Raw genomic sequence first — 56,915 nt, 5'->3', positions numbered from 1 at the left:
CTACGTGATCGACTCGCGTCCGTTCGAGGCGGTGGCCGAGCAGGCCGACGGCCAGCTCTCGGACGCGCGCGCCAAGGTGGAGCTTGCCAAGCGCGAGCTCGATCGTGGCCTGAACCTGGTGCAGACCAGCGCCGTCTCCGAGCAGGTCGTCGACCAGCGCCGCCAGGCCTTGCAGGCCGCGCACGCCGCCGAAATGCAGGCCGAAGGCGCGCTGAAGGCCGCCAAGCTCAATATCGAGTTCACCCATGTGGCCGCGCCGCTCACCGGCCGCGTCAGCCGCCATCTCGTCAGTCCCGGCAATCTCGTGCAGGGCAGCGACACCGGCACTTCGACGCTGCTCACGTCGATCGTCGCGCTCGATCCGATCTACATCTATTTTGACATGGATGAGGCAACTTTCATCAAGTACAGCAAGCTGTGGTTCGAGGGTAAGCGCCCGAGCTCGCGCGACACTGCAAACCCGGTGCAGGTGACGCTGGCCGGCGAGACCAAGCCGTCGCATGACGGCACCATCAACTTCCTCGACAACCGCCTCGATGTCTCGACCGGCACGCTGCGCAGCCGCGCCGTCGTCAAGAATACCGATCTCTCGATTCTGCCCGGGCAGTTCGGCCGTGTACGGCTGATCGGCAGTGCGCCCTACGAGGCGCTGCTCATTCCGGACGTCGCGGTCGCGACCGACCAGTCCCGCAAGATCGTCTTCGTGGTCAAGCCGGACGACACTGTGGAAGCACGTCCTGTAGTGCTCGGGCCGCTCGATGAAGGCCTGCGCGTGATCCGCGAAGGGCTGAAGGCGGAGGACCGCGTCATCGTCAACGGTATCCAGCGCGCTCGCGTCGGCGCCAAGGTCGCCCCGTCTCTCGCGCAAGCGCCGACTGGTGGCAAGTCATGAACCTCGGCCGTCTCTCCATCAACCAGCCCATCCTGGCGATGGTCCTGTCGATCGTGCTCCTGATCATCGGCGCGCTCGCCTACACCACGCTGCCGGTCTCCGAATATCCGCAGGTGGTGCCGCCGACCGTTGTCGTCACCACGCAATATCCCGGCGCCTCCGCGCAGACCGTCTCAGACACGGTTGCGGCGCCCATTGAGCAAGAGATCAACGGCGTCGAGGACATGCTGTATCTCTACAGCCAGGCGACCTCGAACGGCCAGCTCACGATCACCGTCACCTTCAAGCTGGGCACCGATCTCGACAAGGCCCAGGTGCTGGTGCAGAACCGCGTCGCGATCGCGCAGCCGCGTCTTCCTGAGGAAGTGCAACGCAACGGCGTCACTACGCGCAAGAACTCGCCCGACATCCTGATGGTCGTGTTCATGCTGTCGCCCGACGACACGTTCGACCAACTCTACATCTCCAACTACGCGCTGCTCCAGGTCCGCGACCAGCTCCTGCGGCTCGACGGCGTCGGCGACATCCAGATCTTTGGCGCGCGCGACTATTCGATGCGACTCTGGCTCGATCCCGACCGCATCGCCAATCTCGGCCTGACCTCGACTGAAGTGCTGGCGGCAATCCGTGCGCAGAACATCCAGATCGCAGGCGGCCAGATCGCGGAGCCGCCGATCACCGACCGCGCCTTCCAGCCGAACCTGACCTTCACGGGACGCCTGAAGGACCCCAGGCAGTTCGAGGACATCCTGATCAAGGCCGGATCGGAGGGCCGCACCGTGCGCTTGCGCGACGTCGCCCGCATCGAGCTCGGCGCGTTGGCCTACAGCACCAACAGCTTCCTCCTGCGCAAATCGGCGGTTGGCATGCTGGTCACCCAACGGCCGGGATCGAACGCGCTCGCGACCGCCAAGGGCATCTCCGACACCATGACGAAGCTGAAGGAGAGCTTCCCGAAGGGCCTCGACTACAATATCGGCTACAACCCGACTGAATTCATCGCGCAGTCCGTCCATGAGCTGATCAAGACCATCTACGAGGCCATGCTGCTCGTGGTCATCGTGGTATTGGTGTTCCTGCAGGGTTGGCGGCCGGCGATCATCCCGATCATTGCGATCCCGGTCTCGCTGGTCGGCACGTTTGCGGTGATGGCGGCGCTGGGCTTCTCCATCAACAATCTCACGCTGTTCGGCCTCGTGCTCGCCGTCGGTATCGTGGTCGATGACGCCATCGTGGTGGTCGAGAATGTCGAGCGTCATCTCGAGCACGGCCTGAGCCGGCGCGACGCTGCGCTCAAGACCATGGAGGAAGTCGGCGGCGCGCTGGTCTCGATTGCGCTCGTGCTGTGCGCGGTGTTCGTGCCGACGGCGTTCCTGGGCGGCATTTCCGGACAATTCTTCCAGCAATTCGCGGTGACCATTGCGGTTGCGACTGCGATCTCCTGCTTCTGCTCGCTGACGCTGTCGCCCGCTCTGGCTTCCCAGATCCTGGTGCCGCATGAGGAGAAGCGGCCGCCTGCCGCCTGGAATGTCATTGCGCGCGCCTGGGGCGCCTTCACCGGCGTATTCAACCGCGTGTTCGACCGGCTGTCGCATGGCTATGCCGGCGTCGCCAATTTCGTGATCCGGCATTCGTTGGCGATGCTGCTGATCTACGTCGCGCTGATCGGCAGTGCCGGCTGGCTGATCGCGACCACGCCGCAAGGCTTCATTCCCGCGCAGGATCGCGGCTACGTCATCGTCTCCGTGCAATTGCCGGGCGCGGCGTCGCTGGCGCGTACCACCGAGATCGTGCGCGAGATCGAGCGCATTGCGCTCGATACGCCCGGCATCGTCCGCGTTGCCGCCTTCGCCGGCTTCTCGGGGGCGACGCGCACGCAGGCCGGCAATGCGGCGGCGCTGTTTCCCGTATTCGAAGAGCCGGAGGTGCGCCTGAAGAAGGGGCTGACCGCAGGCGCGATCACGGGCGAACTGCGCAAGCGCCTTGCCGCGATCCAGGGCGCCTTCATTATCGTCATCCCGCCGCCGGCCGTGCCCGGCATCGGCACCGGCGGCGGCTTTACCATCCGCATCCAGGACCGGCAGGGCCGCGGGGCTGAACTGCTTGCAGCCGCGACCGACGAACTCGTCGCCGCTGCGCGCAAATCGCCGAATCTCACCTCGGTGTTCTCGCCGTTCACGGCCAACACGCCGCAGCTCTTCGTCGACATCGACCGCACCAAGGCGCAGAAGCTCGGCGTGCCCATCTCCAGCATCAACGACACGATCGAAACCTATTTCGGTTCGACCTATGTCAACGACTTCAACCTGTTTGGCCGCACCTACCACGTCACCGCGCAGGCCGACTTCCCGTTCCGGAAAGAACCAAGCGACCTCGCGCGGCTGCGCACGCGCAACGCCGCCGGCGACATGGTGATGCTCGGCAGCGTGGTCGATTTCCGCGACGTCTCCGGTCCCGACCGTGTCGCGCGCTATAATCTCTATGCCGCGTCCGAATTGCAGGGTGAGCCGGCCCCAGGCACGAGTTCCACCACCGCGCTCAACGCCATCAAGAGGCTCGCGGACGAGACCTTGCCCAGCGGCTTCACCTTCGAATGGACGGACCTGTCGTACCAGCAGGTCACCGGCGGCAATGCGGGCCTCTACGTGTTCCCGATCTGCGTGCTGTTCGTCTATCTCGTGCTCGCCGCGCAATACGGCAGCTGGTCGCTGCCGTTCGCGGTCATCCTGATCGTGCCGATGTGCCTGCTCGCCGCGACCATCGGCGTGCGCATCATGGGACAGGACGTCAATATCCTCACGCAAATCGGCTTCGTCGTGTTGGTGGGGCTTGCCGCCAAAAACGCCATCCTGATCGTCGAGTTCGCGCGCGACATCGAGCTCGAAGGCAAGCCGCGGCTGGAGGCGGTGATCGAGGCCTGCCGTCTGCGCTTGCGGCCGATCCTGATGACGTCCTTCGCCTTCATCCTCGGCGTGCTGCCGCTGGTGGTCTCGACCGGCTCGGGCTCGGAGATGCGCCAGGCCGTCGGCGTCGCCGTGTTCTTCGGCATGCTCGGCGTCACGCTGTTCGGCCTCGTCTTCACTCCGATCTTCTACGTGATCGTGCGCAACCTGGCCGATGGGCGCGGGAAGAAGCCGGCGGCTGCGGCGTGATCATTGGTCATTTGCCCTCGGCGCATCAACAATCACAGTGTCGTCCCGGCGAAGGCCGGGACCCCACAGGGAGTAGTTGTGGCGCGAGATAGGTAACCACGAGTCTTCTCCACAACTTCTCCCTGTGGTTATGGGTCCCGGATCGGCGCTCGTTACGCTCGCTTGTCCGGGACGACGAGTGCAGTTTGAGGAAGCACGCCCATACTAACGGCTGAGGCCGAAATGGATGGGCAGGGGCGGGGTTCTTCACTAGTATCCGCGCGATTTCAAAACAGAAAACTGCCGGGAGTTAAAATATGAAATCAGCACTTTTGGCCGCCGCGGCTGTGTCCGTGTTGCTGGCGGCGCCCGCCTTCGCGGAAAACGCCAATCAAGGCGTCAAGATCGGCATCCTCAACGATCAGTCCGGCGTCTATGCCGACTATGGCGGCAAATGGTCGGTCGAAGCCGCGAAAATGGCGATCGAGGATTTTGGCGGCGAGGTGCTGGGGCACAAGATCGAGCTCGTCACCGCCGATCACCAGAACAAGCCGGATCTCGCCACCTCCATCGCGCGGCGCTGGTACGACGTCGAGAACGTCGACATGATCACGGAGCTGACGACCTCCTCGGTCGCGCTTGCGATCCACGAGCTGTCCAAGGAAAAGAAGAAGATCGACATCGTCGTGGGCGCCGCGACCTCGCGCCTCACCGGCGATTCCTGCCAGCCCTATGGCTTCCACTGGGCCTATGACACCCGCGCGCTCGCGGTCGGCACCGGCGGTGCGCTGACCAAGGCCGGCGGCGACACCTGGTTCTTCCTCACCGCCGACTACGCTTTCGGCTACGCGCTGGAAAAGGACACCAGCGAGATCGTCACCGCCAATGGCGGCAAGGTGGTCGGCTCGGTCCGCGTGCCCCTTAACTCGTCGGACTTCTCCTCCTTCCTGCTCCAGGCACAGAGCTCCAAGGCCAAGATCGTCGGCCTTGCCAATGCCGGCCTCGACACCACCAACTCGATCAAGCAGGCCGCCGAGTTCGGCATCGTCACCGGCGGCCAGAAGCTGGCCGGCCTTCTGATGACGCTCGCCGAGGTCAACGGCCTCGGCTTGCAGGCCGCGCAAGGCCTCGTGCTCACCGAGGGCTATTACTGGGATCTCAACGACAAGACGCGCAACCTCGGCGAACGCTTCTTCAAGCGCACCGGGCGGATGCCGAGCATGATCCACGCCGGCACCTATTCGGCGACGCTGAGCTATCTGAAGGCGGTCAAGGCGGCCGGCACCAAGGATCCGGATGCAGTCGCCAAGAAGCTGAAGGAGCTGCCGGTCGACGACGCCTTCGCGCAAGGCAAGGTGCTCGAGAACGGCCGCATGGTCCACGACATGTATCTGTTCGAGGTCAAGAAGCCCTCGGAATCGAAGCGGCCCTTTGACTACTACAAGCTGCTCGCCACCGTCCCCGGCGACAAGGCCTTCTTCACCGCCAAGGAAAGCGGCTGCCCGCTGACGAAGTGAGGTGAGGCTCCCGCCACAAATCTGGTGTCGTCCCGGCGAAGGCCGGGACCCATAACCACAGGGAGATGTTGTGGCGCGAGATCGGAGTTACCGATCTTCGCCAAACCACATCCTGTGGTTATGGGTCCCGGCCTGCGCCGGGACGACGATGGTGATCGCGGTCGCTACCGCCCCTCACAGCACCAGCCGCCACAGCACCGCGACCAGCGCGCCGATCCACAGCGCGAAGCTGGCGACGGCCTGGATGGCGAAGCCGCGGCCGCGCTTGGCGGCTTCCTTCGAATAGCCGATGAAATAGACGACGCGGCCGATGATCCAGACCGCGCCGATCGCGGCCGCGATGGCGTCACTGATGTAGATCGCGAACACCCAGAGCGACGGCAAGAAGATCGGTATCCATTCCAGCGTGTTCATCTGGATGCGGAAGGCGCGCTCGAAATCGGGATGGCCCGACATCGCCGGTACCTTGACGCCGGTCTTCGCGCGCGACCGCGCGACGTTGATGCTGGTGAAGAAGCAGAACGCCACGGCCAGCAGCGTGACGAGCGCGGTGAGATGATACATCGCAAGGTCCCCTGAATTTGCCGGACGCTCAATAACCCGTCAGCTCGAGATAGCCAACGCCGTCATGGCTGCCGGAGAAGCTGATCGGGCCTTCCCAATAGGAAAAGCCGGTACCCATCCAGGCGGCGGGGTTGAGCGGCTTGCAGGTGATCGTGAACGACCGCGAAGGGATCGCGATCTGCCATTCCACCGGCAGCTTGCGCCCCGCGACCTCCGCCCATCCTTTCGGCGTCATCTGGATGTCGGCGGCAAAGATCTGCTGCGCGCGGCCATCGGGCAAGATCCAGTTGCCGAACGGATCGTCCTTACCGTCCTTTTGCCGCAGCCGATACAGCATCAGCTTGTCGCCGGAGGAAAGATGCAGCGACAGCCAGTCCCAGCCGGTCTGATCAGGATCGAGCGGCTGACTGCTCCATTCGCGGTCCATCCAGGCTTGCCCCGACACATCGACCGTCTTGTCGTCGATGACGAGACTGCCGCGCGCACGGAAGAATGGCTGGCTGTAATAATACGACGCCTGGCCGCGCTCGGACTTGCGGCTGAAGCCGGCATCGCCCTGCAACACCACCGGACGATCGGCCTGAAGCGTCAGCGCATAGTTGAAATCGGTGCTCGAGGCCTTCAGCGTCAGCGGCGCCAGCATGCGATCGTCGGTGCTGTCAGCGCCCTTCATCTCCCAGTCGTCGATCCAAGCGGCGAACGGCTTTGCGTCCACACCCGCCTGCCCGACGCCGCCGCGCGCGAACAGCTCGTTGAAGCGGTGGGTGTCGGCGCGGGTGACCGCGGCATGCCCCATCCAGAGCTGCTGATTGGCCCAGCCCTCGCGCTGCGGGCCGGCCTCGGTGGCCTGGCGAAACAGCGTCCATTGCAGGCCGCAAGCCGCGCCGCGGGCGTCGACGAGGTTCGCCGTGAGGTACCACCACTCGATGCGGAAGTCCGGATGCGGCCCGTGGTCGGCGGGGAAGGAAAACACCTTTCCAGGCGTGACGGGCGCAAACCCATCCGCGGTCTCGCCGAGACCGGCGTAGCCTTGTGCGAAGGCGCGGCGCGACAGCGCCATCGCGGCGAGACCGCCTGCAAATGTGCGCCGCGAGATTCGGTCAGCGCTCATTGGCAAATACCTTCACCAAATCCGCCGGCTGCATCCGCGCGAGCCGCGCTACCGGCAGCAACGCGGCGAGCAGCGAGGCGAGCAGCGCGACCGCGACGAGCTCCACCAGTTGCAGCGGAAACACGTGGAACGGCAGGCGCCAGCCGAACGCTTTCACGTTGACGATTGCAATCAGGCACCAGGCCACGATGAGTCCCAGCGGCAATGCCAATAGCGCCGTGAACAGCGCAACTGCCAGCGTCTTGGTCAGTTCGATCGCGGCAAGGCGCGACCGCGTGAGGCCGATCGCCCAGAGCGGCGCGAGCTGCGGCAGGCGCGAGTTGGCAAGCGTCAGCAGGCTGGTCAGTAGCGCAATGCCGGCGACACCGAGAGTAAAGGCGTTCAGCGCGCCGGTGACTGCAAAGGTGCGGTTGAAGATGCGGATCGACTCCGCCTTCACCGTCGCCTGGTCGGCGACGCTGCGATCGTCGAGGGCAAACTGCTTCTGCACCGCTGTGATCAGGCCGGGTATGTTGTCTCTCGGAACAATAAGTCCGATCCGCGTCTGCGGCGTTTGCGGAAAGCGCCGGATCAGCGCCGCAACGTTCACGGCGAGCTGTGCCTTGGGGTTACCGTAATCGGCATAGATGCCGGCGATGTCGAGCACCCAGCTGCCGCCCGGCGCGGGGATCTCGATGACGTCGCCGACGCGCAAGCCCAGCCGCCGGCTCAATTGCTCGCTGACGAAGGCAGCATTTCCGGGTACGAGCTGCGTCCAGGCGCGCGGCGCGGCTTCGAGCAGCGGCCAGCGCTCGCGATAGAGCGCGTGGTCGGGCAGGCCGAGCAGCTCGACCGGTTGTCCCTCCAGCTGCGTCTCCGCCCGTCCGCCGCTCAGGATCGCCTGCACCTCGCTGCGCTCGCGCAGCCAGCTTCGGATTGCAACCGCCTTCGCATTGTCGGGCGCGCTGATGTAGACGTCGGCGGCGAGGCGCCCGTTCAGCCAGGTGATGAAGGTACGGCTGAACGTTTCCACCATCGTGGAGACGCCGACATTGACGGCGAGCGCGAGCAGCAGCGCCATCAGTGCCAGCGACAGGCCTGAGAGCTGCTGTCGGCTGTCGGCCCAGAACCACAGCGCCAGCGGGCCTTTCGCGCGGCGCTGGCCAACGAGCAGGATGATCTCGAGCAGTGCGGGGAGGAAAAGCGCCGCGCCCAGCATCAACGCCGCCAGCACGGCAAACCCAGCGATCAGCGAATCGCCATAGCGCAACAGCAGCAGCGCGATTGCGAACACGGCGAGCGCAGCCGCGCCCTGCAGGACCAGCCAGCGCCGCTGCGCCTGTTGCCAGGCCTGCGGCTGCGCGGTCGCCAGCAGTGGCAGCCGCACTGCCTTGACCAGGCTGGTTGCGGCTGCAATCAGCGCGCCGACGATGCTGATGCCGATGCCGGCGAGCCACCATTCGCCGCGCAGCGAAAGCTGTCCCGGGATCTGCGCGCCATAGAGGCCGCGCAGCGATGCCGCGACATCCGGCAGCAGCGCCGCCGCGATGACATAGCCGCAGACAAGGCCCACGAGCCCCGCGGCGAGCGCCAGCACCACCAGCTCGATCACCAGCACGGTGTTGAGCATCCGCGCCGAGGCGCCGCAGGCACGAAGCGTGCGCAGCATCGGCAACCGCTGCTCGAAGGCGAGCCCCACGGCCGAATTGACGATGAAGAGGCCGACGAAGAACGATAGCAGGCCAAAGGCGGTGAGGTTGAGATGAAAGCTGTCGGTGAGGCGTTCGAGCTCGGTCTCCGCGCCCGGCTCGACCCGCTGCAAGCGGTCGCCGACGACGCTTGCGAGCGGCCCGGGCTTGCCCTTGGCCTTGCCGATCAGGAGCCGCGAGAGCTGGCCTTGCTTGCCAAGTAGCCGCTGCGCGACGCCGATATCGACCACCAGCACGTCGGGCACGAGCTGCGGCTGCGCGTGCAGCGGCGGCAATCTTGCGCCGCTGCTGATCTGCGGTGCCGCGCCTTCGGTCGCGTCGAGATCGGCGAGCGTCTCCGGCGCCACCAGTGTCTGGCCGGGCGGGGCGACGAAGGCGCGCAAATCGGACGCGCCGAGCCGCGGCGCGTTGCCGACCTCGGCCGGCAGCGTCACCGGCTCGATGCCGAGGAGGCGGAACGAGCGTCCGTTGATCTGGACGCGGCCCTCCACGACCGGGGAGACCGGCCAGCCGGCGCGGCTGAGCGCAACGAACAGGTCTTGCGAGAAGGTCGCAGCATCGGGCGCGACCAGCATCGGCGTGCGCACGCCGCCGAACATCGCCGCCGCGCGGTCATAGGCGTTGCGCGCCTGCTGGTTGATCGCCTGCACGCCGCTCCACAGCGCGGTCGCCGCGATCAGGCCGATCAGCAGCGTCGCGAGCTGCATCGGATGCCGCCGCCAATGGCTGAGTAGCACGGCGAGGATCCATAGCGCGCGCCTCATGTGATCCGCCCCGCATGCAGCGTGACGTGGCGGTCGAGCGTGGCTGCCAGACGCAGGCTGTGCGTCACCATCAGAAAGCCGCAGCCGGTGCGCGCCACGAGATCGCGCGTCAGGGCCAGGACGTCGTCGGCAGTCGCCTCATCGAGATTGCCGGTCGGCTCGTCCGCGAGCAGAAGTGACGGCTTGATCGCAAGCGCGCGGCCGATCGCGACGCGCTGCTGCTGGCCGCCCGAGAGCTGCTCGGGGTAGCGCCGCAACAGCTTGCCGAGGCCGAGCCGCTCGATCAGCTCGCCGTGCCAGGCGGCATCGTGCCGGCCGGCGATCCGCGCCTGAAACGAAAGATTATCCTCGACCGACAGGCTCGGGATCAGGTTGAACTGCTGGAAGACCAGGCCCAGCCGGTCGCGCCGCAGCGCCGCCCGCCCTGCATCCGGCAGCGCGGTCACCTCGAGGCTTTCGAGCATGATCTTGCCGCCGTCGGCGCCATCCAGCCCCGCGATCAGGTGCAGCAGCGTGCTCTTGCCGCTCCCGGATTCGCCGGTCAGCGCGACGCGTTCGCCAGCGCGCACGTCGAGATCGACGCCGCGCAGCACATGGACCGGCTCGCCGGCCGAGGAGAAGCTTTTCGAGAGGTTTTGAATGCTCAGCACGATGAATGGCGCCGCACGGAATTAACTCGAATGTTGCGTAGCACAGTTGATGCGGAAATGGCGGGGTTGCGTTGCCGTTCAAGCCGTTGTTAGCTCCCAAGACGGCTAAACAAGACGGCCAAATCAAAAGTGCCGAAAAACGACAAGACGGGGAGAGATATGAGCGCTCAGGGAACGCCCAAAGCGGCGGGCAGCACGACGGCCAAGGCAACGCCCAAGGAAACACCAAAGGGCGCCTGGACCGTCACCTTTCTCCTGTTTCTCTTCATGGTGGTGAATTTCGCCGACAAGATCGTCGTGGGTCTCGCCGGCGTGCCCATCATGACCGACCTGAAGCTCGAGCCGGAGCAGTTCGGCCTGCTCGGATCAAGCTTCTTCTTCCTGTTCTCGATCTCGGCCATCGTGGTCGGCTTCATCGTCAACAAGGTGGCGACGCGCTGGGTGCTCTTGACGCTGGCGGTGATCTGGGCGCTGGCGCAATTTCCGATGGTCGGCGCCGTCAGCTTCACCACGCTCCTGATTTGCCGCATCGTGCTCGGCGCGGGCGAGGGCCCGGCCTTCTCGGTCGCAGTCCACGCGATCTACAAATGGTTCCCGGACGAGAAGCGCGCGCTGCCGACCGCGATCCTGACGCAGGGCTCCGCCTTCGGCGTCATCCTCGCGGTGCCGGCGCTCAACTGGGTCATCGTCAATCATTCCTGGCACTACGCCTTCGGCGCGCTCGGCGTCGTCGGCCTGATCTGGGTCGCGGCCTGGCTCGCGCTCGGCAAGGAAGGGCCGCTGGAGGATACGCAGGCGCTGGCAGTCAGCGAGCCGAAGATCCCCTATCTCCAGCTTCTCACCTCGCGCACCTTCATCGGCTGTGTGGCGGCGACCTTCGGCGCCTATTGGGCGCTGTCGCTCGGGCTCACCTGGTTCACGCCCTTCATCGTCAAGGGGCTTGGCTTCTCGCAAACCGATGCGGGCTTCGTTTCGATCCTGCCCTGGGTATTCGGCGCCACCATCGTCATTCTTACCGGCTGGATCTCGCAGGTGATGATGGCGCGTGGGGTGACTACGCGGATCGCCCGCGGCGTTCTCGGCTCGGTGCCACTGGTGCTCGGCGGTCTGATCCTCGCGATGATGTCGCACGTGCAAGGTGCGGGCTTGCAGATCGCCGCGCTCGTGGTCGGCTCGGGCCTGTGCGGGGCGATCTACGTCGTCTGCCCGCCAATGCTCGGTGAGTTCACTCCGGCTTCGCAGCGCGGCGCCGTCATCGCGATCTACGGCGCGCTCTACACGCTCGCCGGCATCATCGCCCCGGTCGTGATGGGCAGCGTGATCCAGCGCGCCGGCTCGACGATCGACGGCTACATGACCGGCTTCACCATCAACGCCGTGGTCATGATCGGCTCCGGGGTGCTCGGCCTGCTGCTGCTGTGGCCGAACACGGAAAAGGCAAGGCTGACCCGCGGCACCGCCGCACAGGCCGGCGCACTGAAGGGCGTGGTGTCGCCGACGTAGTCGGCGCGCGCCTCAATCACCGTTGTCGTCCTGGCGAAGGCCAGGACCCATAGCCACAGGACAACGGAATTGGCACGCTGGTCGCCCCAGCGTGCTTCAACAACTGACATTCGGGGTAATGGTCCTGGCTTTTGCCAGGACGACGTCGGAGATGCGCTACTTGCTGCCTTCCGGCCGCCGCTCCGTCAGCAGCGACAGAAACACCGTGGCGACCATGAACGCCACCGACGCGCCGAACACCCAGTGCGGCGCATTCTGGTCCATGATCCAGCCGAACAGCAGCGGGCTGATGATGCCGCCGAGGTTGAAGCCGGTGGAGACGATGCCGAAGGCACGCCCCGCGGCGCCCGCAGGCGCCGCATTGCGCACCAGCATGTCGCGCGAAGGCGCGATCACGCCGGAGAGGAAGCCGGCAATTGTCATCGCAACGGTCAGCAGCAAGCCGGGCAGTGCGACGAGCGCAATCAGGAGAACGATCGCGGCGTTCGCGGCGAAACAGGCGGCAGCGAGCTGGCCATGGCGTTCGGTGCGGTCCGCGAGGAGGCCGCCCGCGAGCACGCCGACTGCGCCTGCCCCCAAAAATGCCGTCAGCGCGACATTGGCGGTGGAGTAGGAGGCGGCATAGCCGCTCATCAGCGCGACCACGCCGAAATTGTTGATGCCGGCAGCCGACAGGTTGAGCAGCATGAACAGCGCGGTCAGCATGATCAGCGCCGGCGTGATCACCGCCTGTTTTGGTGCGGTTTCGTTTCCCGGCTTCTTCCTGTGCGCGCCGGCGTCGGGAATGTTCATCACGATGAGCAGAAGCGCGCAGAGCACGCCGATCGCGCCCGATGCGATCAGCGCGCCGGTGCCGCCCGAGACCGTGACGAGAGCGGCGACGATCGCCGGTGCCACTGCGCCACCGAGATAGCCGGCGAAGGTGTGAACCGAGAAGGCGCGGCCCATCCGCGCCTCGTCCATGTGCTCGGCGAGGATCGCGTAATCGGCTGGATGATAGACGCTGTTGGCAAGCCCGAGCAGCACCGCGCAGATGATCAGCGAGGCGTAGCTCAGATGCAGGCCGAGCAGCACCAGCGACAGCCCGCCGATCACAAGCCCCGTCAGCAATATTTTTCGCGCGCCAAAATGGTCGACGAGGTAGCCGGTCGGCGCCTGCGTCAGGCCGGACACCACCGCAGATACGGTGAGTGCGAAGCCGAGCTCGATATAGCCGACGCCGAGCTGGCTTTTGAGGAACGGAAACAGCATCGGCAGGACCAGCAGATGGAAATGGCTGACCCAATGCGCGATCGAAATACCCGTCAGCGTGCGCAGCGCGCTGTCGGTCTTCCCCTGTTGCGGTGCGGCGAGAACGTCGGCCATCGCAGTTCCGTTTCACTCCCTTTGCGGGAGCGCAAACTATCGGCGCGAGCGGTTATTTGTCCATGAATGCCGGCGCATGGCAGGTAGTGCGGTGTGGGTAAGGAGGCGTGATGCCTCCCCAATGTGGTTTTGGCGAAAGCCAGGACGACGGCGGAGAACGTTGCTAGCGCGTGCGTTCAAAGCCCGCACAGCATTCCACCGCTCACAGCGGTTCGTCGTCGTTACCGTAGCGATCACGCTTCGGTGTGGCGATGTCGCCGTCATCGTCATCGTCATCGTCATCGTTGTCGGTGTCGCGTGGCGGCGGTGGCTTCTTCGCCTTGTCGTCGGCCTTCTTGGGCGGTTCGATCGTCTTGCCGGTCTTGGCCATGGCTGTATCCGGATGGTGATGCGTCATCGATCCCATAGCGCGATGAGATCGGGACGAATCGTCATCGCGCCAGGTCTAGGTTTGAGCATGATCTTTTCGGAAAACCACTTCGCACTTTTCCGGATCATGCTCTAGCCGGAACATGTGGGCGGTTTCTGACGTATCTCAAGCCGCGACGAGGACGTCAGGTCCGCACCACCGGCCCGCCCGCCTTCTTCCAGGCGTCGATGCCGCCGGCGATATGCGCGGTGTTGGCGAGCCCGGCCTGTTTCGCGGCCGCAACCGCCATCGCCGAGCGCTCGCCGAAGGCGCAGAAGAACAGGACGCGGCGGCCGGTGGCGGCCGCCACCTCGCGCAACATGCCGCCGGGCTTCAGGCTCTCCTCGATCGACGGATAGGGCGCATGCAGCGCGCCCTCGAGCATGCCGTGCTTGGCGCGCTCATTAGTCTCGCGCAGATCGACCAGCAGGATGTCGGGCCGGCCGAGTGCGCGGATGGCGTCGACGGCGCTCAGCGCGCGGCCTTCCTTCTCCAATTCCTCCTGATGCAGGCCGACATGCATGTTGGCTGGCACTGCCACATCCATCATCTTCGGATTGGGCAGCTTCAGATTGGCCATCAGCTCGATATATTCGTCGACCGAGCGCACCTGGAGGCGCGGATTGTAGCGCTTCTCCTCGCCGATGGTGGAGACGGTGTCGCCCTTGTAGTCATGCGCGGGGAAGACCAGCGTCTCCTCCGGCAGCTTGAGCAGGCGATTGAAGATCGAATCGTATTGTGCGCGCGAAGAGCCGTTCTGGAAGTCGGTGCGGCCGGTGCCGCGGATCAGCAGCGTGTCGCCGGTGAAGACGCGGTCGCCCATGAGATAGGAGTAGGAATCGTCGGTGTGGCCGGGCGTGTACATCACGTCGAGCGACATGCCTTCGATCGTCACCTTGTCGCCGTCGGAGACCCGCATCGCCACCACGTCGGCTTTGCTCTGGTCGCCCATGATGGTCATGCAGTGGGTGCGGTCGCGCAGCTCGCCGAGGCCGGTGACGTGGTCGGCATGCAGGTGGGTGTCGACGGCCTTGACCAGCTTGAGGTCGAGCTCGCGCAGCAATTGGCAGTAGCGGTCGACCTTCTCCAGCACGGGATCGAGGATCAGCGCCTCGCCGCCGGCGCGGCTGGCCAGCAAATAGCTGTAGGTCCCCGAAACGCTGTCGAACAATTGGCGAAAGATCATGGCAGACCCCGGCACGAGGTGATTACAAATCATACTACGATGCCGGGCTGAAAGAGAAGTAATTCACTGCATGATGGGGAAAATAGGGATTATTATTTTACGTAACTATGATTGCGGGGTAGGTCCGCTGGACCGAACCCGGAATCAGAGCGGTTATGGACGCTATAGCGCCGCCTAACCTGCCGCTGTCATTCCCCGCGAAAGCGGGGAATCCAGTACGCCGCGGCTCCTCCGTACCTCTCGCTGTCTCTGGAATACTGGATCGCCCGCCTTCGCGGGCGATGACAGCGAGTGAGTTGCGGGGACGTGCCACGAATTCCGGTTCGGTCTTGCGGACCGTCCCCGAATGATGCCTGGGTGGGTCACGGCCGCACCAGCGTGTAGCCATTCTCGGTCAGGAACAGGATCTGGCCGACCCCGACCTGCACCGGTGTCGCGGAGGCGATGAAGTCCGGCCGCCGGCCGGTTTCGCGCTCGATCGTGTCGACGGTGTTGAGGCAGATGTCGAAGCGGACGCCCTGGGCGATCAGGCTCTCGACCTGCTTGCGGTGGTCGTTGGCGCCGAGCAGGAGGTCGATGCCCGGACCGAACGCCACCACCTCGATCGCGACCTTGTCGGGGTCATAGGCCTTCAGGAGATTGTTGGCGACGCTGAGCACCAGCGCCTGCTTCCCGGCGTCTCCGTCGGAGAGCTGGAGCACGATCTTGTGCTCGGCGAACGGCTTGTCCTGCAAGGGCACTTGCTGCGCAATGGCGAGCGGCACCCAAGCCCAGGCAACCAGCGCCAACAGCATCGCGCGAAAATCTGGCGAACGCGTCATCCCTGTCCTGCAATTCCCGGATTATCCTCGACGCCCCTGAGCGTGACGCCGGAGCCTCTGTTCTCCGGCATCCGGCCCGAGCGCAGATACTTTGCGACCACGTCCCAGACAGGCGCGCCTTGCTGGGCGTTGACCGACGCCCAGCCCGCGACCTTGTAGCGCCGCTGCGCCTCGAGCGGCTTGCCGCCGTCGAGCGTGAGCGCGGAGATGCGGCTGCCGATCGCGGCCGTCGGCGTGCAGGTGTAATTGAGCCCGCCGGCGCGCACCATGTCGCCGCCCTGCTGGTGGTAGGGATCGGGATTGAAGAGGTTGTCGCAGATGTCCTCCAGCACGTCCTTGATCTGGCCGCCGGTCATCTCCTGCACATAGGTCTCGGGGTAGGAGATCGCGGTCTCCGCCAGCACATCCTCGAACGTGAGCGGCTGGCCGGCGAGCGCGGTGACGCCCCAGCGGAATCCAGGCGACAGCGCGATCTCGGTATCGAGCTCGCGGCGCAGCGCCGAGCAGATGAGCTCATCCATGGGGCCGGAAAAATTACCGCGTCGATAGAGCAGGCGGTCGGCCGTTGCAATCTTCTCCGACCAGTCGGCGACATGCGGCGCGCGCACCTTGCCGATCAGCTCGGCCATCGCGGGATCCGGCTTCAACAGCTCGGAATAGACCGGCAGCAGATGGTACCTGATATCGCTGACCTTGCCCTTGGCGAGCTGGAGATCGAGCACGGCGAGAAATTTTCCGTTCGAGCCGGCATTGCTGACCAGCGTCGTGCCGCTCGCATTCTTCACCGCAACGGGCTGAGGCACGGCGTCGTGGGTATGGCCGCCGAGGATGACGTCGATGCCGGTGACGCGGCTCGCAAGCTTCAGATCGACGTCCATGCCGTTGTGCGACAGCAGGATGACCGCATCGACCTTGTCATTGCCGCGCAAGCCGTCGACGAGTTTCTGCAGCTCCTCCTCGCGGATGCCAAAGGTCCAGTCCGGCGTGAAGCGCTTGGGATGCGCGATCGGCACGTAGGGGAAAGCCTGGCCGATGATCGCGACGCGATAGCCGCCGAGCTCCCTGATAGTCGAGGGCTTGAACACCCGGCCCGTGGCCTTGTCGAAGGCCTGGGCGTCGTTGAACGCGGCTTCCTCAGTCAGGAAGACGTTCTGCGCCAGAAACTCGCCCTTGAAGCGCTCGAGATTGTCGCGCAGCACCTGCTCGCCATAGGTGAATTCCCAATGCCCTGTCATCACCTCGATGCCGAGCAGGTTGGCGATCTCGACCATGCCACGGCCCTGCACGACGTTGGCGAGCCCCGTGCCCTGCCAGAGGTCGCCGCCGTCGAGCAGCAGCGAGTGCTGCTCGCCGACGTCGTTGCGCAGCCGGTCGATCAGCGTCTTCAGATGCGCAAAGCCGCCGAGCTTGCCGAAGCGGGCCGCGGACTTTTCGAACTCGAAGCAGGTGAAGGCATAGGCGTCCGCGCTGTCCGGCCGGATGCCGAAACGCTCGAGGAAGGCGCGGCCGACCAGATGCGGCGGCCGTCCCGCCATCTCGCCGATGCCGATGTTGACGCTGGGCTCGCGGAAATAGACCGGGTTGAGCTGCGCATGCGTATCGGTGATGTGCAGGATGCGCGCATTGCCGAAGCGTTCGAGGTCGTAGATGCCAGTGGTGTCGGCGCCGCGCGCAAGCCGCGGCAGCCGGGCCGTGACGGCGGCAGCGCCTGCGGCTCTCAGGAAATCGCGGCGGCGGATGGCCATCTCAAGTTCTCCGCGCCCCGTGAAGACGACGATCGTCGGAAGGTTCCACAACGCCAGTCTAGCGGATTTCCATCGCCTTCCAGGCTTCTTTTTCCGATGTCGCCTGGAAGATCGAGGCCTTCGCCAGCGCTTCGGCCTCCTTGGCGGCGGCAACCGCACGGTCGAAATCGCCGCCATCGCCGGCTTTCTTCGCGGCGGCGAGAGTCGAAACGGTCGGGGTCCACTGGTTGCGCAAGCCGGCCGCTTCCCTGGCTGCGGCTTCCGCCGCGGCATAGGCGGCCTTGTAGTCGGCCTCGCTCGCCGCGCGCGCCGGTGCTGCGGCGGCCGTTAGCAGCAACACGAGTGCGAGTGATCGCATTCCGATCATCGTCGTGCTCATGGCCGCGCTCCCGGGCCGGAAATCGGCAGGCCATTGGCGACGTAGGACAGGAAATACTCGACGTCGCGGTATTCGTCCGACTGCGGTTCCAGTGGAACCGCGCGGGTCTGGCTGTTGCAGGTGATGAAGCGGCGGCTGGTCGTGCCCATGCCGCTCCATTCGGAACGGTAGATCGGCATCGCGTTCAAAATGCCGAGCGCCGGCGCCAGGATCTCGGCGCGGATGCGCTCGCCCGGGCTCTGCACATGGCAGCTCGCGCAGGAGAAGTTCATCTGCCCGCGCCGCGTGTAGAAATAGCGCTTGCCGTTCTCGTAAGCCTCGAGCGCGCGCGGATCGTCGGGGATCTTGATGTCCATCAGCTTGCCGCGCGAGGTAAAGGCCATGTAGGCGGTCAGCGAGGCCATCTCGTCCTTGACATAGGAATAGGGCTCTTCGCCATTGGCCGCGCGGCAGCGGTTGAGCGCGAGCTCGAGCGTGACGACCTTGCCTTCCTTCCCGTCGAAATAAGGATAGTTCTGGCGGATGCCGATACCGCCGTTCGGGAAGCAGTCGGCGTAGGTCTTGCCGTTCTTGAACGGGGTCGCAAACATCTCCTTGCCGGCGTCGAGCGCGAACTCGTAAGGCGGAAACTCCTCCTTCTCCTGCCACTGCCGCTTCATGTCCTCGTTCATGGAATAAGGACCGTTGACGAAATCCTCGTGCTTCACGTTCGGGAACTTCTGGAAGTAGAAGTTCTGGAACGCCTTGGCCTCAGTGGCGGGATCGATCTTGTCGGCAGCGATCACGCGCTGCGCGGTGAAGCCGAGCGCCGTGAGCGCGAAGAGCGCGGAGCCGAGCCAGATTGCGGAGCGCGTCTTCATCACGAGATCTTCGCGGTGGTCGTATCCGACGCACCCTTGTTGTCGACCCAGCTGATCTTGAGGTCGTCGCCCTTCTTAGCCCCCTTGAAGCTGAACTTGATGTAGGGGTCCTTGGAGACCGCAGGGCCCCAATCGGCGACGAACACGTCCTTGCCGTCGTGCTCGAATTTCAGCTCCTGGATGAAATGCGCCGGGATCAATTCGCCCTTGGCGTCCTTGACGAAGCCGGAATCCATCGGGTGCTGGATCAGCGCCTGCACCTCGGTGATGTCGCCGTTGGATGTTGCGCGCACGCGAATGCTCGATGCCATCGGATTTTCTCCTACCCGCCGCAGCCGCCGACGGTGACCTTGACCTCTTTGGTCGCGCTGAAGAGCTTGCCGTCGGCCTCCACGATCGCGACCACGTTGGTGGTCTTCGCCATCTTCAGCCGGTTGGCGACGCTCGGGATCGTGCCGTCCGGGATCTTGTAGCTTGCCGCCAGCGCGTTCGGGTTCTCGGCGACGAAGAACGAGATCGATGTCACCTTGTCGAGCGTCGTCGTCACCGAGATCGGCACCACGCCGCCGTTCTCGGCGATCTCCGGCGCATCGAGCTTGATCTTGTCGGACGGCTCGGCGGTCTTGCCGTAGAGCGCCTTGATCGCGTCGGCCTCGCTCTTCTGCCTGAATGCCTCTTCCGGATATTTGTCGTTGGTCGCGGCGTGCGCAGGCGTGGCTGCGAACGGCAGGTTGCCGAGGCCGATCAGCGCAACGGAGGCCGCGCCTTGCAGGATCAGGCGCCGCGTCGCGAGAAGGCCGGTCGTTGCACTCATCTCAGTCTCCTGGCGTGCCCGCCGTTACAAGGTCTGGAGGAAATCAACGATCGCGTTGATCTCCTGCTCGGTCAGAATCCGGTTCCGCCCGAACGGCGGCATCATGGTCTGCGGGTTGCGCTTGGTCTCGTCGAAGAGGATTGCGACCAGCTCGTTGCGGTCGGGGTACTTTGCCTTGATGTCCTTCAGCTCCGGGCCGATCGTGCCGGGCAGGTCGCCGCCCCTGATCACGTGGCAGGTCAGGCAATTGCCCTTGCTGCGGTCGAAGGCGAGCTTCTGGCCCTCGGCGGCGGCGGATTGGGCGCGCGCCGGCGCGGCGGTAATCGCGGCGAGGGCGGCCAGGATGAAGACCAGAGCGGGCTTCCGGGGAAAGGCGGTCAAGGCGTCGATCCGAGGCGTTATGTCGATGATTGCGTTCGCGAAATATAGTGCTCAAAGCACAAAGGACACCGCCTGACAATCACGACTATGCAAGGCGCAAATTGGAGTTAATGTCTTCCGCGTTGCAACCAAAGAGACTATTTGTTCGGCAGATTACGCCCTGACGGGCCAGTGATTTTGGGGCGTCTTGGCGTCCAGTGCCGTTTTTATCTCGTTCTCGTTTTTTCGGGGGCCTCAATTGGCTGAATATGTCGTCGAATTTGGCAAGGACGGCGGGCGGGTCGAGCCCGATGGGCGGCTCGATGCGCCGGCGTTCCATCGCAATCACGAGCCGATCTGGGCGGCGCTTCAGAAGCATCTGGCCGGCCGCCTCGGCGACGTGGTCGAGGTCGGCAGCGGAACCGGCCAGCACGTGGTCCACTTCGCCCGCCTTTCGCCTGATCTCGTCTGGTGGCCGAGCGACCTCAACCAGCGGCATCTGAAGAGCATCGAGGCCTGGCGCGCCTTTTCCGGCCTGCCAAATATCCGTCCGCCGCTGCGCATCGATCTGTCCGATCCCGACTGGTGCCCGGAGATGAAGAGCGGCGAGGGTCCGAAGGACCTCGCGGCGGTGTTCTGCGCCAACGTCGTCCACATCGCGCCGTGGAACGTGGCCGAGGGCCTGTTCGCCGGCGCCGGCCGCTATTTGCGGCCGGGCGGCACGCTGTTCCTCTACGGTCCCTTCAAGCGCGACGGCAAGCACACCGCGCTCAGCAACGCGGTGTTCGACACGTCCTTGCGCGAAGGCAATGCGGAATGGGGCGTGCGCGATGTCGGCGACGTCGAGAAGCTCGCGCAACATGCGGGCCTGCGCCAGATCGATCTCATCGACATGCCCGCCAACAATCTCACGCTGGTGTTTTCGCGCTAGGCCATGAAGACGGTGCGCTCCCTCCCCCGCTTGCGGGGGAAGCGAACTTGATCGAGCGCAAGCGCTTTGATAGCGCCGCCTGCTACGTGCTGTCCAACTGCGTCAGAGGCATGGCCTGCGCCCGTTTGCGCCGGTTGTCCGGCCTTGTCCGCCCCTCCATAGTGCCGGGAATCAAAGAGCCCCTCGGGCGGAAATGCCGATGTTGGACGTGACTTCAGCCGACGAGATTGTCGACGACGCCCGCGTGCGTGCCAATGTGGTGCGCCTCGCGGCGGCGCAGGCGCTGACCGGCGCCAATTCGGCCGTGATCTTCGCCACCGGCTCGATCGTCGGCGCGACGCTCGCGCCCGACATGTCGCTCGCGACCGTGCCGCTGTCGATGTATGTGCTCGGCCTCGCCGCCGGCACATTGCCGACCGGCGCGATCTCGCGCCGCTTCGGCCGCCGCATGGCCTTCATCATCGGCACGGCCTGCGGCACGCTCACCGGCCTTATCGGCTCGTTCGCGATCCTCAATGGCTCGTTCGCGCTGTTTTGCGTCGCGACGTTCCTCGGCGGCCTCTACGGCTCGGTCGCGCAATCCTATCGCTTCGCCGCCGCCGACGGCGCCAGCGCCGCCTACCGGCCCAAGGCGGTGTCCTGGGTGATGGCGGGCGGCGTGTTCGCCGGCGTGCTCGGTCCGCAGCTCGTGCAATGGACCATGGACGTCTGGCCGCCCTATCTGTTCGCCTTCAGCTTCGTGGTGCAGGCGGCGGTGGCGCTGGTCGCGATGGGCATCGTTGCCGGCGTCGACATGCCGAAGCCGGCCGCGGCCGATCTGCACGGCGGGCGGCCGCTGCTGCGCATCGTGCGGCAGCCGCGCTTCATCGCGGCGGCGCTGTGCGGCGTCATCGCCTATCCCATGATGAACCTGGTGATGACCTCGGCGCCGCTGGCCATGAAGCTCTGCGGCCTCAGCGTCAGCGATTCCAATTTCGGCATCCAATGGCACATCGTTGCCATGTACGGCCCGAGCTTCTTCACGGGCGCCCTGATCGCGCGCTTCGGTGCGCCAAAAATCGTCGCGACCGGCCTGTTGCTGGAGGCGGGTGCCGCGGCGATCGGCCTCTCCGGCATCACCGCGATGCATTTCTGGGCCACGCTGGTCGTGCTCGGGGTGGGCTGGAATTTCTCCTTCATCGGCGCCTCCGCGCTGGTGCTGGAGACGCACCGTCCGAACGAACGCAACAAGGTGCAGGCCTTCAACGATTTCCTCGTCTTCGGCATGATGGCGATCGGCTCGTTCTCGTCGGGACAGTTGCTCGCGAGCTACGGCTGGTCGGCGGTCAACATGGTCGTGTTCCCGCCGGTGCTGCTGGGCCTCGCTGTCCTCTCGTTCGCCTCCTATGCGCGCCGCCGCAAGGCGCGACTGGAAGCCGCGATCGGCGAGTTTCCCGACGCGATTTGAACACCGTAGGGACGTGACGACGCTTCAGCAGTCTCCGTCATTGCGAGCGAAGCGAAGCAATCCAGACTGTCCCCGCGGAAAGATTCTGGATTGCTTCGCTGCGCTCGCAATGACGGGATGAGCCGCCACAGCGGAGCTCACGCCTCCCGCTGCTTCAGCAAATCCTCCAGATCCAGCCGTTGCGTGAACATCGCGAGCTTGCCGTCCGGCGTGCGCGGCCATTGTTCTTTCGGCCGGTCCCAATAGAGCTCGACGCCGTTCTCGTCGGGATCGCGCAAATAGAGCGCCTCGGACACGCCATGATCGCTCGCGCCATCCAGCGCGATACCGGCCGAGAGCACGCGATGCAGCGCATCGGCGAGCGCCGGCCGTGTCGGATAGAGGATCGCGGTGTGATAGAGCCCGGTGGTGCCCGGCGGTGGCGGCGAGCCGCCTTTGCTCTCCCAGGTGTTGAGCCCGATATGATGATGATAGCCGCCGGCCGAGATGAAGGCGGCGCCAGAGCCCATGCGCTGCATCAGTTCGAAGCCGAGCACGCCGCAATAGAAGCCGAGCGCGCGATCGAGATCGGCGACCTTGAGGTGAACATGGCCGATGCGGGTGCCGGCATTGACGGCGGGATTGGATGACATGCTGCTCTCCGTGTGTCCGCCCGACATAATGGCTGCTGCAAGATAGCGGTACTGGCCTAACCCGAAACCCAGCGTTTCCGGATCGGCAATTAGCTCAGCTCGGACACCTCGCCCTCCGGCAAGCCGAACTCGAACGTGTTCAGCGTCATCGACACCAGCGTGTAGTAGCCGCACAGGCCGATCACCTCGACGAGCCCGCGCTCGCCGAGCAGCTTGATTGCTTCATCATAGAGGCCCTTCGCCAGCCCATGGCCCTCATGCAGCGACTTCGCGACGTCGTAGATCATCTTGGCCTTGGGATCGTCGAACTCCGGCGTGCGGCGGTCGCGGATCGCGTCGATGATCTCTACCTTCATGCCGCCCTGAAGCGCCAGCCGCTTATGCGCATACCATTCGTAATGCGCGGTCCAGTGCCGCGCCGTCACGAGAATCGCGATCTCCGAGAGCATTGCCGGAAATACCGTGTTGAAGCGCAGGACCTCGCCGAGTCGCGTGGCGTGGCGGGCCATCTCCGGGCTGTTGAGCCAGGCCATCATCGGCGCCGGCGGCTTGCCGCGTTTCCCGGCAATCGACTCGTCATAGGTCTGCCGCTGGTCGTCGCTCATTTCGCCAGGCGAAAGTAGCTTCAGGCGCATTGTCGTTTCCTCTGTGTTTTCAAGCCTCGCAGTGACGGTGACTATAGCCCGATGACGAACAGTGTGAGTAGCCGGGGCCTACGGAATAGGTTGAATTCCGCGATGCGATGGCCCAGAGTCGCGCGCAACAGTCGATCAAAATTGATGGAAACGACCCATGACTCATTCCACGACGCCCGATTCCGAGGCGGCCGAGCTCGAAACATTCCGCAACGAGACGCGTGCCTGGCTGGAGGCCAGCTGCCCGCCCGAGATGCGCAGGCCCGCAACTTCGGACGCCGACGTGTTCTGGGGCGGGCGTAACGCGAAATTCTCGTCCGAGCCGCAGCGCGTCTGGTTCGAGCGCATGCGCGACAAGGGCTGGACCGTGCCGGACTGGCCGAAGGAATATGGCGGTGGCGGCCTCAGCGCTGCCGAGCACAAGGTGCTGCGCGCAGAGATGGCCAAGATGGGTGCGCGGCCGCCGCTGTCGAGCTTCGGCATCTGGATGCTCGGGCCGGCGCTGCTGAAATACGGCACCGAGGCGCAGAAGAAGGAGCATCTGCCAAAGATCGCGGCGGGCCTGATCCGCTGGTGCCAGGGCTATTCCGAGCCGAACGCCGGCTCGGATCTCGCTTCGCTCCAGACCCGCGCCGAGAGCGACGGCGACGACTTCGTCATCACCGGCCAGAAGATCTGGACGTCCTACGCCAACTACGCCGACTGGATCTTCTGCCTGGTGCGTACCGATCCCGCGGCGAAGAAGCACGACGGCATCAGCTTCATCCTGTTCGACATGACCTCGAAGGGCGTGTCGACCAAGCCGATCCTGCTGATCTCCGGCTACTCGCCGTTCTGCGAGACCTTCTTCGACAACGTCCGCGTGCCGAAATCGCATGTCGTCGGCACCGTCAACCGCGGCTGGGACGTCGCAAAATATCTGTTGCAGCACGAGCGCGCGATGATCTCGGGCATGGGCGAGCGCGGCGTCGGCCGCCCGCTCGGCCAGATCGCCGCTGATACGATCGGCACCGATGCGCAAGGCAAGCTCGACGATGCGATGCTGCGCGGCCAGATCGCGAGCTTCGATGTCGATGAAGCGGCGCTTGCGGCCTGCGCCGAGCGCGCGGTCGATCTCGCCAAGGCGGGGCAGGCGCATCCGGCGTTCTCCTCGGCGATGAAATATTACGGCACCGAGCTCAACAAGCGCCGCTACGAGATCCTGATGTCGGCCGGCGGCGTCGATGCGCTGGAATGGGAGAGCGAGCGTTCCAGGCAAGGCGCCCGCCCGCGCGCCTGGCTGCGCACCAAGGCCAACTCGATCGAGGGCGGCACCACCGAAGTGATGCTCGGCATCGTCGCCAAACGCATCCTCGATCTTCCGGGGGCGTGAGGCACACTATAACCACGCGTCATTCCGGGGCGCGCGAAGCGCGAGCCCGGAATCCATACTCCCGATCGTGGTTATGGATTCCGGGCCTGGCCCTTCGGGCCATCCCGGAATGACGAACCAAAGATAGATTTCGAATCGGAAACACCACCATGGCCCTCGTCCTCACCGAAGAACAATCGATGCTCCGCGATTCTGCGCGCGGACTGATCAGCGACAAGGCGCCGGTGTCGCATCTGCGGCACCTGCGCGACAGCAAGGACCCGACCGGTTTCTCCAAGGAGTTCTGGCAATCCTTCGCCGAGATGGGTTTCGCCGGCCTCTTGGTGCCGGAAGAGTTCGGCGGCAGCGGTCTCGGTTGCGTCGAAGCCGGTGTCGTCATGGAGGAGATCGGCCGCACGCTGATGCCGTCGCCGTTTCTGGCGACCAGCGTGGTCGCGGCCTCCGCGCTCACGCGTGGTGGCAATGCGGCACAGAAGTCGGACTATCTGCCGAAGATCTCGAACGGCTCGCTGCTCGCGAGCCTTGCGATCGACGAGGGCGCCAAGCACCGGCCGCTCCAGACCAATCTGCAGGCCGTCCGCGCCGGTAATGGTTTCAAGCTCAGCGGCGCCAAGGCGCTGGTCGTCGACGGCCATGTCGCCGACCTCCTGATCGTTGCGGCGCGGTCGGCGGGCTCCGCCGGCGAGCGCGAGGGGCTGACGCTGTTCCTGGTCAACCCCGCGGCCAAGGGCGTTGCCGTCGAGCGCACCATCATGGTCGACGCGCATAATGCGGCGCGCATCGAGTTCAACAATGTCGAGGTCAATGCCGACAGCGTGCTCGGCGAGGTCGATCAGGGCGCAGGCCTGCTCGACGGCGTGCTCGATATCGGCCGCGGCGCAGTCGCCTCCGAAATGGTGGGCCTGAGCGAAGACGTGTTCGGTCGCACCGTCGAGTATCTGAAGCAGCGCAAGCAGTTCGGCAAGCTGATCGGCGAATTCCAGGCGCTTCAGCACCGTGCTGCGGAGCTCTATGTCGACATCGAGATCACCCGCGCCGCGGTGATGAAGGCGATGCAGGCGCTCGATGCCGACGTCGCCAAGGCCGCGTCAGCCGTCGCGGTCGCCAAGGCGCGCGCCGGCACCACCGCCACCCGTGCGGTGCAGGAAGGCGTGCAGATGCATGGCGGCATGGGCATGACCGACCAGTTCGACATCGGCTTCTTCATGAAGCGCGCCCGGGTCTGCGAGGAATTGTTCGGTGATGCGAATTACCACGCCGAACAGCTGGCGCGGGCGAGGGGGTATTGAGGCGGGGCACGTTGTTGCCTCACTGGTAGGTGTCGTCCCGGCGAAGGCCGGGACCCATAACCACCGGCGGAAATTGTAGCAGAGGCTATCAACTCCGAGTCTTCGCCAAACCCCTCCCTGGGGTTATGGGTCCCGGCCTTCGCCGGGACGACACCGGAGAGTGCCGCGGGGCTCTTTACCGCATCGGCGGTGCATACTGCACGCCGCCGGCGTTCCAGAGCTGGTTCATGCCGCGCGGGATCTTCAGCTTGGATTTCTCGCCGATATTGCGCTCGTACATCTCGCCGTAATTGCCGACGTGGCGAATGATGCGCACGGCCCAGTCCTTGGTGAGGCCGAGCTGCTCGCCGTAATTGCCTTCGGTGCCGACCAGGCGCATCACCTCGGGCTTCTTCGACTTCAGGGCTTCGTCGATGTTCTCCGATGTGACCCCTAACTCCTCGGCATTGATCATGGCGTAGAGCGTCCACTTCACGATCATCATCCAGTCGTCGTCGCGCTGGCGCACCACGGGTGCAAGCGGCTCCTTGGAGATCATGTCCGGCAGGATCATGTGGTCGCCGGGCTTGGAAAGGTTGAGCCGCAGCGCGTAGAGCTGCGAGACGTCGGCGGTGAGCGTATCGCACTTGCCGGTGTCGTACGCCTTCACCACGTCCTCGAGCTTGTCGAACTTCACCTCTTCATACTTCATGTTGTTGGCGCGGAAGTAGTCGGCGAGGTTGAGGGCCGTCGTCGTGCCCGACTGTACGCAGACCTTGCTGCCGGTCAGGTCCAGCGCGGTCTCCTTGTTGCGGGAGCGGGGCAGCATGAAACCTTCGCCGTCGTAATAGGCGACGGCCGGGAAATACAGGTCGTAGTCGAGCTCGCGCGCCATGCTCCAGGTCGAGTTGCGCGAGAGGATGTCGACTTTCCGGCTCTGCAATTCCTTGAAACGCTCGTTGGCATCGAGCGGAATGAACTTGGCCTTGCTCGGATCGTTGAAGATGGCGGCTGCCACCGCGCGGCAGAAATCGACGTCAAAGCCGGTCCAGTTGCCCTTGTCGTCGGGGATGGAGAAGCCCGGCAGGCCCTTGTTGACGCCGCAGAAGACCTCGCCGCGCCGGACCGTGCGCTTCAGCGTGCGGGTGTCGTACATCTCGTAGACAACGGCCAAGGCGCCGACCAGGACGGCGACCGCGAGCCCGATCAGCAGGCCGCCACGAAAACTGCGCATGATTTGTCTCTCTCGAAATAATCGGGAAAAGGAATCTGGACGAGGGTGGGATATTTAGAGTTCGGGCTTCTGCCGGATGACCACCTTGGTCCCGACCGGGACGCGATCGTAGAGATCGGCGACGTCATTGTTGACGAGACGGAAGCAGCCCGAGGACACCTTGGTGCCGATCGTGTCGGGCCGGTTGGTGCCGTGGATGCGGTAGACCGTGGTGCCCAGATACATGGCGCGGGCCCCTAACGGGTTGCCGGGGCCGCCGGCCATGAAGCGCGGCAGATAGGGCTGGCGCTGGATCATCTCCGGCGGCGGCGTCCAGTCCGGCCACTCCTTCTTGTTGGTGATGTTCACCAGCCCCTGCCACTGGAAGCCGTCGCGGCCGACGCCGATGCCGTAGCGGATCGCGCGCCCGCCGGGCTGGACCAGATAGAGGTGACGCTCCGAGGTCGAGATGATGATGGTGCCCGGCGCTTCGGTCGTGCGGTAGTACACGACGGTCTTCTGCCATTCCGGATCGAGCTGGTAGGAGTCGTCCGCGATCAGGCCCGGCTCGTCGCCGCGGTCGGGCTGCTGGGCGGAGGCGTAGGAGGTCGAGAGGATCAGGCCGAATGTGGTGATCAACATCCCGGTCAGGCGACGAAAATCCGTCATTTCAAGCTCTCCCCGCTGCCACAGCGCAAATCAATCGGACGCATCAAAACTCAGAGGCAAGTTCATGGCAAGTTTTGGGCGACCCCGGCCGGTATGTCACGAGAATGCTTTGGTTTTTTGACGTGGATCAATGCCACGAACAGGGGGGATGGCGCGAAAAGCCGCTTCTGCGGCATCGATTGCGGGTCGAGGCGGGCTAGATTTGACTGTTCTCAGGCTTGATCCCGAGCCGCCGGACGACCTCGGTGGCCACGGCGCGGGCCTCTTGCCGCGAGCCGATGCGGGGGCTGCGAAACCTTTGTCCTGAGAGCAATCTGATCGCGACGATGCAGTGCTCGTCCTCGGACCTGCCGCGGCGCTCGACCGTGATCGCCTCGACGTCGCGTCCCTCGATATGGTCCGCGCGCAGCTTGCCGTCGCCCGACAGGCGTTCAACGCTGATATCGCCTTGCCGGATGATCCAGAAGGCGCCGGTGACGAGATTGGCGTATCTGTGGACGGCGAACGCGGCGATCGCGCCGATCGGCAGCAGCAGGATGTCGATCGGGCCGGGCGACAGGCCACGCCACAGCTTGTAGGCGTAGGGCACGGCGGACAGTCCGGCCACGATCAATGCAACGATCCTGATGTCCCTGCTGGAGAACGGCTCGACGGGCTCGCCGAGATGCATCTCGGGATTGGCGGCATCGAGCGGATTGGCCGGGGCCTCGACATTGGGAACGCCGAACTGCGCGGCGATCCGCGCAACCGTGTCGCGGACATGCGTGACATCGGAGATCGGCGGGGACGTCAGCCGTTCCCCCGACGCCAGCGTGAAGGCCAGGTGGAAACGCGTCGTGGAAGCCTTGCGTCCTTGGCCCTGTCCTTGGCCCTGTCCCTGGACCTGGAGTTGCGAGATGTCATCTTTCGCGACGATCCTGGTGCGGAGCCGTCCGAACGGACGCTGTCGCCCGATCAGGATCTCATTCGGCGTGATGATCCACACCACCGCCGGTGTGAGCATGACGCCGCCGATGAACGCCGCTCCGAGCAGCAGCGCGACCACGGAGATGATCAGTTCCAGGACATCGTGCGCGAACAGGCCTGGCGTGAAGCACAGGGCAACGATCGCCGCGAAGCCGGCGATCACCAGCCGCTGCGCAATTGAGGAGCCTTCACGAAGGCGGATGTCGTTGCTGGTGGTCGCGTCGTCCATGTCGGGCGGCCGATTCCGTCGGCACGAAACTCCACGGACGCATCCGTGGAGTCAAGCAACAACGGCGGCATGTGAAACCGGCCAAGAAACCGGTCAAGCAATCAGCCACGTGACGTCGGTGCGGCATCAGCTATTGGCGTTCAGCAGGCGAGCGACCGTGCGGTCGATCTCGTCATAGCGGCCCTCGCCGGCATGCTCGAACACGATGCGGCCGGACTGGTCGATGATGTATTGCGCCGGCCAATACTGGTTGCGGTAGGCATTCCAGGTCCGGGAGTCGTTGTCCTGCGCCACCGGATAGCTGATGCCATGACGCTTCAGCGCGGCCTGCACGTTGGAAGCCGAGCGCTCGAACGGAAATTCCGGCGTGTGCACGCCGACCACGACGAGGCCCTTGTCCTTGTATTTGGCGTAGAGCTCGGTGACATGCGGCAGCGTGTTGACGCAGTTGACGCAGCCATAGGTCCAGAAATCCACCAGCACCACCTTGCCGCGAAGATCGGCGAGGCTCAGCGGCTTTGAGTTGAACCAGTTGCTGATGCCGGTGAAGTCCGGCGCGACCTGCTGGCTTGCGGCCGCAGTGACCGTCGGCGCCGGGCGCGCGGCCTCGTCGCAGATGCCGGGGATGACGGCGCCGGTCACGCCAAAGCCGAGCAGCGCGGCAGATACGGCGAGCAGTTTGAGAGTCATGGAAGCGTCCTCCGATGTGGGGTCACAGGCCGATCTGGCCCGTGGGATAGAAACCGGTCAGCCACGCCACGATCAGCGTGTCGTATTGGAAGTAAGCGGCCAGTGCGAAGGCGATCACGACGACGCCAAACGCCTGCTGCAAACGGGGAGAGACGCGCGCGATGCTGCGCACGCGTGTGGTCACGGCCTGTCCGCCATAGGCGATCGCGAGCATCGGCAGCGCCGCGCCGATCGCGTAGGCGATCAGCAGCGTGCCGGCCCAGGTGAGGTTCTTCGAGGTCGCAACCAGGGTGAGGATCGAGCCGAGCACGGGACCTGCGCAGGGCGTCCAGACCAGGCCGAGGGTGGTGCCGAGCACCAGCCCGCCAAGCGCGCCCTCGCGCTGCGCGTTCTCTGAGCCGCCCAAATCGAGCCAGCCATGAAGCCGGATCGACAGCCACTCGAACGGCGCCGGCCACAGCATCAGCAGGCCGAAGCCGAGCAGCAGAACCGCGGCCGCCGAACGCAGCACGTTCGGGTCGAAATCGAACAGGCGCGTGATCGCGCCGAGCAGCAGCGCGGTTGCGGAGAACGAAACGACGAAACCCAGCGCAATCATCGCGGGCCGCAAGCGTCCGGCGCGGCCGATCGAGGCGCCGAGCAGGATCGGCAGCACCGGCAGCGTGCAGGGCGCGGCGATGGTGAGGACGCCGGCAAGGACAGCAAAGATCAGGTCGAGCATCGAGCCCTCGTGGATGGGATCACGAGGTAGTTTCGAGCCGAATGCTCCGGTCGTTACCCGGCGTCACGCGTTCGTGACGGGCGGTGTCAGCCACAATGCAGGTGCGCCCCCTCTCCCGCTTGCGGGAGAGGGTTGGGGAGAGGGTGCCTCCGCAATGAAGAGCCCTCGGTGGAGAGAACCCCCACCCGACGCGCTCTCCGAGCACGTCGGCCTCCCCCGCAAGCGGGGGAGGCTAGGAACCGTGGCCAGGGCTTTGCCCCAAATAAAAAACGACCCGGAGGCGGGCACACCGTCCGGGTCGTTGGAGGTCGTTGGGAGGTTTAAGCAAACCGTACGAAGGCTTTATAGGAGGGAAGTTTTTCCGCCTGATGTTGTGGTTCGTTTCAATTGTTTCGTTGGCGGTAACGCTTTCGTGTGACGGGATAGGGCCGGTCGACCAGTCCTATCCCTTTGAAATTACAAATCTTCAGGCCGCGAAGCGGTCGATGCCGGCACCCTTAAGCAAATCGGCGAGTTGCTTGCGGGCGTAGAACATGCGGGTCTTCACCGTGCTCTGGGGGATGCCGATGATCTGGCCGACCTCCTCCACCGATTTCTCGTGGTAGTAGACGAGGTTGATGATCTCGCGGTGCGCCGGCGACAGTTTTGCCACGCAGGCGCGCAGGATCGCGCTGGTATCGTTGCGGTCGAGCGCAGTTTCCGGCGTGTCGTGCTCGTCCGGGATCTGGCGCACGTCCTCCTGGTCGATGTCCTCGAAGCGGCGCTGGCGCATCGCGGTGAGCGCCTTGAAGCGGGCGATCGAGAGCAGCCAGGTCGAGACCTGCGAGCGGCCCTGGAATTGGCCGGCGGTCCGCCACACGTCGAGGAAGACCTGGCTCACGAGGTCTTCGGCCGTGGTGGCGTCGCGAACGATGCGCAGGATGAAGCGGTACACCCGCACATTGTGACGGCAGTACAGCATGTGCATGGCCGTCCGATTGCCGTCGGCAATGCTCTCCAGAAGCATTTCGTCCGAGGTCGCCTGAGCGGCAATGATGCCCTGGGTTGCCTGGGCGTTGATGGCGACGACGTTCTGCATGACTAGCTCCCCGTAGCGCCGCAACCGAGCGGCGTTTCCTTGGATCAAAGTGTTAAAGAGCCAGCGTTTCGGGACGTCTGCGCCACAAGCGGAAAATGGTTTCGTGCGCCGTCAAATTGTTTCGTCGCGGGCGGGCGGACGAAACATTCGGGGCAGAAAAGCCAATTATTTCAATATACGGGATTTGCGGGGGTGTGGACTTTGCGGAGGCGGGAACGAATCTTGGCTTCCGCGTTCGCCGCCGCTCCTTATGTTGTGCGCGTCATGATCAAATCTGAAGAGCAATGGGCGCGATTTGAGCTGCGGCGGCAGAGCGATGCGCTCGTCTACACCTTCGACCGCGCCGCGCGGGCGGACGGCAGCGTCGGCTACAAGCGCCGCGATGGCGATTACTGGATCATCCGCAAGCCCGGTTGGGGATGGATCGCGCTCGATGAGGCCAGCCAGTCCTGCGCAGGGCGGCCTTGGAATGTGTTGCCCGACGATCAGGGTGATCGTCCACCGGAGGGCGACTGGGTCAGCCGTAAGGGCGCGAAATCCTACGTCTACAGCCTCGTCTATATCGATTGACCCTACGCCTTCTCGCCGCCGGGCGAGAACAGATAGCCGCCGCCTCTGATGGTGCGGATCACGGCGGGCTTGGTCGGGTCGGGCTCGATCTTGCGACGGATGCGCATGATGCGCAGATCGACGGCGCGGTCGAAGGCTTCTGCATCGCGCGCATTGGCGAGTTCGAGCAGACGCTCGCGCGACAGCACGCGCTTTGGATTGGCCGCGAACACTTTGAGCAGTCCGAACTCGGATGCGGTCAGCGGATGCTCATTGCCTTCGTCGTCGCGCAGCGCCTGCGCTTCGAGGTCGAGCCATTTCGTGCCGAAGCGCACGAGCTGATCCTTGTCCGACTTCGCCGCCGCCGCTTCCGCCGCAACGGCTTTCACCGGCGCGCTTCGCCGCAGCACCGAGCGGATGCGCGCCATCAACTCGCGCAGCTCACACGGCTTTGCCACATAATCATCGGCGCCGAGCTCGAGCCCCACGACGCGGTCGATCGGGCTCGCGGTGGCCGTGAGCATGATCACCGGCACGTTGATGCGGCTCTTGAGGTCGCGGATGATCGACAGGCCGTCTTCCTCGGGCATGTTGAGGTCGAGCACGACGAGATCGGGCATGCTGCCCTGGATCGCGGTGCGTAAGGACTTGCCGCCGTCGCACAGCGTCACGGTGAAGCCGTGCATCTTGAGGTAATCGCCGACCATTTCGCGGGCCGGCGCCTCGTCGTCGACGATCATGATGTGCTGGCTTTGGGTCATGGCAATTCGGTCGCGGGTAGGGTGATGGTGAAGGTCGAGCCCTTGCCGGGGCCGTCGCTCTGGGCGGTCACCTCGCCGCCATGCATGTCGATAATACGCTTGACGATGGAAAGCCCAAGGCCCGTCGAGCTCTCGCCGGCGGTCGGCTTGGCGGAAAGCCGCTGGAACCGGCCGAAAAGGCGGCCGAGATCCTCCGGCGACAGGCCCGCGCCCTCGTCGTTGACGCGAATGACGGTGTCGTTGCCTTCATGCGTCACCGTGACGCCGATCTTGCCGCCGATCGGACTGTATTTGATGGCATTGCTCATCAAATTGTCGATCGCCTCGCGGATGCGGTCGGTGTCGCACATGGTGACGATGTTGGCCGGCGCGGTGACGTTGATCGTCTGCTGCTTGTTGACGGCGAGCGGCTGGTTGGCCTCGGCGACCTCCTGCACCAGGGATGCGACGTCGACCGGTTCGCGGCGGATGGTGATATCGAAAGCGTCTGCCATCGCGTCCGAGATCAGGTGATCGACCATCGTGGTCAGGCGCTTGGTGGCGTCGCGGATGTGATCGACCTGGGCGATGACGCCGCCGGTCGATGCGCCCGTCGTGATCAGCTCCTTCAGCATCTCGGTGCGGCCGAGAATGACGCCGAGCGGGTTCTTCAGGTCGTGGGCGACGGTGCCCAGAATCTCGTTCTTGAAGCCGTTGGCGCGCTGGAGCCGGAGCCACTGCGCGGACAGCCTTCGATTGGCCTGCATCAGCGCCCGGGTGCGCTGGGCGACGCGGTCCTCGAGCTGGGTATTGGCGTCCTGGAGCTGCTGATAGAGGATGACGTTGTCGAAGGCGATCGAGAGCCGGCTGGAGAAGATCTCGACCAGCGAGCGGTCGGTCTCCGACAGGTCGCGCTCGGCCTGCAAGAGCACCACGACCTCGCGGCCGCTGCCGGTGCGCAGATAGATCACGCTGCGATGGTCGGCGAATTCGTTCTTGCGGCGCTGGAAGGCCGCTTCCACGAGTGTGCGCAGATCGGGGTCGAGCGCTTTCGAGGTGGTGGTACCGATGAAGCGGCTGTAGCAGCCGCTTCCCGCCAGCACCGACAGCTCCGCGCCCGCCGATCCGCCATTGTCGCGCAGCACCAGTATACCGGCGCAGTCGACGTTGAGCAGCGAGGCGAGCTGGGTCAGCACGCCCTCGGCGAGCCGCTGCATCGACTTGAAGTCGTAGAGGGTGGAGGCGGCGTCGATGATGATCTCAAGCCCGCGCCTCGTCTGCACCATGCGCTCGAGCTGCTGATAGGAGCGCAGCGCCGCGGTCAGCGAGGTGAACAGCTTGTCGGCGGTGAGCTCGGTCTTCGCCTTGTAGTCGTTGATGTCGTACTGGACGATGACGCGCCGCTCCGGCGCCTGGCCCGGCTGTCCCGTGCGCAGGATGATGCGAACGGTCTCGTTCCTGACCTCGTTGCGGATGAATTCGACCAGCTCGAGCCCGGCGACATCCGTCTCCATGATGACGTCGAGCAGCACGGCGGCGATGTCGTTGTGCTCGCGCATCAGCTTGCGGCCCTCGGCCGCCGAATAGGCGGAGAGGATTTCGAGGCCCTGGCCGTTCAGGCTGTAGTCGGACAGCGCGAAGCGGGTGCCGTCATGCACAGCGGGATCGTCGTCGATGACGGCGATCTTCCATTTCCGCGCAGTCGTATCCTCCGCCGCGGTGGCGGTGTCGTCGATCAGGTGGAGGACATCGTCCTGTTCGGCCATTGAGAAGTCCCGTCAGTCTCTGTGCTTTGCGCGCCGCCCTTGGCGACCCGGGGCATGATAATGCGAAAAGTGGTGCCTTGTCCCAGCTTGGATTCCAGCATCATCCGCCCGCCGAGCTGCTGGGTGACCAGGTTATAGACGATATGCAGGCCGAGACCCGTGCCGCCTTCATTGCGCCGGGTGGTAAAGAAAGGGTCAAAGGCCTGCCGCTGCACGTCCGGCGTCATGCCGGCGCCGTCGTCGGCAAAGCTGATCTCGATGTCGTCAGACCCGCGCGGCCGTGCCGAGATCGAGATGGTGCCGGCGCGGCCGTCGGCGAAGGCGTGGTTGGCGGCGTTGAGGAACAGGTTGGTCAGGATCTGGCCATAGGAGCCGGGATAGCCGTCGAGCAGCAGCCCCTCGGGCACGTCGACGTTGAGCGTGATCGCCGAGCGCTTTAGCACCGGGCGCAGGCTCGCGATGATCTGGTCGGTGGCCTCGCTTAAGCTGAACTGCCGCCGCTCGGCATGGGAGCGGTCGACCGCGACCTGCTTGAACGACTGGATCAATTCTCCGGCGCGCGTCAGGTTGGCGACGAGCTGCTGCGAGGCGTCGCGCGAGGACTGCACGAACTCCTCGAGCTGCGAGCGGCGAAGGCCGCCGTCGCCCTTGAGCTGCGCCTCGAAAATCTCGCTGCGCCGGGCAAAGCTGGACGCAACCGTGAGGCTGATGCCGATGGGGTTGTTGACCTCGTGGGCGACACCGGCAACGAGGCCGCCGAGCGCGGCAAGCCGCTCGGCGTCGATCAGGTTCTGCTGCGCGGCGTTCAGCTCCAAGAGCGCGCTCTCGGCCTTCTCCTTCGCGGCGCGCAACTCGTCCTCGGTCTGGCGCTTGGCGATCGCATTCTCGCGGAACACTTCCACGGCGCGGGCCATGGCGCCGACCTCGTCGCGCGCCCTGATGCCCTGCACCTCGCGGTCGAGATCTCCGATCGTGATCGCGCGCATCGCGGTCATGATCTGCTGCAAGGGCAGCCGGATCGACAGCGCGATCAGCACGCCGACGGTCAGGATGATGCCGAGGAAGATCACCGCGATCGAGAGGACGCGGCGGGAAATGTCCGACAGCGTGCGGTCGAAGGTCTCCTGCGCCCGCTGCTCGCGCTGGCGCATCTTGGTCGAGAGGTCGTCGATGGCGCCGATCGCCTCGGCCTGGCTCGCGTCGATGGTGTTGCGCAACAGCTCGGTGCGGCTCGTGAGCTGCTCGGAAAGGTTTGCAAAGCCCTCGCGCAGCGCGGCGGTGCGGGTGGCGAGCCGCTCCAGCGCCATGCGCTGGAGATCATTGTCGGCGAGATCCTGCATCACCGGGATGGTCTTCTCGATCGTCTCGGTGTTGCGCCGGGCGTCCTCGGCGGCGGCGACGGAGAGCGAAAGATAATAGGAGTTTGCCGCGACCAGCATCGCGGTGAAGGCTTCACGTGACTTGCCGAGCGAGGGCCAGATCAGCGCGTCGCGATGGCCGGTGGCGCCTTCGATGATGGAATAGAGCCCGGCCATGTCCTTGGCGGGTCCCAGCACCTGGTCCTCATAGGTCTTGGCGATGGTCGCCTGGACGCTGCGCAATTCGCCAAAACCGTTGAGGAAACGCTCGGTGGTGCGCTCGAGCTCCTCGACCGAGCCCGACAGCATCGGGTCCTTGGCGGCGCGGTTGGTCAATGTGCCCAGCACGGCCTCGCGCAGCAGCAGGATCTCGGCGAACAGGTCCGGGCTCGGCTGGTTGATGTAGCGGTGGATGAGGTTTTGCAGGCGCCCGGTCTCGCTTTCGAGCAGCGCCAGGATCTTGTCGGACTCGCGCACCTGGCGGACGTCGTCCCAGGCGGAGCCCAGCACCTGCGCCCCGTTCCAGATCATCGCCACCAGCACCACGACCACGGCGGAGTTCAGCGCCGCGATCGACAGGATGCGCCAGCGGATCGGGACGGCGCGCAGCAGGCCGACGAGGCGGGCGCGCAAGCGTCCGACCGGGCCGGGCGGCCTTTCCTTGTCGCTGTGTCCAAGCGCTGCCAAGAGGCCTCACTCCACCTTGCGAATGCGTTCGATCAGCGCGGCCGCGGCGGGATCCTCTGCGGCCTTGGCGTAGATGCCCGCCATCGCCTCCTCGAACGGCTTGCGGTCGATATCCCTGACGATGGTGACGCCGGCCGCCTCTGCCTTGCGCTGCGACTGCTCCTCCAGATCGCGCCACTTCTCGCGCATGAAGCGGCTGGAGCGCAGCGCGGCCTCGCGGAAGATCTGCTGGTCCTCCGCCGACAGGCTCCGCCACGCCTTCAGCGAGATCACCAGCACCTCCGGGCTCATCGTGTGCTCGGTCAGCGTGTAGTAGCCGGCATATTTGTAGTGGTCCGTGGTCACGAAGGAGGGCCAGTTGTTTTCTGCGCCGTCGATCAGATGGGTCGCAAGCCCCGTGAGCACCTGCCCATAGGGTAGTGCGACCGGCTCGGCGCCCAGCGAGCGGATCATCGCAGACATCAACTCCGATTGCTGCACGCGGATCCGCAATCCCCTGAGATCGGCCACGCTCTTCACCGGCCGGACGCCGTTGTAGATCGACCGCGCGCCGGAATCGTAAAAGGCGAGGCCGACGAAGCCGAAAGGCTCGAAGCTGCCGAGGATTTCACTGCCGATCGGTCCGTCCAGCACTTTCTGCATGTGTTCGATGGAGCGGAACAGGAACGGCATTGCGAGCACATTCATCGCCGGGACGAAGTTGCCGATCAGCGCCACGTTGGTCCGGTTGAGGTCGATCGCGCCAGCCCGGGTCTGCTCGATCGTCTCCTTCTCCTCGCCGAGCTGGCGGGAGTGAAACACCTTGACCTCATGTCGGCCGCCGGTGCGCTCCGCGATCAGGGCGCCCATGTAACGCAACGCCTGGACGGTCGGATAATCCTCGGTCTGGGTGTCGGCGGCGCGAAATTCGCGCGCAAACGCCCCCGTCGCGCACATCGCGAACAAGAGCACGACGAAAACCACCCCGGTCCGCGAGAGTTCGGCACGGCTCAACACTGGCACACTCAACCCCTCAGTGATGGAGTCTATGGCGGGAAGAAAAGGTTCAATGCAATCTAGCAGATGGTTGAGGGAAGGCTATCCCGGGTCGTCGCGGCGGTCGATTGTGCGGTGCGTCGTAGACTTATTCCCGGTTGAAACTAGGGAGGCCGGGCCTTAAGCACGTGCAAGCGAAAATCGCCCTTTTGTTCGCAGCCGACGGGATAAGCGAATCGTGATATCCGCCTCGCGCCTCTTGCAAGCCCTTGCCGTCGCCGCGGCGCTAGCGCTGAGTTCTCCGGCGCGAGCCGCCACCGACATTGCGCTGTGGCACGCGATGTCCGGCGAGCTTGGCCGTCAGTTGGAGAAGCTCGCCTCCGACTTCAACGCCTCGCAATCCGACTACCGGATCGTGCCGAGCTACAAGGGCAACTACACCGAGACGGTGACGGCGGCGATCTTCGCCTTCCGCTCGCGCGGCCAGCCGGCGATCGTCCAGGTCAACGAGGTGGCAACGGCCACCATGACCGCGGCCAAGGGCGCGATCTATCCCGTGTTCAGCCTGATGAAGGATCAGAACGAGCCGTTCTCGCCCGGCGCGTATCTGCCGGCCGTGTCCGGCTATTACACGGATGCGGCCGGCAATCTGCTGTCGTTCCCGTTCAACGCCTCGACGCCGATCCTCTACTACAACAAGGCCATGTTCCGTGATGCCGGCCTTGATCCGGAGACGCCGCCGAAGACCTGGCCGGAGCTCGGGGCTGCCGCCAAGCGTCTGCGCGAGCGCGGCGCGGCGTGCGGCTTCACCACCTCCTGGCCGTCGTGGATTCATGTCGAGAATTTCTCGGCGTTTCATGATCTGCCGCTGGCGACCAAAGCGAACGGTTTTGCGGGGCTCGACGCAGAATTGCGCATCAACAATCCGGTCATCGTCCATCACGTCGCGCAGCTTGCCGAGTGGCAGAAGGACAAGGTGTTCGACTATAGCGGCCGCGGCCAGTCGGCCGAGCCACGCTTCCAGAGCGGCGAATGCGGCATCTTCATCGGCTCGTCAGGCACGCGCGCCGACATCAAGGCCAATTCGAAATTCGAGGTCGGCTACGGCTTGATGCCGTATTGGCCGGACGTGAAGGGCGCGCCGCAGAACTCGATCATCGGCGGCGCCACGTTGTGGGTGCTGCGCGACCGTCCGCGCAACGAGTACAAGGGCGTGGCGCGGTTCTTCGCTTATCTCTCGCAGCCGGGCGTGCAGGCAGCCTGGCACCAGAACACAGGCTATCTGCCGATCACCCGCGCCGCGTATGAGCTGACGCGCGCCCAGGGCTTTTACGAGCGCAACCCGGGCAGCGCGATTTCCTTCGAGGAGATCACGCTGCATCAGCCGACCGAGAACTCGAAGGGCATCCGGCTCGGCTCCTTTGTGCTGATCCGCGGTGTCATCGAGGACGAGCTGGAGCAGGCCTTCGCCGGCAAGAAGGGCGCCCAGGCGGCAATGGATTCGGCAGCCGAGCGCGGCAACAAGCTGCTCCGCCAGTTCGAGCGTGCCAGCCCGGAGCGGTAGCGCCGCTGCTCAATCTGAATGCGCTCACAATATCAGCCTATTCGGTGAGCAAAGAAGGCTCTTTGTATGCAATCGGTCTGCCGAGAAACCCGCCTCACGTGCTGCGACGTTTTGGCATTTTAATCGCTGCGTCAGTTGGTTAGCCGCGCCTTAGCATCTCGTTAAGCTTTGGCACGAACCTTGCGAATCCTGTTCCAACCAAAAATTTGCGTTGGAGCATTGCCATGAAGCGCCGCGATTTCCTGAAGTCCGTCTCTGGATTGGCAGCCGGCGCGGTGCTCCCGGCAGCGCCGGGTGTGATCTCCTCGGCCAAGGCCGACGCGCGCTCGGAGACGCTGCTGATCGTCTCCGAAGGCGGCCCCAACAATCTCGACATCCACGGCGTCGGCACCAACGTGCCCGGCTATGAAGTGTCCTGGAATTGCTACGACCGCCTGATCAGCCATGAGATGAAGAGCGGCCCCGGCGGGGTGCCCTATTACGATCGCGACAAGTTCAAGGGCGAGCTCGCCGACGACATGAAGATCGACGACATGTCGGTCACCTTCAAGCTGAAGAAGAACGCCAAATTCCACGACGGCACACCGGTCACCGCGAAGGACGTGAAGTGGTCGCTCGACCGCGCCGTCAGCGTCGGCGGCTTCCCGACCTTCCAGATGAGCGCGGGCTCGCTGACCAAGCCCGAGCAGTTCGTCGTGGTCGACGATTACACCGTGCGCGTGGATTTCCTCAAGAAGGATCGCCTGACGATTCCCGATCTCGCGGTCATCGTGCCCTGCGTCGTCAATTCGGAGCTCGTGAAGAAGAACGCGAGCGAGAAGGATCCCTGGGGCCTCGAGTACACGAAACAGCAGACCGCGGGCTCCGGCGCCTACAAGGTGACGAAGTGGACTGCCGGCACCGAAGTGGTGATGGAGCGCAACGAGGATTGGGTCGGCGGTCCATTGCCGAAGATCAAGCGCGTGATCTGGCGCATGGTGCCGCAGGCCGGCAACCGCCGAGCGCTGCTCGAGCGTGGCGACGCCGACATCTCGTACGAGCTGCCGTTCAAGGATTTTCAGGAGATGAAGGCGAACGGCAAGCTCAACGTGGTGTCGCTGCCGTTCTCCAACGGCATCCAGTACATCGGCATGAACGTGACCAAGCCGCCGTTCGACAATCCCAAGGTCCGGCAGGCCATGGCCTATGCGATGCCCTACCAGAAGATCATGGACGCCGTGCTGTTCGGTCTCGGCAATCCGATGTTCGGTGCGGCAAAGGACAAGGCAACCGAAGTGGCCTGGCCGCAGGCGACTCAATATTTCACGGACATGGAGAAGGCGAAGGCGCTGCTCGCAGAAGCCGGCTACGCCAGCGGTTTTGAGACGACGATCTCGTTCGACCTGAATTTTGCTGGCGTCAACGAGCCGCTCTGCGTGCTGGTGCAGGAGAGCCTCGCGCAGCTCGGCATCAAGGCCACCATCAACAAGGTGCCCGGCGCCAACTGGCGCACCGAGCTCAACAAGAAGGAGATGCCGCTCTTCACCAACGTGTTCTCGGGCTGGCTCGATTACCCCGAGTACTTCTTCTACTGGTGCTATCACGGCAACAATTCCGTCTTCAACACCATGAGCTACAAGTCGGCGGAGATGGACAAGCTCATCGACGGCGCGCGCACCGCAGCCGCAACCGGCGACAAGTCAGCCTACGATGCCGACGTGAAGGGCTTCGTCGACCTCGCCTTCGCCGAGGTCCCGCGCATCCCGCTGTATCAGCCCTTCGTCAACGTCGCGATGCAGAAGAACATCAGCGGCTATCAATACTGGTTCCACCGCCGCCTGGATTATCGCGCGATGGCCAAGGGGTGAGGCGTCATGCTGATCGTCAGCGACGCATCGGCATCTGTTGGTCGTTTCAATTGGAGTGAGGTGGGCACCGTCCTCTCATTCCCTCCCCCCTTGCGGGGGAGGGGCAGGGAGAGGGGTAGCCACGAACTCCGACCTCGCTTGCGGCCACCCCTCTCCCCAACCCTCCCCCACAAGGGGGGAGGGAACGCAGCGGAGCGAGTGGCGACGCTCTCGCTAACGAGCGGCAGTGCCTTGTCATTCTGGAGCGCCCCATGCTGACCATGATCGGCAAGCGCCTGATGTTCGCGATTCCCTCGCTGATCGGCGTCGTCATCGTCACCTTTCTGCTGACGCGCGCGCTGCCCGGTGATCCCGCGGCCTATTTCGCCGGTCCCGCCGCAACCAAGGAAGCAGTCGAGCAGATTCGCAAGAAGCTCGGCTTCGACAAGCCGCTGATCGAGCAGTTCTTCCGTTACGCCAACGATCTCGCCCATGGCGATTTCGGCACCTCGCTGACGACCGGCCAGCCGGTTGCGACCGAGATCCGCAATCGCCTGCCGGCATCGGCCGAACTGACGCTACTCGGCCTCATCGTCTCCATTGCCATCGCCATTCCGCTCGGCGTGCTCGCGGCAACACGGCCGGGCTCCTGGATCGATCATCTCTGTCGCGTCACGACGACAGCCGGCGTGTCGCTGCCGGTGTTCTTCACGGGCCTCGTGCTGGTCTACGTCTTCTATTTCCAGCTCGGCTGGTCGCCGGCGCCGCTTGGCCGCCTGGATGTGTTCTACAGCGCGCCGCCCACGATCACCGGCTTCTATTTGATCGACACGCTGATCGCGCGCGACTTCGAGGCGTTCCGCTCGGCATTGAGTCAGCTCATCCTGCCTGCGACGACGCTTGCGATCTTCTCGCTGGCGCCGATTGCGCGCATGACGCGCGCCTCGATGCTCGCGGTGCTCGCCTCCGAATTCGTCCGCACCGCGCGCGCCAGCGGATTGTCGCCGGCGACCGTCATCGTCACCTATGCCTTCCGCAACGCCATGCTGCCGGTCATCACCACGCTCAGCATGGTGTTCTCCTTCCTGCTGGGCGCCAACGTGCTGGTGGAGAAGGTCTTCGCCTGGCCCGGCATCGGCTCCTATGCGGTGGAAGCGCTGATCTCGTCGGACTTCGCGCCGGTGCAGGGTTTCGTGCTGACCATGGCGGTGATGTACGTGCTGCTCAATCTCGTCATCGACATTCTCTACGGCGTGATCGATCCGCGCGTCAGGCTTGAAGGTTAGGGGTGAGACCATGAGCTCCGTTGCGCCTGCTGTTGAACCCGTCGGTCCCGCCCGCACGTCGGGACTCGTCGCGATCCTCGAGCAAACCCGCTACGTGCTCGGCGAGAACAAGGTCACGGGCTTTGCCTTCGCGCTCCTGATCCTGATCCTGATTGCCGCGATCCTCGGTCCCTATGTGGTGCCGTATGATCCGCTCGCCTCCGACACCGCCGCAGCGCTGAAGCCGCCGTCGATGGCGCACTGGTTCGGTACCGATCAGCTCGGCCGCGATATCTTCAGCCGCGTCATCGTGGCAACCCGGCTCGATACGTTCATCGCGATCGCATCCGTCGTGCTGGTGTTTCTGATGGGCGGCCTCGCCGGCATCGCGGCCGGATACTTCGGCGGCTGGACCGATCGCATCGTCGGCCGCATCGCCGACACCATCATGGCCTTCCCGCTGTTCGTACTGGCGATGGGCATCGTCGCCGCACTCGGCAACACCGTGCAGAACATCATTCTGGCCACCGCCATCGTGAACTTCCCGCTCTATGCCCGCGTCGCGCGTGCCGAAGCCAACGTCCGCCGCAACGCCGGCTTCGTGCAGGCGGCGCGGCTGTCGGGCAACGGCGAGTTTCGCATCCTGCTGGTGCACATCCTGCCAAACATCATGCCGATCATGATCGTGCAGATGTCGCTGACCATGGGCTACGCCATCCTCAACGCCGCCGGCCTGTCCTTCATCGGCCTCGGTGTCCGCCCGCCGACGGCGGAGTGGGGCATCATGGTCGCCGAGGGCGCCGGCTTCATGGTGTCGGGGGAGTGGTGGATCGCACTGTTCCCTGGCCTTGCGCTGATGCTCGCCGTGTTCTGCTTCAACCTCCTCGGCGACGGCCTGCGCGACATCGTCGACCCGCAGCGGAGGACGTAAGCGATGGTTGATGTCGAGTGCAGGGCGAGCAACGTGCGTCTCGCATGTGAGGAGGGCAACACCCGCTCGTTCCCTCCCCCCTTGCGGGGGAGGGGCAGGGAGAGGGGTAGCCACGAATTCCGACCTCTCCCGGGGCCACATCTCTCCCCAACCTTCCCCCGCAAGGGGGGAGGGAGCGAGAGGTTCGTGCCTCCCTCACGCGGAAATTTTCGGCCTAAATTCCCCAATGATTCCAAACCCCTTTCTACTGTGCATGGGGTTGTTTTCGACCTTTTAAGTGGCGGGAGGCCGTCATGACCGCCCAGCCGCTGCTCGACGTCCAGGACCTCACGGTCGAATTCACCACTCGCCGCGGCATCGTGAAGGCGGTGCAGCACGTCAACATCTCCGTCGCCAAGGGCGAGACGCTGGCGATCGTCGGCGAGTCCGGCTCGGGCAAGTCGGTGACGTCTTATGCGGTGATGCGCATCCTCGACCGTGCCGGCCGTATCGCCGAGGGCTCGGTGATGTTCTCCGGCATCGACGTGAAGGCCGCGAGCGAGGACCAGATGCGCGACCTGCGCGGCCGCGAAGTCTCGATGATCTTTCAGAACCCGCGCGCGGCACTGAATCCGATCCGCAAAGTCGGTGATCAGATCGAGGACGTGCTGCGCACCCATGTGCAGCAGGCGCAGGTCGCCGATCACGGCGAGAAGGCGATCGAGGCGTTGGAGCAGGTCAAGATCGCGCGCCCGCGCGAGCGCTACCATGCCTATCCGTTCGAGCTGTCGGGCGGCATGTGCCAGCGCGTCGTCATCGCGCTCGCGCTCGCCTGCAATCCGCAGCTCCTGATCGCGGACGAGCCGACCACCGGCCTCGACGTCACCACTCAGAAGGCCGTGATGGATCTGATCGTCGAGCTGACCAGGCGGCGTGCGATGTCGACCATCCTGATCACGCATGATCTGGGATTGGCAGCCGCCTATTGCGACCGCGTCGTGGTGATGGAGAAGGGCAGGGTGGTCGAGACCGCGAAAGCCGCCGACATCTTTGCCAACCCGCAGCACCCCTACACAAAAAAGCTGATGCGTGCGACGCCGCGGCTCGGCGTGAGCTTGCGGGATCTGCTGCCGGAGGAAGAGGGCGCCTCCCAATCCGCAACCGTCATGGCCGGGCTTGACCCGGCCATCCGTCACCCTTCGCAAGACTCGTCTCAGTCGATGGACCCCCGGGTCAAGCCCGGGGGTGACGAGAATTCAAAACCCCTCCTCCTCATCGACAAGCTCGTCAAGGAATACCCGCGCCAGGGCGCGACCGCCGTGCTCGGCAAGTTGTTCGGCCGCAAGCCGCCGGTGGAGCCGGAGGTGTTCCGCGCGGTCGATGGCATCAGCTTCTCCATCGGCCATGGCGAGAGCGTTGGCCTCGTCGGCGAATCCGGCTGCGGCAAATCGACCACGTCGATGATGGTGATGCGGCTATTGGACCAGACCTCGGGCCGCATCCAGTTCGACGGAGAGGAGATCGGCAGCATCATGCCGAGCGCCTTTGCGCGCCTGCCGCTGCGCAGCCGCATCCAGATGGTGTTCCAGGACCCGACCGACAGCCTCAACCCGCGCTTCACCGCGGCCCGCGCCGTCGTCGATCCGATCATGCAGCTGGGTGACATCAGGGGACGCGATGCGCTCCGCGCCCGCTGCGAGGAACTCGCGACCATGGTCGGCCTGCCGCACAATCTGCTCGATCGCTTCCCGCATCAATTGTCGGGGGGACAGAAGGCCCGCGTCGGCATCGCCCGGGCGATTGCGCTGCATCCAAAGCTCGTCATCCTGGACGAGCCGACCGCGGCGCTCGACGTCTCGGTCCAGGCTGTCGTGCTGAATCTTCTCCAGGACCTCAAGACATCGCTAGGGATGAGCTACCTGTTCGTCTCGCATGATTTGAATGTAGTGCGCTTGCTGTGCGATCGTGTCATTGTTATGCGGACGGGTCGAATCGTGGAAGAGGGGACGTCCGAAAAGGTCCTCAGCGATCCGCAGAACGACTACACCAAGGAGCTGTTGACGGCGATCCCGCATCCGCCGTTGCCGGTGCACTGAAGCAGTCTTGAGAGCATGATGGCTGAACCGCTGGACGATTATATCGACGCCCTTGCGAAAGCGCTGGCGCTGCCGATCGAGGAAGCCTGGAGGCCGGCCATTCGCGCCAACCTCGACGTGTCGCTGCGGCTCGCCCGCCTCGTCGACAAATTCGCGCTGCCGGACGAATCCGAGCCGGCGCCCGTGTTCACGGCCTGATGCTGCCATGACGACAGCTCCTGAAGTGACGGCTGCGGAGATCGCCAAGGCGGTGGTGGGCGGCAAGTTGTCCGCGCTCGATGCGATCGACGCAGCACTCACCCGCATCAAGCAGCACGACACGATTCTCAATTCCTTCACCGACGTCACTGCCGAGCGCGCTCGCGCGAAAGCGCGCGCGATCGATGCAGATATCGCAGCCGGCAAAAAGGTCGGCCCGCTCGCGGGTGTCCCGTTCGCGGTGAAGAACCTGTTCGACGTCGCGGGCCTGCCGACGCGCGCCGGCTCGAAGATCAACCGCGACCGCGCACCTGCCACGCGCGATTCGACGCTGATCGAGCGGATGGAAGCCGCCGGCGCCGTGCTGGTCGGCGCGCTCAACATGGGCGAATACGCCTACGACTTCACCGGCGAGAACGTCCATGACGGCCCCTCGCGCAATCCGCATGACACGACGCGGATGAGCGGCGGCTCGTCGGGCGGTTCCGGGAGCGCCGTCGGCGGCGCGCTGGTGCCGATTGCGCTGGGCTCGGATACCAACGGCTCGATCCGCGTGCCGTCCTCGTTCTGCGGTATCTTTGGCCTGAAACCGACCTATGGCCGGCTATCGCGCGCGCGCTCCTTCCCGTTCGTCGCGAGCCTCGATCATCTCGGCCCGTTCGCACGCTCCGTCGCCGACCTCGCGCTTGCCTATGATGTGATGCAGGGACCGGATGCGGACGATGCCGCCTGCACCACGCGTGGTGTCGAGCCGGTGACGCCGCTGCTCGCTGAATCAATCTCCGGCCTGCGCGTCGCGATTGCCGGCGGCTATTTCCAGAAGAACGTCTTCCCCGAGGCTGTCGAAGCCGTTGGCCGCGTTGCCAGGGCCCTCGGCGCAACGCAAGTGGTCGACATTCCCGAAGCCGCGCGCGCCCGCGCGGCCGCCTATGTCATCACCACCACCGAGGGCGCTTCGCTGCATCTCGATCGCCTGCGCAAGCGTCCGAACGACTTTGATCCCGCCGTGCGCGACCGGTTGATCGCAGGCGCCATGGTGCCCGCGGCGCTGGTCGACCGCGCGCAGAAGTTCCGCCGCTGGTATCGCGCGCAACTTGTCGAGATCTTCAAGTCGGTCGACGTGCTGCTCGCGCCAGCGACGCCCTGCACGGCGCCAAAGCTCGGGCAGGTGACGTTCAAGCTCGACGGCGTCGAGTTGCCGGTGCGCGCCAATATCGGCATCCACACCCAGCCGATCTCCTTCATCGGTCTGCCCGTGGTTGCCGTGCCCGTGCCGCTCGAGCCGATGCCGATCGGCGTGCAGATCATCGCCGCGCCCTGGCGCGAGGATATCGCGCTGCGCGTTGCGCACGCATTGGAACGGATGGGCGTGGTATCTGCGCCGTCGCCGAGAGGGTTTTGAGATGGAGATCGATCTCCCCGACGTGCTCGCGGAAGTCAAAGCCGCGTTCGAGCGTTACGAGACGGCGCTGGTCAGCAACGACGTCGCCGTGCTCGGCGAGCTCTTCCGCAACGATCCCCGGACGCTGCGCTACGGCATCGGCGAGAACCTCTATGGCTATGAGGCGATCTCCGGCTTTCGCGCCGCGCGCTCGCCGGTCGGGCTGATCCGCCGCACCGCGAAAACCGTGATCACCAGCTATGGCCGCGACACCGCGGTCGCCTCCACGCTGTTCTATCGCGACACCATGCAGGGTAAGGTCGGCCGGCAGATGCAGACCTGGGTTCGCTTCCCCGAGGGCTGGCGCGTCGTCGCCGCCCATGTCAGCATCATCGACGAGCCGAAAGAGACCTGATCGCATGACGCTTGACGACCTTCCGCCCGGAGCCCTGCCGACTGAGACGGTGGTGCCGCGCGTCGACCGGCCGCTGCCCTCGGTGCAGAAGGTCACGCGCGCCGAGGAGCTGCGGCTTCAGCTTGCGGACGAGATCGTGCGCGGAACCTTAGCCCCTGGTTCACCTCTGGATGAGACCGACATCGCGCGGCGCTTCAACGTCTCGCGTACGCCGGTGCGCGAGGCGCTGCGGCAGCTCGTGGCGAGCGGCCTCGTCGAGGCGCGTGCGCATCGCGGCGCGGTGGTCGCGCAGCCTTCGATCGAGCGGCTGACGAGCATGTTCGAGGCGATGGCGGAGCTGGAAGCCCTGTGCGCCGGCCTTGCCGCCGAGCGGATGTCGGCGGCCGAGCGCCATGGTCTGGAAGCCATTCACGAGGAGCTGCGGGTGCTGAGCTACACCGGCAATCCGGAGCGATTCCACGAGGTCAACGAGCGCTTCCATAACGCGATCTATGCCGGCTCGCAGAACGGCTACATCGCCGAGATCACGCTCGCCACCCGCGTGCGCGTGCAGCCGTTCCGACGCGCCCAGTTCCGCAATCTCGGCCGGCTCGCCAAGTCGCAGGCCGAGCACGACCGCGTCGTCGTCGCCATCATGCGCGGCGACAGGCAGGGCGCCGCCGCCGCCATGCGCGCGCACATCGAACTGGTGCGTGGGGAGTACGAGATCTACGCAGTGTCAGTGTAGGGTACTACAGTTGCCACACACTCGCCGTCGTCCCGGCGAAAGACCGGGACGACAGCATTGACGGGAGCTCTCAGTGTTTGCGAGCTATGCCGTCGCAGCTTCCGCCATATACGCGCGCCAGCCGCCATAGCTTGTGATGTCGCGGGCTTTGCCCAGCACTTCCGGCTCGACGAGAAAGCCCTTCACACTTCTGCCGTCGGCAAGCCGGATCGTGCCGATCGCCATCGGCGCAGGAATTGCGTTGACGAACTTGCCGAAGGCGGACGCCGACAAGGACCAGATCTCCAGCTCGATTGACGCGCCCGTGCCCGCCTCGACGCGCAGCATGCCGGGTTTCGGAGGCGTCGTGTTGAGCGCATAGAGTTTGTAATCCGGCGCCGTCTTCGTGGCTTCGATCAGGCGTGCGTTCAGCGCCTTCAACTCGCCGTTCAGTGCCATGCCGGACAGATGCGCGCCGACCACGGCAATCGGAATCTCGTCGGCGCTGCTTGCAGGCAGGGGCGCAAGCGGCGGCTGGGCAACGCCCTTCGCACCAATGCTGAGCTTGGTGTCAGCGTGGAAGACGCGGCCGATGCTCGCAAGGTATCCATCGCGGCCGGCGGGCGCGAGCAGCGTTATGCCGAAGGGCACGCCGTCGGCACGCATCGAAGCCGGCAGCGCCAGGCCGCAGAGATCGAGCAGGTTCACGAAGTTGGTGTAGGTGCCGAGCCGGCTGTTGAGCTCGATCGGATTGGCGCGCACCTGCGCGGTCGAGTAGACCGTCGGCGCCGTCGGCAGCACCAGCGCGTCGATATGTGCGAAGGCGCGCTCGGCGATCTTGCGCAGGCCTTGCAGGCGGTAGAGTGCGGAGAAGGTTTCGGCCGCGGTAAGCCGCGCGCCGGCGGCGGTGATCTCGCGCGTCACCGGATGGATTGCATCCGGCGCGGAGGCCAGGAGATTGCGGATCACGAGATAGCGCTCGGCGACCCACGGTCCCTCATAGAGCAGCCGCGCGGTCTCGTAGAACGGCTCGAGGTCGAACTCGACCAGCGTCGCGCCGAGCGCCGTCCAGCGCTTCAGTGCCTCGCCGTAGGCGGCCTCGGATTTCTTGTCGCCGAAGAAGATCAGCTGCCCGTTGCGCGGCACGCCCAGGCGAAGGTTGGCCGGGAACGGCGTGATCGCGCCAAGCGGCCGGTCGCGCGAGAATGGATCGGCCTGGTCCGGCCCCGCCATCGCGGACAGCGCGAGCGCGGCATCGTCGACCGTCAGGGCAAATACCGAGATGCAATCGAGCGTGCGGCATGCGGGCACGAGCCCTGCCGTCGAGATCATGCCGAGGCTCGGCTTCAAGCCCACGATGTTGTTGAGCATCGCCGGCACGCGGCCGCTGCCCGCGGTGTCGGTGCCGAGCGACAGCGGCACGAGACCCGCGCCGACGGCAGTCGCCGAGCCCGAGCTCGATCCGCCGGGAATGAGATCCTCGCGGATCGGATTTTTGGGAATGCCGTAAGGCGAACGCACGCCGACGAGACCGGTTGCGAACTGGTCGAGATTGGTCTTGCCGATGATGATGGCGCCGGCCGCGCGCAGGCGCTCGACGGCGGTGGAGTCATGCGTCGGCGTGTAGGAGAAGGCCGGGCAGGCCGCCGTGGTCGGAAAGCCCAGCGCATCGATGTTGTCTTTCACCGCGACGGGCACGCCGTAGAGCGGCAGGCTTGCCGCATCCTTCCGCGCCGCAAGCTTCTCGGCCTCCGCGATGGCGTCCTTCTCGTCGCGCAGGCTGATGAAGACCGCGGGATCGTTGTAGTCACGGATGCGCTGATAGGTTCGCGCGATCGTCTGCGCCGGCATCAGCGTGCCCGCGCGATGCGCGGCCACGATCGCGGCTATCGTCTCAGGCTGGTCGGCCCCCATGGCGCAAAAAACTCCGGCAACGATTCTTCACCGGGCGTGAAGCAAGCGATGTGCCATTGTGTACAGAATCCGGGCAGGTCGCTTGCTCCGGATAGTATCGAACTATCATCAGCTTACGAGAACAATCGGCAACCGCCGGCGGTGCGGGGGTAACGCCCGGATGCGTGCATCTGCTCAATTTTTGAGCAGGAAAGGCAGGCTCAGGTGAAGCCAGCGAGGATCTGCAACAGCCGCTCACGGTTCGCCTTGCCGATCTTCTCCTCGACATGGCGCTCGTGCTCGGCGGCGAGCTGCTTGAACTTCGTCAGCGACAGCTCGCCCTGTGCGGTGAGATGCAGCGCGTGCGAGCGGCGGTCGGTCTTCGACTTGATCCGCTTGACGAGCTTGCGCCGCTCGAGGCTGTCGAGGAGATGCACCAGCCGCGCCCGCTCGATGCCGAGGCGCTTTGCGACCGCCATCTGGGAGAGGCCCGGATTGGCGCCGATCACGGTCATCACCGAATATTGGGTCGGCCGGATGTCGACGGCAGCCAGCGTGCGGACGAAGTCCTGGAAGATCCAGATCTGGAAACGCCGCACTGCATAGCCGGCGTGGCCGACCAGCGCATCGAGACCGACCTCGTCCGCGTCATCAGGACGCGCCGCGCCATTGCCGGCCCGCTTGCGCCGCGCGCGGGCTGGCAGTTCATTTCGACCTGCACTGGCTGTCACGTTCTTTTCTCCGGCGTCGCGCAACTGTAGCGCCTCGCAACGCTCCGGCAAAGATTGTTGTTGACGACAACAATTGCTCTGCCCAACATTATTGCCAAGGCGGCCCGCAACGAGGCCGCCTCCCGGGAGGACGACCCATGACGATGGCCGCAGGCGGGGAGGCTTCCAGCCTGTTCGCAACGCCCAGGACGACCGCCGAGCATCGCTCGGACGGCAGCATCGTGTTGCGCTCGCCCGAGCCCTTGCGCGAGGCCGCGCGCTGCATAGGCGACTGGCTGGAGCAATGGGCGCGGCAAGCGCCGGACAAGATCTTCCTGGCGGAGCGCGGCAAAGCCGACGCGCCCTGGACCACCGTCACCTACGCGCAAGCCTTGCGACAGGTGCGCTCGCTGGCCTCATGGATTCTCGCGGAAGGCCTGAGCTTGGAGCGTCCCTTCGTCATCCTCTCCGACAACAGCGTCGATCACGCGTTGCTCGCGCTGGCTGCCCAGCATGTCGGCGTGCCCTCCGCCGCGATCTCGCCGGCCTACTCGCTGATGTCCAGGGATTTCGACAAGCTCAAGAGCATGATCAGCCTGCTCCAGCCCGGCGCGATCTATGTCAGCGACACAAAGCCGTTTGCCGCGGCGCTCGCGGCGATCAAGCCGCTGCATCGGGCGGAGATCGTCAGCGGCGGCGCCGATGACAGCGGTGCGCTGTCCTTCCGCGCGGTCGCCGCGACGCCGGAATCTGCCGAGGTCGCCAAAGCCTTCGCTGCGGTGACGCCGGACACGATCGCAAAATTCCTGTTCACTTCGGGTTCGACCGGCACGCCCAAGGCGGTGATCAACACCCAGCGCATGCTGACGTCCAACCAGCAGGCCAAAGCACAGACCTGGACCTTCCTCGATGACAGCCAAGATGATTTCGTGATCCTCGACTGGCTGCCCTGGAGTCACACCTTCGGTGCCAATCACAACTTCAACATGGTCCTGCGTAACGGCGGCTCGCTCTATATCGACGGCGGCAAACCGGCGCCGGGTCTGTTTGCGACCTCGCTCGCGAACCTCAAGAGCGTGACGCCGACGGTCTATTTCAACGTGCCGCGCGGTTTCGATATGCTGATCTCGGCGCTGCGGGATGACGAAGAGCTGCGCCGGCGCTTCTTCGGCAAGGTCAAGTTCGCCTTCTACGCTGCCGCCGCGTTGCCGCAGAATCTCTGGGATGCGCTCGAGGAGCTCTCGATCAGGACCGTCGGTCGCGCGCTGCCGATGGTGTCGGCCTGGGGCTCGACGGAAACCTCGCCGCTCGCGACCGATTGCCACTTCCTCGCCGAGCGCTCCGGCAATATCGGCGTGCCGATCCCCGGCACCGAGCTCAAGCTCGTCACGTCAGGCGACAAGCTGGAGGTGCGCGTGCGTGGCCCGAACGTGACGCCCGGCTATTGGAGGGCGCCGGAGCTGACCAGGCAGGCCTTCGACGAGGAGGGTTTTTACCTCATCGGCGACGCCGTGAAATTCGCCGACAGCGCGCATCCCGAGCGCGGCCTGTTTTTCGACGGCCGCGTTGCGGAGGATTTCAAGCTCAACTCCGGCACCTGGGTCAGCGTCGGCACGCTGCGGGTCGCCGGCATCGCTGCCCTTGCGCCGCTGGCGCAGGACATCGTCGTGACCGGCCACGGTAGCGACGAGGTGCGCTTCCTGGTATTCCCCAACATCGCGGGCTGCCGTGCGCATGCGGGACTGCCGGATACCGCCGCCGTGAGCGAGGTGCTCGGCCACGACAAGGTGAAAAGCGCGATCGCGCAGGGGCTCGCAAAGCTGAAAGCGCAAAGCGCTAATTCCTCCGGCCATGCCACGCGCGCGCTGCTGCTCGCGGAGCCGCCATCGGTCGATGGCGGCGAGATCACCGACAAGGGCTACATCAACCAGAGCGCCGTGCTGACGCGCCGCGCCGACGCAGTGGCGCGGCTGAACGATGATGCGTCGGCGCAGTGGATCGGCTGCACCGGGTGAACTGAACCGCACGGGACAATCTCGTGCCCCGGACGCAGTGCGGCGCGTAGCGCTGCACTGCAGAGCCGGGGCCCATTTCTTTGTGAGCGGCTCCATGGGTCCCGGCTCAGCGGCACGTCATTTCATGCCGCGCCGCGTCCGGGACACGAGACAAGTCCCGCTTGCCAATATATCGACTTGGTGTAATAATTATAGTATATAATCAAATAGGGAGGTCGCCGTGAGGTCTGGCTTGATATCGGCAGTCGCGCTGGCTGCCTTTCTTGGATCCACCGCGCTTGTCCGCGCCGAAGGCGAGGGTTGCTCGCCGGTCACCACGGCTTCGCTCGGCGTCGCCGGCGTCGAGATCGTCGCCTCAAAACTTCAGGAGGCCGGCAACGGCCTGCCCAAGCATTGCATCGTGTCCGGCCTCGCCAACCAGCGCACCGGTGCGGACGGAAAGTCCTATGCCATCCAGTTCGAACTGCGGCTGCCGGCCGAGTGGAACGGCCGCTTCCTGCATCAGGTCAACGGCGGCAGTGATGGTGTCGTGGTGCCGGCGCTCGGCGACAAGCCCGACGGCTGGGCCTCGGGCGGCACCGTGCCGCTCGCGCGTGGTTTTGCGGTGCTGTCGTCCGACAGCGGGCATTCCGGCTCCGATCCCGTCAACAAGCCGCTCGGGCTCGCGGCAGGCGTGGCGTTCGGGCTCGATCCGCAGGCGCGACGCGACTACGGCTACGCCGCGGACATGACGCTCTCGCCTGTCGCGAAGAAGATCATCGCGCTGCATTACGGCCGCCAGCCGGATCGTTCCTACATGGCGGGCTGCTCGAACGGCGGACGTCATGCGATGGTCGCAGCCTCCCGCATGCCCGAGAATTACGACGGCTTCCTGGTCGGCAACCCGGGCTTCGATCTGCCGCGCGCCGCGGTCCAGCACGCCTGGGACGTGCAGGCCTTCCTGAAGGCCGATCCGGATCTCCGCAAGTCGATCACGAAAGAGGACGCGCAACTTGTCGCCTCCCGTATCACCGAGGCCTGCGATGCGCTCGACGGCGCCAAGGACGGCCTCACGTCCAATCTCGCCGCCTGCCACAGGGCATTTGATCTCAAGAGTCTTGTCTGCGCGCCGGGCCAGACCAATGCCTGCCTGTCGGAAGCCAAGGTCGATGCGCTGAAGACCAGCCTAGCCGGGCCGAAGAACTCGAAAGGCGAAGTGCTCTATTCGGACTGGCCGCTCGATGGCGGCATCGGCACCGGCAATTGGCGTGCCTGGAAGGTCGAGAGCCCGGTCGCGCCCTGGAACAACTATCCGATCATCGCGACGATGGGCGCGGCGTCGCTGAACTACATCTTCTCGACCCCGCCCGTTGCGGTGGAAGGCAGCAACGACAAGCTGATCGACGCACTGAAGGCTTACGACTTCGACAAGGACGCGCCGAAGATTTTTGCCAAGGACGGTACGTTCACGGAGTCGGCGATGGATTTCATGACGCCGCCCGACGTCGACGATCCCAAGCTTGCCGGTTTGCAGAAGGCCGGCCGTAAGATGCTGATCTATCACGGCCAGGCCGACCCGGTGTTCTCCGTCAACGACACCATCCGCTGGTACGATCGGCTGAACAGGAACGTGCAGGGCAACGCCAATGGCTTTGCGCGTCTCTTCACCATGCCCGGCGGCACGCATTGCGGCGGCGGCGTCACGCTCGACAAGTTCGATGCGCTGACCGCGCTGACCGACTGGGTCGAGCAGGGCAAGGCGCCCGAGCGGATCGTCGCCTCGATCAATCCGGCGAACAAGGAAGTTCCGGCGACGTGGAGCGCAAGCCGCACCCGGCCGCTCTGCCCATATCCCTCGTATGCGGCCTACTCCGGGCAGGGCGACATCGAGGACGCCGCGAACTTCGTCTGCAAGGCGCCGTAACGCGGCGAAATCCAACGGTCTCATGCCCCAGACGCAGTGCGGCGCGCAGCGCTGCACTGCAGAGCCGGGGCCCACAAGTCCAGGTCCCCGGCTCTGCGTCGCGTCATACGGGACGATGCTTCGCGTCGCCCGGAATGCCGCGCCGCGTCCGGGACACGAGACCATGGACATTTCCACTAGGCCAACATTTCTGACAGAAATATCGTTTGAATTTTTTGTTGCCTAAGCAACTAATTTATGCGAGTCCTGCGCAGGCGAGGATGATGGCGGGGAAACCGCTGCGCCTGAACGGGAGGATTCATGTTCGGCAGGAATGGTGCCGCCGGCAATCGCCGCCGCATGCCAGGTGACTGCGATCTGGCGCGCGCTCGAAGCGCGGCCTTACGTGTCGCCGCCGGTGACTGCGCCGAGATTTTCGTGCAGCCGGCGCAACAGATCGATCAGCACCTCCCGCTCGTCCTTGGACAGGCACGACAGCAGTCGCCGCTCGCGCGCGAAGGCGGCGACGATGACCTTGTCGTGGGTGGCGCGGCCCTTGGCGGTCAGCGAGATCGAGTGCGTGCGTCCGTCATTCGGATCGCTGCGGATCGCCACCAGCCCGCGCTTGTCCAGGCTCGCCAATGTCCGGCTCACCGGTCCCTTGTCGAAACCGATGACGTGGCAGATGCGCGAGGCCGGGATGCCCGGCTCGATCGCCAGCAGCGACATGATGCGCCACTCCGTGACGTTGACGCCGAACTCGCGTTGATAGAACGCGGTCGCGCTGTTCGAGAGCTTGTTGGCGATGAAGGTGATGAAGGCCGGGACGTAACGCTCGAGATCGAGCGTTGGCCCCGCCTCGGTGGGCGTCTTGCGGTTGTTGGTCGAGGGCGCGGTCATCTCATCGGGGCTCGCTTCGTGCGCAACAGAAATAAGGACATGCGCGCGCGCTCCACAAGCGCAAAATTGGGAGGATGTGAATGAGTGCAGCCAGCTCCGCTTCGACCGGCGGCCCGCCCGCCGTCCCGCATCTCGATGTCGATCCCTTTGCGGTCGCGTTCTTCACCGATCCTTTCCCCACGCACGACGTGCTGCGGGACGCCGGTACCGTGGTCTATCTCGACAAATGGAATGTCTATGGCGTCGCGCGCTATGCCGAGGTCCATGCGGTGCTGAACGATCCCGCGACGTTCTGCTCCAGCCGCGGCGTGGGCCTCAGCGACTTCAAGAAGGAGAAGCCGTGGCGGCCGCAGAGCCTGATCCTGGAAGCCGACCCGCCCGCGCATACGCGCACCCGCGCCGTGCTCTCGCGCGTGCTGTCGCCGACGGTGATGAAGCAGGTGCGCGACCGTTTTGCCGCGGCGGCAGAGGAGAGGGTCGATGTGCTGCTCGGGAAACGCAGCTTTGACGCCATCCCCGATCTCGCCGAAGCCTATCCGCTCTCCATCTTCCCGGATGCGCTGGGCTTGAAACCTGAGGGCCGCGAGCATCTCATCCCCTATGCGAGCCTGGTGTTCAATGCCTTCGGCCCACCGAACCAGCTGCGCCAGGACGCAATCGAGCGCTCAGCGCCGCACCAGGCCTATATCGCCGCGCAATGCCAGCGCGAAAATCTCGCGCCCGGCGGTTTCGGAGCCTGCATCCATGCTCGCGTCGACGAAGGCGAGATCACCGCGACGGAGGCGCCGCTTCTGGTGCGCTCGCTGCTGTCGGCGGGGCTCGACACCACCGTCAACGGCATCGGTGCGGCGGTCTACTGCCTCGCGCGCTTTCCCGACCAATGGCAGCGCCTGCGCGACGATCCGACGCTGGCGCGCAATGCCTTCGAGGAGGCCGTCCGCTTCGAAAGCCCGGTGCAGACCTTCTTCCGCACCACCACGCGCGAGGTCGAGCTCGGTGGCGCTGTCATCGGCGAGGGGGAAAAGGTCCTGATGTTCCTCGGCGCGGCCAATCGCGATCCGCGGCGCTGGGACGAGCCTGATGCCTACGACATCACGCGTCGTACCTCCGGCCATGTCGGGTTCGGCTCGGGCATCCACATGTGCGTCGGCCAGCTCGTCGCGCGGCTCGAAGGCGAGGTGATACTGTCGGCGCTGGCACGGCGCATCGCGAGAATCGAGATCACGGGTGAGCCGAAGCGCCGTTTCAACAATACGCTGCGCGGGCTCGACAGCTTGCCGATCACGATCACTCCGGCCTGAGGATCTTTGATGCCCGCGATCACCTTCATCCATTCCGGCGGTAACACCGATCATATCGAGGCGAGCGACGGCGAGAGCGCCATGCAGGCCGCGACCCGCCATGGCCTCGACGGAATTCTGGCCGAATGCGGCGGCAACGCGATGTGCGCGACCTGCCATGTCTATGTC

General features: G+C 65.0%; 51 protein-coding genes (2 of these 51 only partly in view). 22 read left to right on the top strand and 29 right to left on the bottom strand.

Annotated elements, in window-relative coordinates; all coding sequences use genetic code 11:
* The 3 genes from QQL28_RS12445 to QQL28_RS12435 form a co-directional block, all read left to right on the top strand.
* Positions 1-892, top strand: the 3' portion of a protein-coding gene (locus tag QQL28_RS12445; protein WP_284265358.1) for an efflux RND transporter periplasmic adaptor subunit. The gene continues 308 nt to the left of window position 1, outside the view; the window shows 892 of its 1,200 coding nt (coding positions 309-1,200); its start codon lies off the left edge, out of view; its stop codon occupies positions 890-892.
* A complete protein-coding gene (locus tag QQL28_RS12440) occupies positions 889-4,044 on the top strand; it encodes an efflux RND transporter permease subunit (RefSeq protein ID WP_284265356.1) in 3,156 nt (1,051 codons plus the stop codon). The genes QQL28_RS12445 and QQL28_RS12440 overlap by 4 nt, the downstream gene beginning before the upstream one ends.
* A gap of 296 nt (positions 4,045-4,340) precedes the next feature.
* Complete coding sequence (locus tag QQL28_RS12435) at positions 4,341-5,540, top strand: ABC transporter substrate-binding protein (protein WP_284265353.1); 1,200 nt, start codon at positions 4,341-4,343, stop codon at positions 5,538-5,540.
* Between the two features lie 174 nt (positions 5,541-5,714).
* Here the strand turns inward: QQL28_RS12435 and QQL28_RS12430 are convergent, their stop codons facing one another.
* The 4 genes from QQL28_RS12430 to QQL28_RS12415 are packed head-to-tail and all read right to left on the bottom strand — an operon-like array spanning position 5,715 to position 10,317.
* Positions 5,715-6,104, bottom strand: coding sequence for an MAPEG family protein (locus QQL28_RS12430; RefSeq protein WP_284265350.1), 390 nt, complete (start codon positions 6,102-6,104; stop codon positions 5,715-5,717).
* A 28-nt stretch (positions 6,105-6,132) separates the two neighbouring features.
* Positions 6,133-7,215, bottom strand: a complete 1,083-nt coding sequence (locus QQL28_RS12425; RefSeq protein WP_284265345.1) for a lipocalin-like domain-containing protein — start codon at positions 7,213-7,215, stop codon at positions 6,133-6,135.
* Positions 7,205-9,667 (bottom strand): FtsX-like permease family protein, encoded by a 2,463-nt coding sequence (locus QQL28_RS12420; protein WP_284265343.1) that lies wholly within the window; start codon positions 9,665-9,667, stop codon positions 7,205-7,207. Before QQL28_RS12420 ends, QQL28_RS12425 begins: the two co-directional genes overlap by 11 nt.
* Positions 9,664-10,317, bottom strand: a complete 654-nt coding sequence (locus tag QQL28_RS12415) for an ABC transporter ATP-binding protein (protein ID WP_284265341.1) — start codon at positions 10,315-10,317, stop codon at positions 9,664-9,666. Before QQL28_RS12415 ends, QQL28_RS12420 begins: the two co-directional genes overlap by 4 nt.
* A gap of 159 nt (positions 10,318-10,476) precedes the next feature.
* On the opposite strand from QQL28_RS12415, the gene QQL28_RS12410 reads away from it, so the two are divergent.
* Entirely contained in the window at positions 10,477-11,820 is a 1,344-nt protein-coding gene (locus QQL28_RS12410) for an MFS transporter (protein ID WP_284265339.1), read from the top strand.
* Between the two features lie 156 nt (positions 11,821-11,976).
* Here the strand turns inward: QQL28_RS12410 and QQL28_RS12405 are convergent, their stop codons facing one another.
* The 10 genes from QQL28_RS12405 to soxX form a co-directional block, all read right to left on the bottom strand.
* A complete protein-coding gene (locus tag QQL28_RS12405; RefSeq protein WP_284265337.1) occupies positions 11,977-13,185 on the bottom strand; it encodes an MFS transporter in 1,209 nt (402 codons plus the stop codon).
* A 202-nt stretch (positions 13,186-13,387) separates the two neighbouring features.
* Entirely contained in the window at positions 13,388-13,555 is a 168-nt protein-coding gene (locus tag QQL28_RS12400) for a hypothetical protein (RefSeq protein ID WP_284265335.1), read from the bottom strand.
* Positions 13,556-13,739: 184 nt separating this feature from the next.
* Positions 13,740-14,780: an MBL fold metallo-hydrolase gene (locus tag QQL28_RS12395; RefSeq protein WP_284265333.1), complete on the bottom strand. Its 1,041-nt coding sequence runs from the start codon at positions 14,778-14,780 to the stop codon at positions 13,740-13,742.
* A 362-nt stretch (positions 14,781-15,142) separates the two neighbouring features.
* Positions 15,143-15,601: a DsrE family protein gene (locus QQL28_RS12390; protein ID WP_284265330.1), complete on the bottom strand. Its 459-nt coding sequence runs from the start codon at positions 15,599-15,601 to the stop codon at positions 15,143-15,145.
* Complete coding sequence (gene soxB / locus QQL28_RS12385; RefSeq protein WP_284265328.1) at positions 15,598-17,346, bottom strand: thiosulfohydrolase SoxB; 1,749 nt, start codon at positions 17,344-17,346, stop codon at positions 15,598-15,600. The genes QQL28_RS12390 and soxB overlap by 4 nt, the downstream gene beginning before the upstream one ends.
* A 58-nt stretch (positions 17,347-17,404) precedes the next feature.
* Positions 17,405-17,725, bottom strand: a complete 321-nt coding sequence (locus QQL28_RS12380; protein WP_431309595.1) for a hypothetical protein — start codon at positions 17,723-17,725, stop codon at positions 17,405-17,407.
* Positions 17,722-18,585, bottom strand: coding sequence for a sulfur oxidation c-type cytochrome SoxA (gene soxA / locus QQL28_RS12375; RefSeq protein WP_284265326.1), 864 nt, complete (start codon positions 18,583-18,585; stop codon positions 17,722-17,724). The genes QQL28_RS12380 and soxA overlap by 4 nt, the downstream gene beginning before the upstream one ends.
* Positions 18,585-18,896, bottom strand: coding sequence for a thiosulfate oxidation carrier complex protein SoxZ (soxZ, locus tag QQL28_RS12370; protein ID WP_284265324.1), 312 nt, complete (start codon positions 18,894-18,896; stop codon positions 18,585-18,587). The genes soxA and soxZ overlap by 1 nt, the downstream gene beginning before the upstream one ends.
* Before the next feature lie 11 nt (positions 18,897-18,907).
* Positions 18,908-19,399, bottom strand: coding sequence for a thiosulfate oxidation carrier protein SoxY (gene soxY, locus QQL28_RS12365; protein WP_284265322.1), 492 nt, complete (start codon positions 19,397-19,399; stop codon positions 18,908-18,910).
* Between the two features lie 24 nt (positions 19,400-19,423).
* Complete coding sequence (gene soxX / locus QQL28_RS12360; RefSeq protein ID WP_284265320.1) at positions 19,424-19,780, bottom strand: sulfur oxidation c-type cytochrome SoxX; 357 nt, start codon at positions 19,778-19,780, stop codon at positions 19,424-19,426.
* A 238-nt stretch (positions 19,781-20,018) separates the two neighbouring features.
* Between soxX and QQL28_RS12355 the strand changes: the two genes are divergently transcribed.
* Both QQL28_RS12355 and QQL28_RS12350 read left to right on the top strand, forming a co-directional pair.
* The gene (locus QQL28_RS12355; RefSeq protein ID WP_284265318.1) at positions 20,019-20,690 is read left to right on the top strand and encodes a DUF938 domain-containing protein; all 672 of its coding nucleotides are present in this window, start codon (positions 20,019-20,021) and stop codon (positions 20,688-20,690) included.
* A 199-nt stretch (positions 20,691-20,889) separates the two neighbouring features.
* A complete protein-coding gene (locus tag QQL28_RS12350; RefSeq protein WP_284265317.1) occupies positions 20,890-22,137 on the top strand; it encodes an MFS transporter in 1,248 nt (415 codons plus the stop codon).
* 137 nt (positions 22,138-22,274) lie between these two features.
* Here the strand turns inward: QQL28_RS12350 and QQL28_RS12345 are convergent, their stop codons facing one another.
* Positions 22,275-22,769 (bottom strand): VOC family protein, encoded by a 495-nt coding sequence (locus tag QQL28_RS12345; RefSeq protein ID WP_284265315.1) that lies wholly within the window; start codon positions 22,767-22,769, stop codon positions 22,275-22,277.
* Between the two features lie 89 nt (positions 22,770-22,858).
* Positions 22,859-23,404, bottom strand: coding sequence for a carboxymuconolactone decarboxylase family protein (locus QQL28_RS12340; protein WP_284265313.1), 546 nt, complete (start codon positions 23,402-23,404; stop codon positions 22,859-22,861).
* 157 nt (positions 23,405-23,561) lie between these two features.
* Here QQL28_RS12340 and QQL28_RS12335 point away from each other — a divergent pair, with 157 nt between their 5' ends.
* On the top strand, positions 23,562-24,776 hold the full coding sequence (locus QQL28_RS12335; protein WP_284265311.1) for an acyl-CoA dehydrogenase family protein: 1,215 nt from the start codon (positions 23,562-23,564) through the stop codon (positions 24,774-24,776).
* 149 nt (positions 24,777-24,925) lie between these two features.
* Positions 24,926-26,065: an acyl-CoA dehydrogenase family protein gene (locus QQL28_RS12330; RefSeq protein WP_284265309.1), complete on the top strand. Its 1,140-nt coding sequence runs from the start codon at positions 24,926-24,928 to the stop codon at positions 26,063-26,065.
* Between the two features lie 175 nt (positions 26,066-26,240).
* Here QQL28_RS12330 and QQL28_RS12325 read toward each other — a convergent pair whose 3' ends face one another.
* From QQL28_RS12325 to QQL28_RS12300, 6 genes are all read right to left on the bottom strand, one after another.
* The gene (locus tag QQL28_RS12325) at positions 26,241-27,278 is read right to left on the bottom strand and encodes an amino acid ABC transporter substrate-binding protein (RefSeq protein WP_284265307.1); all 1,038 of its coding nucleotides are present in this window, start codon (positions 27,276-27,278) and stop codon (positions 26,241-26,243) included.
* A gap of 54 nt (positions 27,279-27,332) precedes the next feature.
* Positions 27,333-27,926 (bottom strand): L,D-transpeptidase, encoded by a 594-nt coding sequence (locus tag QQL28_RS12320; protein ID WP_284265305.1) that lies wholly within the window; start codon positions 27,924-27,926, stop codon positions 27,333-27,335.
* Between the two features lie 196 nt (positions 27,927-28,122).
* Positions 28,123-29,121, bottom strand: coding sequence for a hypothetical protein (locus tag QQL28_RS12315; protein WP_284265302.1), 999 nt, complete (start codon positions 29,119-29,121; stop codon positions 28,123-28,125).
* A gap of 126 nt (positions 29,122-29,247) precedes the next feature.
* Positions 29,248-29,811 (bottom strand): thioredoxin family protein, encoded by a 564-nt coding sequence (locus tag QQL28_RS12310; RefSeq protein ID WP_284265300.1) that lies wholly within the window; start codon positions 29,809-29,811, stop codon positions 29,248-29,250.
* A 22-nt stretch (positions 29,812-29,833) separates the two neighbouring features.
* On the bottom strand, positions 29,834-30,532 hold the full coding sequence (locus QQL28_RS12305; protein WP_284265297.1) for a cytochrome c biogenesis CcdA family protein: 699 nt from the start codon (positions 30,530-30,532) through the stop codon (positions 29,834-29,836).
* 466 nt (positions 30,533-30,998) lie between these two features.
* Positions 30,999-31,610, bottom strand: coding sequence for a sigma-70 family RNA polymerase sigma factor (locus QQL28_RS12300; protein WP_284265295.1), 612 nt, complete (start codon positions 31,608-31,610; stop codon positions 30,999-31,001).
* Positions 31,611-31,874: 264 nt separating this feature from the next.
* Between QQL28_RS12300 and QQL28_RS12295 the strand changes: the two genes are divergently transcribed.
* Complete coding sequence (locus QQL28_RS12295; protein WP_284265293.1) at positions 31,875-32,180, top strand: hypothetical protein; 306 nt, start codon at positions 31,875-31,877, stop codon at positions 32,178-32,180.
* A 2-nt stretch (positions 32,181-32,182) separates the two neighbouring features.
* On the opposite strand, the gene QQL28_RS12290 is transcribed toward QQL28_RS12295, so the two are convergent.
* Genes QQL28_RS12290 through QQL28_RS12275 form a run of 4 tightly spaced genes read right to left on the bottom strand, consistent with a single transcriptional unit; the run spans position 32,183 to position 37,712 of the window.
* Positions 32,183-32,920, bottom strand: a complete 738-nt coding sequence (locus QQL28_RS12290; protein ID WP_284265291.1) for a response regulator — start codon at positions 32,918-32,920, stop codon at positions 32,183-32,185.
* Positions 32,917-34,665, bottom strand: a complete 1,749-nt coding sequence (locus QQL28_RS12285) for an ATP-binding response regulator (protein ID WP_284265289.1) — start codon at positions 34,663-34,665, stop codon at positions 32,917-32,919. The genes QQL28_RS12290 and QQL28_RS12285 overlap by 4 nt, the downstream gene beginning before the upstream one ends.
* On the bottom strand, positions 34,635-36,710 hold the full coding sequence (locus tag QQL28_RS12280) for a sensor histidine kinase (protein WP_284265287.1): 2,076 nt from the start codon (positions 36,708-36,710) through the stop codon (positions 34,635-34,637). The genes QQL28_RS12285 and QQL28_RS12280 overlap by 31 nt, the downstream gene beginning before the upstream one ends.
* A 6-nt stretch (positions 36,711-36,716) precedes the next feature.
* Positions 36,717-37,712: a TRAP transporter substrate-binding protein gene (locus QQL28_RS12275; protein WP_284265284.1), complete on the bottom strand. Its 996-nt coding sequence runs from the start codon at positions 37,710-37,712 to the stop codon at positions 36,717-36,719.
* Between the two features lie 211 nt (positions 37,713-37,923).
* Between QQL28_RS12275 and ugpB the strand changes: the two genes are divergently transcribed.
* The 9 genes from ugpB to QQL28_RS12230 all read left to right on the top strand — a co-directional run bounded on the left by ugpB (position 37,924) and on the right by QQL28_RS12230 (position 48,067).
* Complete coding sequence (gene ugpB, locus QQL28_RS12270; protein ID WP_284265282.1) at positions 37,924-39,249, top strand: sn-glycerol-3-phosphate ABC transporter substrate-binding protein UgpB; 1,326 nt, start codon at positions 37,924-37,926, stop codon at positions 39,247-39,249.
* Positions 39,250-39,473: 224 nt separating this feature from the next.
* Positions 39,474-41,096 (top strand): ABC transporter substrate-binding protein, encoded by a 1,623-nt coding sequence (locus QQL28_RS12265; protein ID WP_284265281.1) that lies wholly within the window; start codon positions 39,474-39,476, stop codon positions 41,094-41,096.
* A 251-nt stretch (positions 41,097-41,347) separates the two neighbouring features.
* On the top strand, positions 41,348-42,361 hold the full coding sequence (locus QQL28_RS12260; protein WP_284265279.1) for an ABC transporter permease: 1,014 nt from the start codon (positions 41,348-41,350) through the stop codon (positions 42,359-42,361).
* Positions 42,362-42,371: 10 nt separating this feature from the next.
* Positions 42,372-43,271 carry an ABC transporter permease gene (locus QQL28_RS12255; protein WP_284265277.1) on the top strand — a complete coding sequence of 300 codons (900 nt, stop codon included), beginning with the start codon at positions 42,372-42,374 and terminating at the stop codon, positions 43,269-43,271.
* A gap of 293 nt (positions 43,272-43,564) precedes the next feature.
* A complete protein-coding gene (locus tag QQL28_RS12250; protein ID WP_284265275.1) occupies positions 43,565-45,346 on the top strand; it encodes a dipeptide ABC transporter ATP-binding protein in 1,782 nt (593 codons plus the stop codon).
* Positions 45,347-45,364: 18 nt separating this feature from the next.
* Positions 45,365-45,544, top strand: coding sequence for a DUF4089 domain-containing protein (locus tag QQL28_RS12245; protein ID WP_284265274.1), 180 nt, complete (start codon positions 45,365-45,367; stop codon positions 45,542-45,544).
* Between the two features lie 7 nt (positions 45,545-45,551).
* The gene (locus QQL28_RS12240; RefSeq protein WP_284265273.1) at positions 45,552-46,946 is read left to right on the top strand and encodes an AtzE family amidohydrolase; all 1,395 of its coding nucleotides are present in this window, start codon (positions 45,552-45,554) and stop codon (positions 46,944-46,946) included.
* A gap of 1 nt (position 46,947) precedes the next feature.
* Complete coding sequence (gene hpxZ, locus QQL28_RS12235) at positions 46,948-47,340, top strand: oxalurate catabolism protein HpxZ (RefSeq protein ID WP_284265269.1); 393 nt, start codon at positions 46,948-46,950, stop codon at positions 47,338-47,340.
* A gap of 4 nt (positions 47,341-47,344) precedes the next feature.
* A complete protein-coding gene (locus QQL28_RS12230; protein WP_284265266.1) occupies positions 47,345-48,067 on the top strand; it encodes a GntR family transcriptional regulator in 723 nt (240 codons plus the stop codon).
* A gap of 84 nt (positions 48,068-48,151) precedes the next feature.
* On the opposite strand, the gene atzF is transcribed toward QQL28_RS12230, so the two are convergent.
* Both atzF and QQL28_RS12220 read right to left on the bottom strand, forming a co-directional pair.
* Positions 48,152-49,960, bottom strand: coding sequence for an allophanate hydrolase (gene atzF / locus QQL28_RS12225; protein WP_284265264.1), 1,809 nt, complete (start codon positions 49,958-49,960; stop codon positions 48,152-48,154).
* A 200-nt stretch (positions 49,961-50,160) separates the two neighbouring features.
* A complete protein-coding gene (locus QQL28_RS12220) occupies positions 50,161-50,670 on the bottom strand; it encodes a MarR family winged helix-turn-helix transcriptional regulator (RefSeq protein WP_284265261.1) in 510 nt (169 codons plus the stop codon).
* A gap of 137 nt (positions 50,671-50,807) precedes the next feature.
* On the opposite strand from QQL28_RS12220, the gene QQL28_RS12215 reads away from it, so the two are divergent.
* Complete coding sequence (locus tag QQL28_RS12215) at positions 50,808-52,664, top strand: feruloyl-CoA synthase (protein ID WP_284265259.1); 1,857 nt, start codon at positions 50,808-50,810, stop codon at positions 52,662-52,664.
* A gap of 220 nt (positions 52,665-52,884) precedes the next feature.
* Entirely contained in the window at positions 52,885-54,567 is a 1,683-nt protein-coding gene (locus QQL28_RS12210) for a tannase/feruloyl esterase family alpha/beta hydrolase (RefSeq protein WP_284265257.1), read from the top strand.
* Between the two features lie 381 nt (positions 54,568-54,948).
* Here the strand turns inward: QQL28_RS12210 and QQL28_RS12205 are convergent, their stop codons facing one another.
* Positions 54,949-55,446: a MarR family winged helix-turn-helix transcriptional regulator gene (locus QQL28_RS12205; protein ID WP_284265255.1), complete on the bottom strand. Its 498-nt coding sequence runs from the start codon at positions 55,444-55,446 to the stop codon at positions 54,949-54,951.
* An 80-nt stretch (positions 55,447-55,526) separates the two neighbouring features.
* Between QQL28_RS12205 and QQL28_RS12200 the strand changes: the two genes are divergently transcribed.
* Positions 55,527-56,747: a cytochrome P450 gene (locus QQL28_RS12200; protein WP_284265252.1), complete on the top strand. Its 1,221-nt coding sequence runs from the start codon at positions 55,527-55,529 to the stop codon at positions 56,745-56,747.
* A 9-nt stretch (positions 56,748-56,756) separates the two neighbouring features.
* Positions 56,757-56,915, top strand: the beginning of a protein-coding gene (locus QQL28_RS12195; RefSeq protein ID WP_284265243.1) for a 2Fe-2S iron-sulfur cluster-binding protein. It continues 165 nt past the right edge of the window; only the first 159 of its 324 coding nucleotides appear in the window; the start codon lies at positions 56,757-56,759; the stop codon falls past the right edge of the window.

This window comes from Bradyrhizobium iriomotense (genome assembly GCF_030160715.1).
Taxonomy (GTDB): domain Bacteria; phylum Pseudomonadota; class Alphaproteobacteria; order Rhizobiales; family Xanthobacteraceae; genus Bradyrhizobium; species Bradyrhizobium iriomotense.
Note: the sequence above shows the minus strand (reverse complement) of the source record. Positions and strands in the feature narration are given on the sequence as shown.

Excerpts from the sequence above, each read along its gene's own strand:
- QQL28_RS12345 (WP_284265315.1), bottom strand. The coding sequence starts at position 22,769 with ATGTCATCCAATCCCGCCGTCAATGCCGGCACCCGCATCGGCCATGTT.
- soxY (WP_284265322.1), bottom strand. The coding sequence starts at position 19,399 with ATGAGTGCAACGACCGGCCTTCTCGCGACGCGGCGCCTGATCCTGCAA.
- hpxZ (WP_284265269.1), top strand. The coding sequence starts at position 46,948 with ATGGAGATCGATCTCCCCGACGTGCTCGCGGAAGTCAAAGCCGCGTTC.
- QQL28_RS12285 (WP_284265289.1), bottom strand. The coding sequence starts at position 34,665 with ATGGCCGAACAGGACGATGTCCTCCACCTGATCGACGACACCGCCACC.
- QQL28_RS12245 (WP_284265274.1), top strand. The coding sequence starts at position 45,365 with ATGGCTGAACCGCTGGACGATTATATCGACGCCCTTGCGAAAGCGCTG.
- QQL28_RS12440 (WP_284265356.1), top strand. The coding sequence starts at position 889 with ATGAACCTCGGCCGTCTCTCCATCAACCAGCCCATCCTGGCGATGGTC.
- QQL28_RS12430 (WP_284265350.1), bottom strand. The coding sequence starts at position 6,104 with ATGTATCATCTCACCGCGCTCGTCACGCTGCTGGCCGTGGCGTTCTGC.
- QQL28_RS12200 (WP_284265252.1), top strand. The coding sequence starts at position 55,527 with ATGAGTGCAGCCAGCTCCGCTTCGACCGGCGGCCCGCCCGCCGTCCCG.
- QQL28_RS12420 (WP_284265343.1), bottom strand. The coding sequence starts at position 9,667 with ATGAGGCGCGCGCTATGGATCCTCGCCGTGCTACTCAGCCATTGGCGG.
- QQL28_RS12400 (WP_284265335.1), bottom strand. The coding sequence starts at position 13,555 with ATGGCCAAGACCGGCAAGACGATCGAACCGCCCAAGAAGGCCGACGAC.
- QQL28_RS12265 (WP_284265281.1), top strand. The coding sequence starts at position 39,474 with ATGAAGCGCCGCGATTTCCTGAAGTCCGTCTCTGGATTGGCAGCCGGC.
- QQL28_RS12240 (WP_284265273.1), top strand. The coding sequence starts at position 45,552 with ATGACGACAGCTCCTGAAGTGACGGCTGCGGAGATCGCCAAGGCGGTG.
- QQL28_RS12340 (WP_284265313.1), bottom strand. The coding sequence starts at position 23,404 with ATGCGCCTGAAGCTACTTTCGCCTGGCGAAATGAGCGACGACCAGCGG.
- QQL28_RS12330 (WP_284265309.1), top strand. The coding sequence starts at position 24,926 with ATGGCCCTCGTCCTCACCGAAGAACAATCGATGCTCCGCGATTCTGCG.
- QQL28_RS12335 (WP_284265311.1), top strand. The coding sequence starts at position 23,562 with ATGACTCATTCCACGACGCCCGATTCCGAGGCGGCCGAGCTCGAAACA.
- QQL28_RS12435 (WP_284265353.1), top strand. The coding sequence starts at position 4,341 with ATGAAATCAGCACTTTTGGCCGCCGCGGCTGTGTCCGTGTTGCTGGCG.
- QQL28_RS12260 (WP_284265279.1), top strand. The coding sequence starts at position 41,348 with ATGCTGACCATGATCGGCAAGCGCCTGATGTTCGCGATTCCCTCGCTG.
- QQL28_RS12300 (WP_284265295.1), bottom strand. The coding sequence starts at position 31,610 with ATGCAGAACGTCGTCGCCATCAACGCCCAGGCAACCCAGGGCATCATT.
- QQL28_RS12405 (WP_284265337.1), bottom strand. The coding sequence starts at position 13,185 with ATGGCCGACGTTCTCGCCGCACCGCAACAGGGGAAGACCGACAGCGCG.
- soxB (WP_284265328.1), bottom strand. The coding sequence starts at position 17,346 with ATGGCCATCCGCCGCCGCGATTTCCTGAGAGCCGCAGGCGCTGCCGCC.
- QQL28_RS12215 (WP_284265259.1), top strand. The coding sequence starts at position 50,808 with ATGACGATGGCCGCAGGCGGGGAGGCTTCCAGCCTGTTCGCAACGCCC.
- QQL28_RS12425 (WP_284265345.1), bottom strand. The coding sequence starts at position 7,215 with ATGAGCGCTGACCGAATCTCGCGGCGCACATTTGCAGGCGGTCTCGCC.
- soxA (WP_284265326.1), bottom strand. The coding sequence starts at position 18,585 with ATGAAGACGCGCTCCGCAATCTGGCTCGGCTCCGCGCTCTTCGCGCTC.
- QQL28_RS12290 (WP_284265291.1), bottom strand. The coding sequence starts at position 32,920 with ATGACCCAAAGCCAGCACATCATGATCGTCGACGACGAGGCGCCGGCC.
- QQL28_RS12230 (WP_284265266.1), top strand. The coding sequence starts at position 47,345 with ATGACGCTTGACGACCTTCCGCCCGGAGCCCTGCCGACTGAGACGGTG.
- QQL28_RS12295 (WP_284265293.1), top strand. The coding sequence starts at position 31,875 with ATGATCAAATCTGAAGAGCAATGGGCGCGATTTGAGCTGCGGCGGCAG.
- QQL28_RS12205 (WP_284265255.1), bottom strand. The coding sequence starts at position 55,446 with ATGACCGCGCCCTCGACCAACAACCGCAAGACGCCCACCGAGGCGGGG.
- atzF (WP_284265264.1), bottom strand. The coding sequence starts at position 49,960 with ATGGGGGCCGACCAGCCTGAGACGATAGCCGCGATCGTGGCCGCGCAT.
- QQL28_RS12395 (WP_284265333.1), bottom strand. The coding sequence starts at position 14,780 with ATGATCTTTCGCCAATTGTTCGACAGCGTTTCGGGGACCTACAGCTAT.
- QQL28_RS12305 (WP_284265297.1), bottom strand. The coding sequence starts at position 30,532 with ATGCTCGACCTGATCTTTGCTGTCCTTGCCGGCGTCCTCACCATCGCC.
- QQL28_RS12380 (WP_431309595.1), bottom strand. The coding sequence starts at position 17,725 with ATGAGCACGACGATGATCGGAATGCGATCACTCGCACTCGTGTTGCTG.
- QQL28_RS12325 (WP_284265307.1), bottom strand. The coding sequence starts at position 27,278 with ATGCGCAGTTTTCGTGGCGGCCTGCTGATCGGGCTCGCGGTCGCCGTC.
- QQL28_RS12315 (WP_284265302.1), bottom strand. The coding sequence starts at position 29,121 with ATGGACGACGCGACCACCAGCAACGACATCCGCCTTCGTGAAGGCTCC.
- soxZ (WP_284265324.1), bottom strand. The coding sequence starts at position 18,896 with ATGGCATCGAGCATTCGCGTGCGCGCAACATCCAACGGCGACATCACC.
- QQL28_RS12255 (WP_284265277.1), top strand. The coding sequence starts at position 42,372 with ATGAGCTCCGTTGCGCCTGCTGTTGAACCCGTCGGTCCCGCCCGCACG.
- QQL28_RS12350 (WP_284265317.1), top strand. The coding sequence starts at position 20,890 with ATGTTGGACGTGACTTCAGCCGACGAGATTGTCGACGACGCCCGCGTG.
- QQL28_RS12250 (WP_284265275.1), top strand. The coding sequence starts at position 43,565 with ATGACCGCCCAGCCGCTGCTCGACGTCCAGGACCTCACGGTCGAATTC.
- QQL28_RS12390 (WP_284265330.1), bottom strand. The coding sequence starts at position 15,601 with ATGACGCGTTCGCCAGATTTTCGCGCGATGCTGTTGGCGCTGGTTGCC.
- QQL28_RS12310 (WP_284265300.1), bottom strand. The coding sequence starts at position 29,811 with ATGACTCTCAAACTGCTCGCCGTATCTGCCGCGCTGCTCGGCTTTGGC.
- QQL28_RS12410 (WP_284265339.1), top strand. The coding sequence starts at position 10,477 with ATGAGCGCTCAGGGAACGCCCAAAGCGGCGGGCAGCACGACGGCCAAG.
- QQL28_RS12320 (WP_284265305.1), bottom strand. The coding sequence starts at position 27,926 with ATGACGGATTTTCGTCGCCTGACCGGGATGTTGATCACCACATTCGGC.